Below are 50,204 nucleotides of genomic sequence, written 5' to 3'. Positions count from 1 at the left end.
ATCTTCTGGAGTCTTGAGGTCCTTGGCTAGTTCGTTGGCTAAGGCTTGTAATTTACTACGATCCATTGTGTTGTGTTCCATGTGGCTATCCTTCTATGAAGGTTAATTGACCGCAGGAACTTACACAAATTTATTTACAGGGTCCAATTACTCCCCAAAAACATAATCCCAATTCTCCACCCAGAAGACCATTGTGCCGCCACAGCCCTCAAACTAAGGCTCCTTATCCACCAGCGAGAAAATCTCAGGTAGCAAACCCTATCTCAGACCCACAATCCCTTGATCAAATAATTAGAAGTGGAGCTATTTCAAAGTTACCGCCTCCATCGCAGCAGCTTGTCCCAACGCCGCCCGCCCAGCCTTAATCTTCTGCCTAGCTCGCTCAGCCTTTACAGCCGATTGATCTCGCTTAACGCGATCTTTCATAGACTTAAGTCTAGCTTGCTCTGGGCTTAATGGCTTAACTGGAGCTATTTCATCGAATCTCATAATTAACCAATCTGCAGGGGTTGATACGGCACGTTTTTAGCGCCGAAGATGGCTTGAAATAACTTATATGCTTGAGCTTGATTTTGAGCGTAGAGAATGGTTTCTACCCACATACCTGCTGCATTCACAGTTGCCCTATATCTTTTCATATAGATATTTAGCAAGGCCATAATCCCTCTACCTCAAAAACAAAGTCGCAACTACGCCCTAAATCTCTGTAATACGCAGTATCTTTCCTCCCCAACAGCGTGCTATAAGCTTAGCTTGCTCTGCGTTAGCAGCATAGATAATTGTTGTTACTTCAGAGTTATATATTTTGATGGTTAGTTGATATGTTTTCATATAGATATTTAGGCGCGACTTTGTGCGTCTAAATATTTTTAGGATGCCAAATGGCCGCGGTGAAGATTGCAGGCCATTGTTTTTTAAACTCTACCTTTTAAACCCATCCCTTAGTCCCGCACTAGCAGTCTCGATTTGCTCATCTAACTCCCCCGCCTCTACTGCCGCTTTAATTGATTCAAGGGCTTTAATTAAAGCCTCACCACTTGCTACTTCAACGCTAGGCTTACCTTTGGCCAACTCTATAGTCCAGCTTCCATATTTCACGGAAACACAGACCTTTCCGTCTTCATTCTGAAACCACCATGGCTTAATACGCTTTGGCACTTCGACTTGTTTACGCAATCCTGTTTCCCGATCTTTCACAGTCTTGTACTTCATGACTACAAATGGCGCTCCATCCAGCTGACTCTTTGCTAACTGGATCTGTTCCCACAGTTTTGATCCCAGCTTATTCCTACGTATAACGATTGCTGGCATGTTGCGGGGCTTTTTGACTGCGACTAGCTTGAGATGACTTAATTGGCTCATTTAATTCTCCTATGTAGTTAATGGGCTCATTAAGTGTGTTTTCGATAAGGCGCTTTGGTCGACCTCTTTTTAGATCACGAGCAAATCGGCTCATTTTGGACATAAAAAATATGGTTTTTATTAACAAGGGCTAAATATTTACGAGTCGCGTAATGAGTTGCATTGAGATGCGATTAAGAAATAAGTTGCAGTAAGAGATGCAGTTAGTTGCTGTATTTGGGACAAATGAGTAGCTCTGAACAGCAACTCAAGCAACAGCAACTATCTTTTGTCTCTGCTACTCCTTGCATCTCAAGCAACACCGCGACTCCTTTCAACATTCAAGGAGATTAAAAATGAAAGAAATCACAGCCCGCTTATGGGAAAACAAAATGTGCGGAACAACCTTTGGCAAAGGTCAATATCGCAAAGCTATCTACAACGGCACACTAGAGATCCCCAGTCCTTATGCCAAGTATTTAGTAGATTTTGAGGAAGTTGAAGCATGGTTCCACTTTCCAAAGAGTACAGTGCATGTGGAAATGGCCAATCGCCTCAAGAACATCCCTACAAATGAAGACGGGGTTTTAATGAGCTGGATATATCGCTATGAAGCTGGGATCAAAAGCGCAGTTGAAGGCTATGCGTCTTTGGATATGAACTACAGCAGAATTTATATTGAAATTAAAGATTCAGAGCACGGAATAAATGATTACTGGGAACTGCCTATACGTAGCTGTATTGCTAGAATTCCCGGCAAACCCACCCCAGCACTGATAGCGACAACGCAATCAGAGCTAAATTCCCCTCAAAAACCGTCTACAAACGGCGTATTTTCGGGGGGACATAAGCAAGCACTTGAGAACTTACAAAAGTACGCTATCCAGTGATTTGGGGTGTTAGCTAAGGTCGTCGTCTAAAGACGACAAATCTTAGTAAATATTGCTAAATACTTATAAGCAAATACGGGTTAAGAAAATAACTATATTCTTAACCCGATTTGTAAGTCATTGATTCTTGGAGGGTCTTTTTGTCTTGTTACACGACACTTAGTAAACAAACTGAGGTCGACCTTTTCCTGTTAAGGAAACATACTTAAAACGCACATTTTATTTATGACAGGAAAACCAAATGGCACAAGCAAAAACCTTATCCCAGGCCGAACTTGATCAAGTTCTGGACTACGTTAGTACCAAAAAATACGCTTTGCGTGATCGCGCAATTATTCTCACCAGCTTTCTCGGAGGACTAAGGGTCGCCGAAATCGCTTCTTTAACTATGGGGGACGTAGTGAACCCCGATGGCACCATTAAAAACGAGATTCGACTATCGGCAGCGCAGACCAAAGGCAAATATCCCCGAACCGTCTTTGTTTCACAGCGTTTACAGGTGGAATTAGCCAACTACCTCACAACAAGACATGCCAAAGGCGCTGATATCCCCTTCTTTCATACCGATCACCGATTACGTTTTAGCCCCAATGGCTTATGTGTGTGGTTTCATCAGCTTTATAAGAATGTGGGCATTAGCGGCGGAAGTAGTCATTCGGGAAGGAAATTTTTCATCACAACTTTGGCTAATAAAGGCATTGGTGTACGAATCTTAGCCTCATTAGCTGGCCATCGGTCCATTGCGGTGACTCAAAGGTACATCGATGTCAATGATGAGCAAAAGAGACAGGCCGTTGAATTGATCTAAGTGAGTTCGGGCTCAAGGGCTTTGCTCAGGGTTGGGTCATGGTGAAACATCAGTCCGATTGTATAAAATCATGCTATAATGCAATCATGCAGCATGAATATAGGAGAATGCCATGGGCGCAGTCATAGATCACCAGGTTATTAAGTCGATTGGATCAAGCGGACAAATTTCGCTTGGTAAAGAGCATGCAGGACGTCAAGTACTGGTAGAAACGCCTGAGCCAGGGGTTTGGGTAATTCGTACAGCCACGGTTATTCCTGATAATGAACGTTGGATGCATACGCCTGTCGTTAAAAAGGACTTATCAGCCGCTCTAGCTTGGGCACAAAAAACCCCGGCAAAAGCGACTGATCTTTCTAAATTAAAAATGGCTAAAGCGCATGGCACGAAACGTAAAGCCTGAGCCATTAGTTGAGCTTGATCTCAATAGTCCGGTCTTTCAATCTGCTTGGGAGACATTGGAGTTAGTCGAACAAGAAAAGGCCTTTGCTACTTTTGAGAAAATCACGCAACTGACCTGGAACCAGGTTTATCGTGACAAAGGTCTTAAATGGGAAAAGATTCATAGTGTCCCCGCCCCAAAGGGTATCGATGCGCTCTACTCCTTTCGGGTTAGCAAATCAATTCGGGGAATTGGCTTTAGAGAGGATCATTTTCTTAGAGTGTTATTAATTGAGCCAGACCACGATGCTGCCTACGGAAAAAAGTAAGTAGCTAAGCAGCTATTAGACCCTAATCAACCAGCCCATCACCCGGCTGGTTTTTTTATTTTCAGAGCGAAGTAGTTGCCTAAGATTAATAGTAAATTGAAATCACTTCACTGAAAATTTTCACAATAATTTCACATTTAATTTTTGCATGGAATTTTCAAACGAAGTTTTTTGGTGATTTTTTCTCACAAATAAAATCGCCTGCTAAGCCCCTGTTCATGTGGCTTTGATTTTTCCTATTTTTCTGTCAAGGAAATAAAACAACGCTGTGATTTGTTCGAAAAATCTCAAAAATATACAGTGGCTCCATCAACACAAAAAGTTTCATCAGCACTTTCGCTAAAACGTGTTGGTATTTTTTTAAACTTGAAGGAGCAACACCATGAGAATCACAGCAAATCAAAAGCATGAAATCGCCAGTGCAACATTGGTAAAACTAGATGCATTAGCAAATCGACGTCAAGTTTGGCAACGTGACTTTTACGACAAATCCAACAAGGGTCTTTATGCCCTCCTCTCAGAGTGCCTTGGCATATATTACGAGATTAAAGGCAGCCCTGCTGAGAAGGTTGTATTAGAAGGCATCAAAGCAAACCTGGAAGCCCGCAGCATTAAAGTACAAACCAGCACTCCAGTACTGACCTTGCTCGTTAAATACGTGTTTAATGCCGAGCGCCGCCGCGCAAGCGCATACTCACGTGCATTACGAGTAGCAGCTAAAGAGGCAATTTCCGTAGACAACTTTTCCGACTGGGTCGCTAAAGTTGGCGGCGTTGAGGAAGTTGCCAGCACCAAGGGTATTACTGATGAAACTATCAAAAAGCGTAGTCAGCTTGATAACAAAGTAGCAGAGGTTAAGCAATTACTCGTTAACCAGCTACAACACCCCTTAGCGTTGGTACCTAAAACTGCCTTAGCCCACCCAGCCGACTCTGCTGAGTACACCTTGTTAATTGGCAAGATGTTAGCCAGCGGTCAAACGCAGGTCTAAAGCGTTGTTCCGGGTTCGTCTGGCGCCATGATTGAGCAGGCGATACGCAAGATCGCGCAAGAATTGCTCAACAAGGTCGAGGAGCATGTCAAAGCCCAGGCAGAACTCGCAGCGCAAGCGGCGATTACTGAAGCAGCCAATCAAGCCTTCTTCAAAGAAATGGCTTAAGCCTTTGCAAGTCTTGACAGGGGTGTAGCACTTACTGGCTCACCCCTGCTTTTACCCAATCAGAAAGGAATTACTATGAGCTTCGCACTCAAATACGCCCCAACTCGTCTCGACGATGTAGTTATTGGCAGCCAAACCCTTGAAAATAGGCTATCTGACTACATCAACGAGCGCGACTTAAAGCCCCTCATCCTTCACGGCGGGGTTGGAACTGGCAAAACCACGATTGCCAATTTATTGCCTGATGCCATCGAAAGTAAAAAGGCAGAAGTTACCCGTCTTAAAGCAGTGGAATTTAATTCCATCAACGATGTCATGCAGACTTTTGAAGATCACACCATGTTTTATCAAGTGTTTACGATCAATGATCAAAAACGCAACTACATTATTTCCAATGAAATTAACTTCACCCCCAAAGCAGCAATAGCTTTTAGAGATGTAATCGATGACATGATCGGTCATACCCAGTTCATCTTTACAACGAACTACATCGATCAAGTCGACATTGCCTTACGTGATCGTAGTAATTGCTTGGCTGTGCCTCCAGTAACAGCAAAAGACTGGCTTTCCCGGGCTCAGTGGATTTTGCAATAAGAAGGTATTGCTCTGCCGGATGATCAACTCATGAAGATTCTAACAACGCAATTGCAGGTGAGTTCTAGCAATCGTAAGTTATTGGAGCGCCTAGAGGATTTTGTTAGATCTGTTCGTAACCCGCCGAGCAATCCTGGCGGGGTTCTTGAGATATCACCTGTACCAGAGCCAATTAATCCTTTGATGGCTGCTTAACTTCACCGGTACTAGCCCTAGTGGCTAGTACTTATAAGGAATTAATATGCGCTACCCTAGAACAGTCTTTGTTTTTGACACTCCAAACCATGGAATAGATCAAGAATACTTTCAGAAGATCAGCTCATCTTCACAGCAGATCTATATACGCGGGCATTCAAAACCAATTGGGACAATTGATTCAGAGCTTGATGCCATCAAACTACTGGATGGATATCTAAACTTTACAGGTCCAAATCGCTCTTATATGGTCATCGGCAATCTAAAGCATGTCGAATTTATTGCTACTAGCCTGGCAGATAAGGATTGCTCCATCTACTGGCTCATGAATAAGAATTCAGCTTTATGCATTCGTGCGGCTTTAAGCGCCTTACTTGATCTTCATGAAATGGAAGCCTTATTTAACGAGGCACTTTACTACTACACCAAATCCAGAGATCGGTATCAAGCATTATCTGACTCAAAGCACATATCAAGCGATGATTTTCCTCAGCTCATTTCTGACATTATCGATGGACATACGCAAGTTGAATTGAGGGCCGATATTGAAAGTTTTTTATGCGAAGAATTGCATATTGGAAAATTTGAGATCTAAGCCAACTTAGCGGCTGCCATCATCGGAGTCAATTTTGAGTAATGACGCTCAATCATTAAAGTGGAGGTACCCATTTGCCTAGCGAGGGTGTGTATATCAATACCTTCAGCTAGTGCAAATGTGGCATAAGTATGGCGTAGACTATAAAGACTACGATTGCGCCCTGCTACATCTTTAAGTAAATTGGATTCCTTTAATAGATTCTCAAACTGAGGATTAAAGTTATAAGGCTGAACCCCTCTTGGGAAAGTAAATATCAGACGATCTAACCTAGCCTCAATCACTGCATTAAGGTCTTTATATGGTAATTGGTGCCAAGCAATTAATCTTTCCAAGCAATCAACTACCAAATGCTTGGCAATTAAGTACCTAGGCCCTGTTTTACCCGATAGCCAGACCTTGAGATACCGCTGATCCCCAATCCAATGCCATTGAAGATGCTTCCAGCGCATGGGCTTGAGCTCAGTACCAGGCCTAGCCCCTGTATAGAGTAAGAATTCCACATAAGAGCGGCATAGCTGTCTCATCTCCTTGGTACGCGATGATCTGCCGACCTTTTCCCAGCTCGGCATATAGGCTAATAATTGAACGATCTCCTCTTTACTAAAAGCGGGTCTTGCTTGACTGGGGGAGCCATGAGGGTCTAATAAAGGCACCCGATAAGTATCGGCGATTAAATTTTGCTCTCTTGCTAGAGCGACTACCCGGTTATAGGTCGTAGCATGGGTACGCTTAGTACTTGCCTGCGGATCCCTACCCATCTGGGATAAGCGCCAAGATTCAAAATCCTTAACCAGCTCGGGAGTGATTTCCTTTAATTGGCATTTTCCAAAAAATGGGATGAGGTATTTATTGAGAACAAACTTGTAATCCTTAAAGGTAGCTTTTCCATTACCTTCTTTATTGGCAATATCCATTGCCACGAGATCTTCTTCTGCTAACTGCTTAAATGACTTGGATTTGAGACTTAATTCCTGACTAATCTTAGCCATGACCCGCTCATAAAGCGCCACAGCTTCTTGCTTGGCCTCCTCAATATCTGCTTGCCCCGTGCTCATGGAATGCCATTGATCATTGGGCAGCTTAAAGCGGCATTGCCATTGATTGCTGCCTGATCGCTTAAAGAGACTTACTAAACCTCGGTGGAGGCGAATTACATCAGCAGATTGGGATGTACTAGATCTTGCGAAAAGCTGGTTAAGATTTTGCATTTAAGTGTCACGTTTCGCGACACTTGTAGTTTAGTTTCAGATTTAGAAATGGGCGACCACTATGTTTGTCGGGAAAACCGACAAAAAAACCACCCCGAAGGGTAGCTTTTATCATTCTGATTTCAAGAGTTCCGCAGTTAAATCATTTTGCGGGTATGGAAGCTTATCAATTAGCCATGTCTTTGACTTTCCAGATTTAAACACCTGGTTCAAGTCAATTTCTACGAAGTTTGTACGATTTGCATAGTTTGCAATTTTCATACGGTTATTTTTTAAGTCTTTGATATTGACCCACTGCGTGTAATCAGAAAATACCTGTTTACCATCTGAGGATCGAGCGACGCCAACTGGGATATCAACGTTATTGAGCACATGGTCAGCAGCCTGCATAGCTTCAACGCTATTGCTTGGCTGATAGGTAAAATGCTTGAGATAAGTTGCTCTGACAAAACGTGATGGTGGGGTGTAATCTGCTGGTAAACCCATTAAACCACCGCCCTGCCCTAGTTCAGTTACGTTGATGTTATCTACCGTTACCGATGACGTTGCTGTGGATGTAAGCGATAGATAGTTGCGCACATTATTAAGATGCCAGTCATACGTTGGGGCGTTAGTTAAGACTCCCGCAACGTTGTTATGGATCATCATTTGACCCTTAACAAACTCCACCACAATACTGTCACCACTACGATCCGTTAAGACAAGGTGTAACCAAGGTGGGGTTGGCAATCCCTTGACTTCGCTTGGGTCAAACCATACTTTATATTTTGGCAGCTCACTTCGCAGCTCCTTAACCGAGCCAAACATGCCTAAAATGAAGCCCCCTAAGTTCAAGATAGAAACGTAATTCTTATCTTGCGGAGTAACGGTTTGATATTGAGTAAAGCCAGGTAAAAAATTTCCGCTAATACCAAGGCCAGCCTCATTTTGACCCTCTAAATATGCAGGAGGCCCTGCTAATACTCCAGGCGCAATTGCGACAAAAGCATACTTACTCGATAGGCTTGTTATAGGCAGCTTTAGTGATGCTGGTGCGCTAAGGGAAATAGGCATGCCTTTGGGGTTTGCCGTGAGCTGCCACTTCATATCAAAAGCCCATTCCATGGTTCTTCCCGCAACTACCGATCCATCTTTTGCAACTATATTGACGGCGGTACAGGCATCACTTATTAATGGGGAAAATACTAGGGCAGCTGAAACTGAAGCGGCTACCACTTTATTAATCATAGTTTGTTTCATAGTCATCTTTCTGGGTGGCTTAAGTTGATCATCAAAATACTAATATTCATATGTAAATATAAATATTAGCGGCAGGTAAACGCAATACAACATTTAAAGTATCTGTATTTGTAGTGAGCTTTATCTTATTTTTTGGCATTGTGATTAGTCAGTTATGAATGAGCGCTAATACGCATTATTTAAATTCGATAAATCATTAAGGAGTAAGGAGATGTCATATCCAATAAAGTACTCCCTTATTTTGGAAGAAGCACAGTCAAACCTAGGTATCCACCAAACCCTTTAGCACTTGTAGGTGTAGTTGTAATCATATAGGTTGGACCAGCTTGTACTTGAGTATGGTAACCAAAGAGATTGACAGTTTTTCCGCCACTCAAAGTAAGCTGGTTAGTGGCTGCCTTTGCGTCATAGTTATAAGTAATCTGACTACCTAAGTTATAGGTCCAGGCAGCATCTGTTGTATAGGAAATACTAGGCTGAATATTGAAGACATTGGCAGATCCCCCAGCCATATTGCTGCCAACACCCCACGAGTTATAAGCGACAGCCCCGATGACCCAATGGTCTGGGGTAAAGTAGGCGCCCGCTGAAATCCCAAGCCCCGTTTGTTTAGAGCCATTATTTGTATTATTTGCAGGCAGCTGAAAATAAGGTCCAATACCAGCATAAAAATACTTTGCGTATGCGGGCCCAAAATATGTAGCTAACTGTAATGGTTGAGCTTGATTAGTAACTTGCTGATCATTGGTATTGTGATTTAGAGTTAGCATGGGATTTACGATCAACTGCAAATCACTTCCAAGCGCTACTGGGATGATCGGGTTAAAGCCATATTGATTTTGTTGGGATAAATTATTTGCACCCAACTTTTGGTTGTAGTTGTATGTAACCGGTAACTGAATCTGTGGATACAACACATTTTGCATCTTTTGAGCTGACTTAGCCTCATCGCTCATTGTGCTCTGAGATGTTTGCGCAATTGCAGCGCTATTGAAGATACCAATCACCAAGAAAATAGCCCTCTGAAACGGGGATAGGGTAGTTTTTTTCAACATCTTATTTATTCCAGAATAATTAATAACTTAGGCGACATCTTCATTAACTGGTTTGTAATTTAAGACACCAAAATATGATTTGCTAATACTTTCTTGGCTTCATGTTCATTTTTGATAGGAATTAGCTTTAGACCTCACGCTTCCTAAATCTTGGAGCATTGTAAAAAGACCGGCGCCCGAGATTGAGGCTGAGAAGAGTCCAGTAAAGCCAATAATAAAAGGTAGGCAGCGCCATTCGGGAGCAAGTTGATAGCTTCCATATCCTAGGGTGGTGTACATTTCACCGGCAAAATAAAAAGAAGTTAAATGATCAGAAAAGACATTCATACCATCTAGCATGTAAGCCAAATAAAGCAAATCTATTAGATGAGTAGACATTATTACAAGCATTGTCAACGTATATGGAATAAAGCTAACCCTTGACCTTAAGCTGATTGAATTGTTATGTAAAAAATATTCATACTTTTCCGTAATAAGAAGAATAGTAAATCCATGAAGTGCAAATATGGCGATTGACGTTAATACAAAAACAACCACATTAAATTGGAAAATATTTTCAAAGTAGAAAGCAATAAGAGTTAATGGGTTTTGGAAATTTGTCATAAATGTAAATTCACTAAGACCTAAATTATTGTGAAAGTGGCTTTGAATCGCCATCCAAGAGAAACTCTAATGAAGAAACGTCTATTGATGGATTTGAATCGTACCCACCCCCTAGCGAACTTAACAAGGCAATCCGATTTAAACGCAGTAGTGCGTTATCCCTAATGAGCTCTGAATCAGTAGTAAGTTGGGCATTTTGAAGGTTCGCAACCCATAAAAGATCACGCTTACCAACCTTGTACTGAATGGTGGCAATATCGACGGCAGTAGCACGATTTAAAGCAGCTTTACGCGTACTTGATACCCTTTTCATGAGGTATTGTTCGTTATAAAGTGCGCCCTCAACTTCGCTAAATGCTTTAAGAACAGCACTTCCGTAGCGGGCTACTTCTGTTGATTGTTGGGCGGAGGCAATTTCGATTTGCGCTCTTAGTGCACCACCCTCATAAATTGGCAAGAAAGCACCTAATGCTCCTGTTGCCAACCAAGGATTTAATTTCAATAATGCGAGTGCTGGATCCGCTATATCGCCACCCAAAAAAGTTAAGCGGAATGAAGGTAAAAGCGCCAACTTGGTAGCTTGAGACCGTCTAAATGAGGCTAGAACCCTTTTTTCTGCGGCAATGACGTCTGGGCGTCGATTCAATAGTTCCGCAGGAGCGCCAGTATTGGGTAGGGGCGTTAACTCAGGAAATTCCTTGGCGACTGCAATTTCAGCGGCAGGATACCTTCCAAGTAGCAACTCTAATGATCGACGAATTTGAGAGTAGGCATCTTCTGCTGCATCTAAAGCAGCTTGTGCGGAGTCAACATTTGCCCTCATCACCATCAAATCTAATTCTGTATCTTTTCCAGCTTTAACCCGAACCTCTACTAAGTTGAGTAAATCGCCGTAAATTTTGACCCTCTGCTGAGAAAGTAGCACGAGGCGATGTGCTTCAATTGCTGTGTACCACGCTCTAGCAACTGTCGCAGCCAAAGATTGGCGGGCATTTGCATACTCCATTGCAGTAGCTTCAAATGCTTCAGAAGCTGCCGCCCGCTCAGACCGAAACCTGCCCCAAACATCAATTTCCCAGGCCGCACCAATATAGGCCATTTTTGAATTTGATAGGCCACTCACGCCCTCGCTTGTAATAGTTCTGCCTCCACCCACAGCACCAATACTTGGTAATAAGGCCGCACCCACTACAACTACACTTTGCTGGGCTACTCTGACTCGCTCTGCAGCAATAACTAAATCAGGGTTATATTTAATTGCTTCGAGTACTATGGCCTCTAACGTAGGGTCATTCAGAGACTTCAGCCAATCATTTGCCACAAATCCTTTAGGGAATTGTTGGCTTTCAGAAGACTTCCAAACGCTTGGAATTTTTGTATCGGCAGGTAATGCATTTTTAATGATTTCATCTTGGGTTGGCTTTGGCGCAAGGGCACAACCATCAAGCACTAGGCAGGCAGCAATAGTGCCAATGATCTTTAAACGCATCACTCAAACAAAGAGAATGGGTATAGAAAATTTGACCAAGAGTAAGACCGAATATCCACTTTCCGCATTGCTGAGATCGGGCTAGCAGGATGCGTATAAATTGCTGCTCTAGCTTGTGCCCCAATCGGAAACTTACCCTGATCTGAGTCATTCATCTTAATAGCCACACCAAATTGATTTCTTGGACGATCGGGCGACTTATAGTTAAATGTTGGCAAATAGCCGCTGGGTAACAATTGGCCTTCTCTACTTCCCATCCATACTGATTCCACCTTTCCTTTAAAGATTTGACCAGGATATAAATTAAATGCCACTTCTACCTCTTGACCTGGTTTTACATACTTTAGATTCTCTTGAAAGAAATCAGCCAGCAAAAAACGGTCAGCATCACAAATAAATGAGGCAATGGCACCAATACGATAATCTCCAGCAAGAGTGCCTGGACGAACTTGAATATTGATTAAGTATCCATCCTCTGGTGCTGTAATAAGGGTGTTATCCAAATAAAATTGAGCTTGAGATTTCTCCACTTCTGCAAGTTTGATAGTTGCCTCTTCAGCCACCAACTGAGATTCCCACTTCTGAACATCTTCTTGTGGGCCGGCGCCCTTTCTCACCAAATCCTTAGATAACTTTAATTGGTACAAAGCGTAATTCATTAAGCCCATTGCTTTTGCATGTTGAGCTATAGCCTGATCAAGCTTTTCCTGATAAGGGCGTTTATCCATTTGAAATAGAGCCTGCCCTTTTTTTACATGGGTATTGGCCTGAACGAGCACATCAGTAACTAAAGTAGGCTCCGGCAATCGCGGAGTAATTTGAATGGTTTGTTGAATCATATTAGCCTCTGTTGAATAAGGCGTCATAAAACGTAGACCAACAAAAAAAATTAAATATAAATGTATATATGATATGGCTAACAATACAGCCCATATCTTTGTAAATTTCAACCACTTTAAGCGTACAAATACCAACCAAGAAACAAAAATATCAGCAAAGATAATTACGAAGCCCAATAACATATTTCTATCTCAACTCTTATTTAATTCGCTGTGAGAAGAAGATGTTTGAGTAAAAATACTTCCTTCTTCTTTTTTGAGCTCAGAATTTTCTGCCTTGATTGCAGCCTGCTCCTCTTTTGGAAAGCGTCGGATATCTACTATGCTACTGGGGTTAAATGCCCACATAAATGCCTTTAACCAAGGAACAATTGCCACCAACCCCAAAAGACCCATGAGTTTTATGGCTTCTGTATCAGGGTGATTACGTGCACTTGCAATTCGCCCTGGAATACTTGCTAGTAACAGTACGATTGTTAACAAAATAAAGCCAACTAACCCCAAAGTAATAAAGGTGACCAAATCCCAAAAGGTGATATCAAAATCTTGCATCTAATCAAACTTTCTTTTGCGAAGTTGCAGGCGGCTTTCGATTCTTTTCCCTAGATCGGTAAAAGTTAACACTCCGGCAACGAGAGTGGCGACTAGGTAAAAGCAAAATGACAGACTCAGACTTTGATTGCTATCTAAAAGCCTATCAATCGACATTAATGTGACAATTAAGGGATATGGAAGCATTAATAATGCAGTCCGTTGTATTTGGGTTTTAAACAATTTATTCTTCACGGTAGTGGGTTAGATAAATTCACAGCAATAGCCCCCACAAAAAATGTGGGGGCATACCTTTTTTATCAATCTAAATTAATTGCATTCGTGGTTTATTAATTAATGCCTGCAAGTCAATAATTATGCGGTTCCAAATACAAATGGCTCTGTAGGGACAAACAAACTTGCCGCATTGCCTGCGTAATATTTACCGCCTGCAATAGGCAACTTCTTAACTGGCGCGCCTTTAGAAAGGTCCACATCCTTTAAATCAACCCAGAAAGCATTAGGTGTCGTAGCAGAGTCAAAGTAATAAATCATATTTTGGTGATCTGTAACTGTGCGCCAAATAGTAGATGAGACATTAGGCTTGCCTGGGGTGGTGATACCCAAGGGAGTACTTGCACTTCTCATGATTCCCATAACAGAAGCAACGGCTTGATATTGCATTTTTTGTTCTGGGACGGCAGAGATGTAGTTCTTATCTATAGACTTTGGCACGACTCCTACAAAATAAGAAGCTCTAGCAAAGCGATCTGCTGCGCTAATTGTTCCAGGCAAGAACTCATTGCCGCCTATGGTCTTCCAATATGCATTGAGAGCAAGCTGCTGATCAAAGACGGGGGAGTTGGTCATCACTTGGTATTCTCTACCATGATGAATGGTCAATTTTCCCTCAATGTATTCTAAAATTGCAGAGTCGCCACTTGGATCAGACAGCGACAAGTGCAAGCTCGCTGCACGGCCATTAGGCAAGACTGGGGATTTAACTCTAAATGGCTCTAGCTCCAGTCCAGCAACGGCCTCGGCAACAGTTGCATAGTTATCTAATGCATATTGAGCCCATAAGGTAATAGAGACGGGGGCCTTACCATTCAACGTCCCGTAATCAGATTCCGCCAGATAGAGTAAATTACCAACCAGCCCTTTTTCGTTAACCCCATCCGCCGTTCCGATGTTGTAACCAGAAACAATCAGGCTGCCATATTTTGAAGTCCATTCCAGCGAACCTGCGCCACAAGCACCATTGCGAGCCATACCTGCTGGGAATACCCATAGATCGCTCTGCATATCTTCACCCCAATCCATTGAGCGGCCAGTTACAACTAAATTATTGTCACCAAGGTAAGTAACTCTTGTACACATGCGAATCTCCTATATAGGTTTAGAGCCAAGAAAAATCAAAGTTTTAGTCAAAATATTGGGTATTTAATGGCTGTTTAAGATAAAGCTAATTATAAGCTTCAACTATTGTTGGGGCATTGCTATTCTGTAGGGCAATAAAAACAATCTTGCTATGTGGCATTTGCATACCCCAGTTGCCAGCTGGCTCTACTTTTGCATTTTTACCTACGAGTTGAAAGACAAATTTTGAATCTGGATATTCTTTCAAATACAGAAAGCCTTTACCTCGAACGGTTTCAGATGGTAGCTCGTTTAATAGTTTTTGAAATTCTGCCTCCGTAGTGGGGCTCGCCGATTCATAGATCCAACTACGAAAGAGCTCTTCCGCCTTAGGAACCTGCATTTGCAGCCCATCTGAAATTAAACTATTACCTTGCTGACCAAGTGTCCTAGTGCTTGCTCCCAAAAGAAATTCAAGATTAATTTGGCTAGATAACTCGTTGAATAGCAGCACTCTCGGATTAACGCTACTCACAAAACCCTCTGCTGCAACTTGTGCATCCCCAGACAATGAGAGAGACTTAGATAAAAAAACAATATTAGAATAAGCTAGTTGCAACTTAATTAGCTTTAATTCTTCTGGTGTGTAAGTGGGCAATCTTTCGCAATCTAACAAAGTAACAACTATTTCAAGAGCAGCATAGTCTTGCATTGCGCTGTCACTTAAGATTCTTAGAACTTCACCTGGATTGGATGCGCCAGAAGCTTCGATGATGATGGCATCTGGACGTTGCTCACGTTTTAAAACTTTGAAGATTGCACCTTGTAAACCTGAAGCAATAGAACAGCAAATGCAACCGTTTTGTAATGCAATTACCCCATCAACAGCCCCATCGATTAGATTAGCATCGATATTTATAGCGCCAAAATCATTAACTAAAATAGCCAGCCTTTGGCCTTGGGCTTCGGAGAGTAGGCGATTAAGAAATGTAGTTTTGCCAGATCCAAGATAGCCCGCAATCAAAATGATTGGGATTGCGGATACCACTGTAGTATTGCCTTTATTCTCAGTCATTATCTAGAGCATATTAGGCAGCAATTGGTCGTCGCACTGGACGACCTGGGCGCACCTTCACATCTAAATTTCCATTCTCAATAAGTAGAGTCCCGTTCACTATTACATGAACCATCCCAGTCGATACCTGGTTTGGCTTCACAAACGTACCACGGTCCTCCACTTGGTTCAGATCGAACACCACAATATCAGCATCAGCTCCGACCTTGAGGCGCCCTTTTTGGGTCATTTGAGGCGTAGATTTTTCAAGAATTTGCGCTGGAATCAAAGACGTTTTACGAATAGCTTCTAGCAATGGAATACTCTTGGCATCGCGAACATACATTTTAATAAATCTCGCAAAAGTGCCACAACTTCTTGGATGAGAATAGGCATCATCTGGTAAAGGCCATACCCCCTCCTCAATAAATGTAGGAACTTTAACGTCGGGCCCTGATGTCATCCATGGCATTGCATCGCTAGCGATTGCACCACCCGGAAATAGAACAGATTTTGCCAAATCGTCAGCATCTTGAGGATTGGTTTCAGGGCGTAAAAAATGGCAGACAATAATATTGCCAGGATCTGCCTTCTGCATTGCCGGCAACGAACTATCGTTTAGCGGAAGACCGTTATATTCAATATCGCTTGCTTGCAGACCGCCTAATCTTTCTGCCCAGTTAGGTAACATCAAAAATGCAGCGCCAACTACCGTACTGAAAGCACCGTATGGATATGCTTCAACAGAAATATTTGCGCCATTTTTCTTGGCTTCAGAGACCATATTCTCAATATCACCAATATCGCGCATTGATACGCTATTCAAGTGGCAAATATGCATATGAGCGCCGGGATTGAATGACAGGCCAATTAGCTCTTCAATCGCTTGAAATGTACTTTCAGGTTCACTGGTACTAAAGTAGCGTACATGCGTAAATGTGGGCACATCGTATTTTTTAGCAAGCTCAGCTAATTGATAGTATTCCTTGTAACCTAAACCCGGAGCATAGCCAGCATTAACGCCGATTCCAATTCCGCCATCTTTAAGGCCCTGCTCAACTTCACTTAAGATAGTTTTAAGTTGATCGGCTGTTGCAATATCATATTGCCAGTCGCTTTTATCCATGGACTCAAGAGCCCAGCCTAGAGTTGGTTGTGGAACCTCCTTTTCGAAGGCACTAACACGAGCCATCACACAGGAGGCTGAGGCACCGTAATTTAGCGGCCGACCTTCTTTTTGAAGGTTTTCATAGTATTGCGCAATGGGCAGCATCCCTAACTCCAACTCTAAGGCTGTTGTAACTCCATCAAATGCTTGCATCCAGTTAGCGCTAGTAAATTGCCCATGAGCGTGCAAGTCAATAAATCCAGGAGCTACAAATAACCCAGTAGCATCAATTGTTTTTACACCCTTAAGCGGATCCTTCGATATTGCAGCAATTTTCCCTTGATTAACGCCCACATTACCCAGTCCATCCCATCCAGAATCTGGATCAACAATATGGCCATTGCAAATTACCAAATCAAAATTAGCGTTAGTCATGTCCGTGTCTTTCTTAAAATTAGTTAATTGATATATAAGTTCAAGTTATTGGTAATGGGTTATTCAATTAATGAGTATGAAGCGCACTAAATACCTCAGTCGAGAAACCCTGTACTCCACCTATGAAAATTTGGACTCCAATTGCAAGCAATATGAATGCGAAAAGGCGCATGATTGCATTTGTGCCTGCGGGACCCAATGCTCTCTGAATGAGGGAGGATTCTCGATAAATCACATAAATCACTAGAGAAAGAGCAAATAAAGCAAGTACCGTTCCAACTACTGCGGGCATTTCCTTAAAAAGATCTAGGGATCTACCATCTTGATAGCCAGCTACCAAAGAAATTGCTGTTGCGATGGACCCAGGCCCAGCTGTAAGAGGAAGAGTTAGTGGGAAAAAGGCATTACTACTTGCATTAGCATCTGTGATTCCAGCAGAATCATCATCACCTTTACTTGAGCTTTTCTGATTAAGTAAGCCCCACCCCATTCCAATGACAACCGCACCACCTGCTAACTTTAGGGCTGGCAACGAAATCCCAAAGAACATCAGCAACTGAGTTCCAATTAGCATTGAAGTTAGCAATAAGATGAAACAATAAATACTTACACTAAGCGCCAATCTGTTCTTAACCTCTTTAGAACAACCTTGAACCATATTAAGAAAAATTGGCCCATCACCCAATGGGTTAATCACTGGGAATAAGGCTGTAAACACAGCTACAAAACTTCCAAAAGCAACTGAAATCATTACCATTCAAAGCCCCCAACGGTAGGTAATTTTTTAAAAGTTAAAAGAAGCCGCCAATTGGGGTCCCTTCATAGTTGTTTTTTGCAAAAGGCCGTTACTACTCATGCCGTAATACAAGGCGCGATAGGCCAAGGAAACGTCTATCCATTTGTCAAAAGTCTTGCCCACGCCAATCATTCCTTGCCATGTCAGAAAAATAACAGCACTATCAATAAAGAAATACACCATAAAGTACTATGTACTAAAGTATGTAGTGCTTTATGGCTTACAAAATGGGGCATTGTTTTCAAGTTAATATCTACTTAAACTAAATTAGATATGCCTATCCCCAAATTGGGGCATTATTCATTTACATAGGATTGATGTGGTTGAAATTGGATTTGAAATAAGCACTTTTAAAGGAAAACGGCTTCATGCAACCCATTAGCGTGCTTATCATCATCTATAGCTTCATTACTCTTGGTACAGCAACAACGCTTTACTTCACATTTAGAGGGAAGTTTGATGCTTCGGCAATGCTATTCCTTGCGGTAGAGATATTGATGCTCGGAGTTGTCGGTCTTAATTTTCTAGCAAAACAAGATTCAAGTTACGCTGTGCCATGGCTATTTTTTCTGTCTAATTTTCTAGTCATCACCTCTGAAATTGTGCTCATTTTTAGCATCTATGGACTTGATCGAAAAGTAAACTTTAAAAAGCTATATCTTTTAATTCTTCTTAGTGCTATCTACTGCATTTTTATGGAATATGCGCGGGTTAATTTAGGTGCCACTTCACCAATTGCATTCCAGTGTAGCGTCTCTGCTTTACTTGCTTTTATTGCTGCTTACGTCTGTAGGACAAGTATTGATATAGATTTGAAACGTAACCAGTTTCTTAAATTAATTTCCTATTTACAAATTGGCGTGGGCTTAATATCCATGATTCGCTTTATTAGCTTCTTCACCTCAGATCCTATCGCCCCAAGAAACCCCAATGTTACAAGCTCCATCGTTATATTTTTTGCAATCTACTTAACGTTAAATGTATTTCGCTACATTACCTACCAGTCCTTACGTATAAGCTGGGTTAGTATGGGCAATACAGGGATTAACTTCTTAAATAGGAACCTTTTTAATTTAATTAATGAGAAAGAGCAGTTGCTCCAAAATCTCATAAACTCCAACAGGATGATCGGAGTTAGCGCACTTGCATCCTCACTTTCACATGAACTTAGCCAGCCACTAACAAGTATCGCCCTTCAAACTGAGGCCGTTAAAAGAGACCTCAGCATCAATACAGACAATACGAGATCCATAAAGTCGCTCGATAACATCGGCTCACAGATTAATAGACTATCTGTTTTAGTCAAAAACCTGAGGCAACTATTTAAATCTCAGAATAGCCAATTAGCTTCTGTTGATCTGGCTAGCATTACAGATGAGCTCATTGAAATCCTAAATTTCAATCTTCATTCTCCAAAAATTACCTTAACTAAAAATTATCAATCTAAGCCGATAATTGATGCAGATCCAATTCAGATTCAGCAAGTGCTAATTAATCTCTTGAATAATTCTATTGAATCGATTTCTGAAACTAACTTACCTAATAAAGAAATCACCATTTCTATATGGCAAGATGATAAAAATGCAATGGTATCTGTTCAAGATACGGGTATAGGAATTAGGAGCGAGCTGTTACCAATCATTTTTGACTTATATAAATCCTCAAAAGGATCTGGACTTGGAATTGGCTTGTGGCTCTCTAAAACCATCATAGATAAACATAAGGGCACTATTACTGCATCGAACAACTCTGGTGGAGGTGCAAATTTCACTATCGCCATCCCCTTGTCCCAAGTTAAATCATGAAAAATTGCAGAGTTTTAGTTGTTGATGACGACAAAGAGGTGAGACGTGGTTTATTTGAATGGCTCTCTTATGATTATGAAGTGCAATGCTTTGATTCAGCTAAGTCAATATTGGCAGCAATAAACCAACTCGCATTTGAAAATGGATCTCCAACTTGTATTTTGCTAGATTTACAAATGCCAGATATGAATGGCATGGAGCTATTGAATCAACTTCAGCAGCTAAAGATTATCCACCCCATTATTTTTATGAGCGGCAACGCAAATCAGGCCGATATCATTGAAGCCTGGCATGGGGGTGCTGTTGACTTTGTTCTGAAACCATTTAGCGCTGCACAAATTAGCTCAACACTAAAATCATTATTCACTGAAATAGCAGAAATAAGGGATGAAGATTCATCAGGCTCTTCAGCAGGTAAACATGCTGATACTCCAATTCCCATAACCAGTAGAGAAGCGCAAGTCTTACTTTTACTTGGAAAGGGGCATAAACAAATAGAAGTTGCGCAAATGCTAGGTATATCCATAAGCACCGTCAAGATGTATAGAAATTTCTTAAAAAATAAACTTAATCTCAATACACTGGTTGAGCTAGCGTTATTCTGTGATGAGCATCGCCAATCAATTTCTGCTTTAGTCAATACTAAAACTGATAATCATGGCTAGGGTCTACCATTGGCCGAAAGTTGCCAGTCGACTAGTCGGTTAACCCGATAAACCAGCGTCACGTCTCGTGACACTCTTATCTGAGCCAATCGAACCTCTTTAAGCCCGTTGGTCGCGAGTTCGAATCTCGCTCTGCAGGGCTTTCATACCCAGATCCCTAAGTTTGGATAAGCCAGTATCGTGATAAACCGCCAAAACACAGTCAATTTACAATATCCCTTTTAAGCAGCACCCCCATCAGAATTAATGAAGCAATCCCTAAAAAGATCCCTCTATTGCGCCCCACTGCTCTACCCTTTATTGGGCTGGGGAGTTGACCTCCAACCAAACGATATTGTTGCGCCATTACCTGATAAACGTTATGCACAGGTCACATACTTCAATACTGAAAACTCTACTTTCTATAAAAATGGTTCCGTAGTCTCTTCAAAGCAATTTGGCAGCCCTGTATTGGATGCTCAAAGTGTCATCGCCAAACTAACCGGCACCTATACCCTTGCAAATCACCCGGCCGCTTCTTTTGTACAGCTGCCTTATGGATCCGTCAGACCTGCAGGCTCTTTATCTGGAATGCCTTCAGATACGGGAGTTGGGGATGTTACTTTAGCAACAGCAGTTTGGCCCTACTTTAATAGAGAGACTCGCACCTATTTGGGCTTAGCGGCATATGTCACGATTCCTACTGGGGGCTACTCAAGCATGCAACCCTTCAACATGGGTGGCAATCGTTACACAACCGATATTCAAATGGGTTACCAGCAAAAAATAATTGGTGATCTTGACGGCATGTTTGCAATTGACACCATGTTTTATGGCGGCAATAGTCAGTGCTCGGTGGCATGCCTGTCTTCAACCAATGTTGCTTTAAATCAAAAACCGGTTACCACCACCCAAGCTGGCCCGATTTATAAGATAAATCAAATATTCACGGTATCCGCTCAGTACTACTACGTAGCAGGTGGTGCGACCACAATTAATAACGTCTACCAAAACAATGTCATCAATACCCAGCGCTTTATGCTAAGCAGCCTAATGCATACAGATATTGGCAGATTCTCTCTGCAGTATGGGCGAGATATGGGGATTCAAAATGGACTCATACAAACCCGCGTATTTACATTACGGTTTATGAAAGAGTTTTAGCGCTTCACCTGGCGGCCCATATTTACTCCAAAGCTACCACCTTAATTTCGTCGGTTTACCCGACAAGCCAATGTCGAAACCAATCGTTCACCATCTAAACCCAATCGACTCCACAAAACTCATCGCCAATATCATATGACTTTCTTGGCAGGTTTAAGTAAATGTTTTAGCTACTGTTCAGCACAATTCTTAAGTCTTTTAATCCGTTGGTCGCGAGTTCGAATCTCGCCCGACCCACCAAAAATAAAGCCCTTGAACGTATATCCAGGGGCTTTTTCATTACAGAGACTGAAGAATGTAGAGCAACGGTTTTTATATCCGTTGGCATACAACCGACTCTGATTGATACTTAAGATTTAATGGCGTAACCCTCATAAGCGAATCAAGCAAGAGGAGATTTAGCGCCATCCGCTTGCCCAAAGACTGGCTCACGCTTTTCTAAGAATGCTGTGATGCCCTCCTTATAGTCGCTTCCCATATAAACATTCTTACGTAATGACTGAAGATGCTCGAATACTGCAGGATTCATAACGGCTGCATCAGATAACATTTGAGCTTGAGCCTTCAGAACAGAATTTGCTTGAGGCGATCTTTTTGCAATCGTTCTAGCCATTTGATAAGTTTTAGCTTCGAGCTCGCCAGAAACATATAAGTGATTGAGGATACCAATTTGCAATGCTCGATCTGCACCAATAGGATCGGCAGTTAAAAACATTTCTTTCACAACGTTTAGCGGCATTCTTGACATGAAATGCAATATTCCACTTGCGGTATATGGCAGCCCTAATTTAGCCGGAGTGATCGCAAATGTAGAGTCATGGTCCCCTATTGCAATGTCACAACTCATGATTAAGTCTGTGGATGCGCCCCAAACAGATCCATCCACCATCGCAATTACCGGAGCCCGAAAGGCGCGAATAGATTTGAGAAGCACCATGACAGGATCGTCTGCTGGCAAGGGATCACGCTCAGACCTTGGCAGCTCCATTACATCATGCCCTGCCGACCAAACCTTATTCTTTTGATCTGACCTGAGCACAAGAACCCGTACATCCTCTTTTCCAAAAACCTCTATGGCGTGGTGCATCTCTTCGATAAGACATTCGCTCAGAGCGTTTCGCTTATCGTAGTGATTGAAACGAATGGTAGCGATTAAGTCTGCCTGCTCGGTTTTGATGTATTGATAATTCATTAGGCTGCAATCAAGATGTCGCCAAGTTCCATTTTTTCCCACCAGATAAATGGCAAAAGATAAACAGGCTCACCTGGATTTTGAAGAATTTCCAATGCGCCATCATTCGTCTTATTCGCCTGATACTTTCCAGGAATTAGCGGCTTACACCCCTTATCCGTTCCGTCCTGACGACGTATTCTGGCAATAATGTTACGAGTGACATAGACGTACATAATTCCTCCTAAATTAAAGAGCCGACTGAATATGGTTACGGACCACGGGATAAATTTGTCCATCCCAGCGTTTTCCATTAAAGACGCCGTAATGACCCACACCTGCTTGGAGATGATGTGCCTTCATATATCCCGGCAGGCCATTACACAGATCTTGTGCAGCTAAAGTTTGGCCAATGCCGCAAATATCATCACGCTCACCTTCTACCGTAAGTAAGAAAGTTTTTTTAATTAGCTTGGGATTGACTAAACGACCGTGATAAGTCAATGTTCCCGCCGCTAAATCGCGATCTATAAAAACCTTTTGAATAGTCTCTAAATAGAATGGGGCAGATAAATCCATGATTGCAAAATACTCTTCATAAAAATCATGAATAACATCTGCTTTTTCATCCTCGCCACTGATACGGTACTCATAAAGCTTCCTAAATGATTCCGCATGGCGATCGGGATTCATACTGATAAATGCCATGAGCTGCAAAAAACCCGGATATACCTTGCGTCCGGTACCGCCAAATTGACTTGGAATAATGCCAATCAGCCTATCTTCAAACCATGTAATTGGCTTACTTGTTGCCAATTCATTCACCTTGGTTGGATTCATACTCACATCAACGGGCCCAGCCATTAAGGTCAGGCTGGCAGGCACATAAGGACTTTTATCTTCAGACATCACGGCAGTCGCCGCCAAGCATGCAACAGTCGGCTGGCATACTGCCATCAAATGCGTTTGGGGTCCAATTACTTTTAAAAAGTTAATAATGTGCTCTACGTAGGCATCAAAATCAAACTCGCCACAACTTACTGGAATGTCACGAATATTGAGCCAATCAGTCACGTAAACATCATGGTCTCTTAGTAGGGTTTTGATGGTCCCGGCCAATAAAGTCGCAAAATGGCCTGACATTGGTGCTACCAACAAGATTTTTGGCTGACCTTCTATCCCAGGTTTTATAAAGCGCACCAAATTACAAAAGTGTGTCGAATGCACTAATTCCTCTTCCACCATCTGCTCAACGCCAAATGAATCAATGATGGATTTAATCTTGAAGTCTGGTCTAGAGTGCGTAAATCCCAACAATGCAATTTGCTCATAATGGGCTGCTAATCGCTGCATAGGATTTAGACTGAAGTTTCCAAACCAATTATTGGAAACGCGCTCCGAGGCTTTAGCAAATAGCCGCATAGGGTTGTGCAAATTTGCAAAAGTTTGATATGCCTTATACATCATCTATGAGCACCACTTTCTATATGACGTAAGGCTCGTTCGGTGATTTTGAGCGTAGGATCAAATACTCGACTCAAAGAAACATCATTCGCAATGATGGCCGCAGTTTGCGCAGCACGCGCAGAAACAATTGATAAATTTACGAAACCAGCCACATTGAAAGTCTTTAGAAGATCGAGTGATTGTTCATCCTCAATAGAGATCTCTCCAGACTCAATTTTTTGATAGAGCTCGCGGTAATACTCACGCATTCCATCAAGCTCTTTAGCTAGCGTCATAATCCGCTGAAATAAGACAGCAAAATCAGATGCTAGCGGATTATTTTTAATCACTTCCATGGTGTAACTCCAGGCACCTCAGCAGGCCCTACCGACACAGGCACGGTACCAAAGTCAGCTGGACCAACAATCTCTATATATTCCATGTCAGGGGAATAATCAAAAAGATAGTGAACAATACCGGGCATTTGGTGAACCACATCACCCGCTTCTACCAAGGTGACCTTATCTTCATACATGAACTTAGCCCAGCCTTTAGTCATGATGACAATTTGAAAATCAGCCACGTGGTAATGCCAACCAGTTCCATCCTCTGGGGGCAGATTTGCCTTTACTAAATGTGCAATGACTTTACCTTTAGTGGCCTTAGCCACTCCTAAATCGCGGTAGTGAAAAAAATCACGAAGACCTCCAGGCAAGAACTCCGTATGCTCAGGCTTGATATGAGAAAAATCGGTATCACTTTTAAACTTTACTGGTGCATTCATGATTAAAACTCCACTTCCAGTTCTTCGATGTCATCGGGTTCTTCTAGGGCGCCCATCACCCATTCCTTCATTTCAGGCAGAGCCATGATGTGCTGGCAATACTGACTACAGGCTCCATCCAATTCAATGTTGTAAGTCAGGAATCTAGTAACGACTGGTGCAAACATCGCATCAGCCAAGGTGGGCTCTTTCCCAAATAAGAAAGGTCCACCATAGGTAGAGAGGCAGTCTTGCCATATGATCAAAATTCGATTGATATCGATTTGGGCTTTGGACCACACCTTGAAAGAATCAAATTTGGCTTTGATATTCATAGGTAAAGAGGCGCGTAGTGCAGAGAAGCCCGAATGCATCTCACCACAAATCGAACGGCAATGCGCTCTTGCAATAGGATCGCTTGGTAATAAATGAGCCTTAGGATTGAGTTCATTAAGATACTCACCGATGGCCATCGTGTCCCAGACTTTACAACCATCATGATCTAATCTAGGAACTAAAATAGATGGGGAGAGCAATAAGAGCTCAGCACGGTTATCAACATCATCAGGATGTACTTGTACTTCCTGAAATGGCAGGCCCGATAATTTGAGCATCAGCCAGCCACGCAGCGACCATGAAGAGTAATTTTTACTACTAATGGTTAGGGTTGTTTGCTTGGGCATATCAACTTTCTAAGGGTGCGCAACTACAACTTATTCCTTCTTTACTAGCCCCTTTGAAGGGAATGCCCTTTTTTTGACGACTTTTGCCCAATTTTGGGCATACCCTCCTTTAGCGCACTAATCTTGTGCGACGCAATAATGCACCCTTGTGGGGAACTTATAGACTTTGATTCATGTCTATACATGCCTCCCTACACCACGTAACCGAATATGAGTATGACCGCCCTGTCAACCTCGGCCCCCAAGTCATTCGCCTGCGACCTGCCCCACACTGCAGAAGCCATATTCTTTCTTACTCTCTCAAAATTGAGCCAGCGGATCACTTTATCAACTGGCAACAAGATCCATTTGCAAACTACCAAGCGCGCCTAGTCTTTCCAGAGAAAACGACACGCTTTAAGGTCACTGTAGATCTTGTTACTGAGATGGCGGTATACAACCCATTTGATTTCTTCCTAGAGCCAGATGCCGAAGAATATCCTTTTACCTACAGTAAAGATCTAAAGAAAGAATTGCGCCCCTATTTAGGGAGAATGCGTAATGCAACTTTAAATAAGTATCTGAAATCAGTCGATCGAAGCCCTAGACGCACGATTGACTTTTTGGTTGCACTCAATCAAAAAGTCCACACTGATATCAACTACCTTATTCGCATGGAGCCTGGGGTTCAAACGCCTGATGAAACCCTGGATTTAGGTAGCGGCTCCTGTCGTGACTCAGCATGGTTAATGGTCAATATTTTGCGTCTTTGTGGACTGGCATCCCGTTTTGTTTCTGGCTACCTCATTCAATTAAAGCCTGACGTTAAGTCACTCGATGGTCCTAGCGGTACCGAAGTTGATTTCACGGATCTACATGCATGGTGTGAAGTGTATTTGCCAGGTGCTGGCTGGATCGGTTTAGACCCTACTTCTGGACTCTTTGCTGGTGAAGGTCATATTCCTGTAGCTTGCACGCCAGAACCCTCAGGTGCCGCACCAATTGAAGGTGGCGTCGATGAGTGTGAAGTGCAGTTCAAACACACAATGGAGGTCACTCGGATTTATGAGTCGCCACGTGTTACTAAACCCTATACCGAAGATCAATGGCAAGCCATCGTTGATCTGGGCCACAAAGTAGATCAAAAATTAATCGCTGGCGACGTTCGACTCACCATGGGTGGCGAACCCACCTTTGTTTCTGTCAATGGACGTGATGAACGAGAATGGAATATAGATGCACTAGGCCCCACTAAACGCGCTTACGCCACTGAACTTGTTGAGAAACTGCGCAAGGAATATGGTGATGGTGGATTTTTACATTACGGGCAAGGCAAGTGGTATCCAGGCGAACAACTTCCGCGTTGGGCACTCTCAATTTATTGGAGAGCAGATGGTCAACCCATCTGGAAAAATCCGAAACTTTTTGCGGATGAACGTGACCCTATTAAATATACTAGCAAAGATGCGGAAAAATTCGTTCGCACCCTCTCAAAAAATTTAGGTTTAGTTGATAAATTTATTGAGCCAGCCTACGAGGATATTTTTTACTATCTCTGGAGAGAATCTAAATTACCAGTCAATGTAGATCCTTTTAAGTCAAACTTAGATGACGAGATGGAGCGCACACGCTTAAAGCGGGTATTTACTCAGAAACTCGACTCCGTCATTGGTTACGTACTTCCAATCGAGGCAGACGCAGGCCGGAACTACTTTGATACCCAATGGAAAACAGGCGCCTGGCTATATCGAGAAGATCGCCTCTATTTATTACCCGGTGATTCACCAATGGGCTATCGTCTACCGCTAGACTCTTTGCCTTGGACTAATAAAGCAGATTACCCCTATTTAATCGAACAAGATCCTTTTGCTCCACGTCCTCCGTTGCCGACCAGTGCACCTGTTGTCCTTCAGCAGCCCCCTTCATTGAATAGTCCAACGGGAACACAGGGCAAGTCGACCTCACATTCTGGCAAAACTATTTGGAGTCAGTCGCAGGAAGTTCGCCATCCACAGCGCCAAGAGTCAGCAGCTTGGATTACCCGAACAGCATTGTGCGTAGAAACGCGTGACCCAATGCGTTCAAATGGTCCGGCAGCTGAAAATGATCATGGTGGTAAGAGTGGTGTGCTGTACGTCTTTATGCCACCACTATCTCGACTTGAAGACTATCTCAATCTATTGAATGCCGTAGAAGCAACAGCAGAGGAACTTCAATTTCAAATCGTCATTGAAGGATATACACCGCCCCGCGATCCAAGAATTAAGCTCTTACAGGTGACACCCGATCCCGGTGTGATTGAAGTCAACATTCATCCAGCCCATAACTGGAATGAGTTGGTTTCTCATACCGAGTTCTTGTATCAAGCTGCGTTTGAATCCCGTCTATCAGCAGAAAAATTCATGACTGATGGCAGGCATACTGGAACTGGCGGTGGAAATCACTTTGTGATGGGTGGCGCCACCCCGATCGATAGCCCATTCTTGCGCAAACCAGAGTTATTGGCTAGCCTCATTTTATATTGGCACAACCACCCCAGTCTGAGCTATCTTTTTAGCGGGATGTTTATTGGCCCAACTAGCCAAGCACCCCGCGTGGATGAGGCGCGCAACGATCAACTCTATGAACTAGAGATTGCACTCAAAGAAATTCATGAAAATCGTAAAAAATATGGTCAAAGCATGCCGCCGTGGATGGTTGACAGGACTTTACGAAATATTTTGATTGATGTGACAGGTAACACCCACCGAAGCGAATTCTGCATCGACAAAATGTATTCACCCGATAGTCAAACGGGTCGCTTGGGATTACTAGAGTTACGCGCATTTGAAATGCCACCGCATGCTCACATGAGTATTGTTCAGCAACTTCTTATCCGGGGATTGATTGCACGCTTCTGGGATGAGCCATACCTTGTTCCTGCTACACGCTGGGGTACAGAATTGCATGATCGCTGTCTATTGCCTACCTTTATTAAGATGGACTTTGATGATGTGATTAAAGAAATGCAAATTCATGGCTATGACTTTAAAGCGGAGTGGTTCGCGCCTCATTTGGAGTTCCGCTTCCCCCTTATTGGGCAAGTGCAAACCATGGGAACGGAAATTACTCTTCGCATGGGTCTTGAGCCTTGGCATGTCATGGGCGAAGAAAATGCCGTTGGTGGAACTGCAAGATATGTAGATTCTTCTCTTGAGAGAATTGAGGTGCGTGTAACAGGCCTCAATCAAAGTCGCTACACCATTACCTGCAATGGAGAACCCTTACCCCTTCAATCTACTGGTACCGCCGGAGAATATGTTGCTGGCGTTCGTTACAAAGCATGGAATCCGCCATCTAGCTTGCACCCAAGCATTGGCGTTCACGCGCCATTAGTTTTTGATGTGATCGATACCTGGATGAAGCGCTCGATAGGTGGCTGTCAATACCATGTGGCCCATCCTGGCGGACTGAACTACGGCACTTTCCCAATTAATGCCTACGAAGCCGAGAGTCGACGACTTTCTCGATTCTTCCGCATGGGGCATACCCCTGGAAAAATTGATGGAATACAGGCCAATATTGATCTGCAAGGTAGCAAGGAATTTCCATTTACGCTGGATATGCGTCGATGAGACAATAGGGTGTGGACTCCTCACACGTAAACCCCTTGAAAGCTATAGCCAATCCAACTCTGGTGGAAGAGATTGCGCGCCTCTCTCCTGAGGCCCAAGAGGGTCACTATGATGAGTTGCGCGGAAATTCATCAGAACTATTGCCGCACTGGAAAACCTTCTTTGAGCAATTGGGTCATTCTGGTCTCTCTGATTTAGACCAACGTACGCAAGAGCTTAATCGCCAAATCCGTGATAACGGCATTACCTACAACGTTTATGCTGATGAATTTGGACCACAACGCCCCTGGTCGGTAGATCTATTTCCACTCATCATTAATCCTGATTCATGGCAAGAAATTCAATCGGGTGTTCTGCAAAGAGCGCGATTATTGGAGGCCATCATTGCGGATATATATGGCCCTCAGAATTTACTTAAAGAAGGCTATATCCCTCCTGCATTGATCCAAGGTCATCCAGGTTATCTGCGCTCTATGCGTGGCGTAAATTTATGCAGCAAAAAACACCTACACATCATCGCCTTTGATTTGGCAAGAGCCGCCAATGGAAAATGGTCGGTGCTATCACAGCGTACACAAGCGCCATCAGGCCTGGGATACCTCCTAGAAAACCGCAATTTAATTGCGCGTCAATTTCCAGCAGCATATGAACAGATGCATATTGCGCCATTAGCGAGCGCCTATCGCGACTTAATTGAGACTCTTAAACAAGAAAGTCCGGCAGGTAGCAATGCTCATATCGCCCTTCTTACCCCAGGCCCTTACAACGAAACCTATTTTGAGCATGCCTATTTGGCGCGTTATTTAGGATTAACTTTAGTCGAGGGTGGCGACTTAACCGTCCGCGATCAGCGCTTGTTTCTAAAAACAGTACGTGGTTTAGAGCCAGTCCATATTTTACTTAAACGTCTTGACGATGAGTTCTTGGACCCACTAGAGTTACGCTCAGACTCCACGCTAGGTGTACCCGGTTTACTTCAAGCCATCAGAGCCGGTAATGTAATCTTGGCTAATGCTCCTGGATCCGCTTTCTTAGAGTCGCCAGCCTTATTGGGATTTCTTCCTGCCATTAGCGAGCGCTTGCTCAATGAGAAAATCGAATTACCTGCGATGGATACCTGGTGGTGTGGAGAGCGTGCGGCATTAGCATCGGCCATTCCAAACCTAGGTCATAGCGCCATCAAGCCAACCTATCCCAATAGCTCTGGCCATCAAAACTATGAATCCACGCTTGGAGGGGATCTAACTCAAGCACAATTAGATGAATGGGTAGGACGCATCACACGACAGCCAGATGAACATACTGTTCAGACTTATATACCGTTAGCTCAAATGCCAACATGGCTCAATGCTTTTAATCTCAATGATGCATCTCTTATCGAGCCCCATTCTTATATGCTGCGCGTCTTTGCCCTAAGTAATGGTCCGGATAGTTGGCAAGTCCTCCCGGGCGGATTAGCAAGGATTGCCTCCAATGAATCAGAAATTGCTTCAATGCAAAGAGGTGGTAGTAGTGCAGATGTTTGGGTGCAAAGCACTCAATACATACAAGATAGCGGCACCCATAGCCAACAACTAGTCCAGACCAAGGGAATGACTTTACGTAAGCGTTTGGTTACTAGCCGTGCAGCAGAAAATCTGTACTGGTTTGGTCGATATACCGAGCGCAGCGAAAATATCTTACGACTAGCCAAGCTGTACCTTGAAAAGATTAATAGCGAATATACGCCCTCCAAAAATTTATGGATTTGGCTAGAAAAACTTTGCCATCAATATGGTCTTATTCCGGAAGGTGTTCCAAATAATTTTGGGCCCGATGATGTGCGGCATCGAATCTTTGAAAGAACCCTGATTAACTCATTAAACGCTAGCGATCATGTCACTAGCGTAGGCTTTAACCTCCAAGCCATGAAGAGAACAGCCTCAAATGTGCGAGAGCGACTATCTCCTGAGCAATGGAGCACTATCAACCACTGTATTGAAAACTTTCAAGCAGATTGCCATAAAGCAAGCACCTTCCATGACTTTTCATCGTCACTGGCCATTGATGCACTCAATCGAGCAAACGGCTCGTTATCTGCTATCACTGGCGCACAAACCGACAGAATGACCCGCGATGATGGCTGGCAATTACTATCTATTGGACGCCATATCGAAAGGCTGTCATTCTTAACAACAGCACTTGATTTAGCCATTGAGTTTGGGCTTTTAAATAACCCAAATATGGATGACTCAGGCTATATCGCCCTACTCCAACTGTTTGATAGTACGATTACTTTTCATGCACAGCACCAACAAAGTAGAGACCTTGCTCCTCTTATTAGTCTATTAGCATTGGATGATGAAAATCCCCGCTCACTAGCATGGGTTAGCAAGGCTTTGCGTGCAAGATTATCAAAGTTAGCCGGGACCGAGCGAGATAATCCAGATGAGCTTACTCGTAGCGTAGTCAATTTCCAGAATTATGATCTAACCCAACTCTCAAGCTTAGATCAATATGGAAATCTTTCAAATCTGAGGGCCTGTCTACAACAATGTTCGCAGTCGGCGTGGAATGTTTCCGATGAAATTAGCGGACGCTACTTTAACCTGATTCACTCAAATGAATATAGCGTCCAGCTTTAAGGTTTGCCGTTTATGTTGCTAGAAATTATTCACGAAACCCACTATTCCTACGATCCTAATGTAGAAATAGCTCAGCATTTTGCGCATCTAAAGCCTGCGTCGATGGATACGCAGCAAGTACTCAATACAGAGATACAGATCAACCCCAAACCTGCTTGGTATGAAGAAAATTTAGACAATTATGGCAATGTTTGCACCTTTTTTTCCCTCCAAAATAGGCATAGCCAACTTTCCATCAACGCCAAGTCTTTGATTGAAACCAATAGCAATATTGGTCCTGGTCCTGAGCCTGGAGATACGCCGCCCTGGGAAGCGGTTCGAGAGTATTTCCGCTATCACTCTAATAACCAATGGGATGCGGCTTCAGAATTTTTATTTACCTCTCCATTTATTGCGCTTCGACCTGAGTTTGCAGAATTTGCTAGGGCTAATTTCACAAGCAGTAGGCCAATCTTAGAAGCGGCGATTGATTTGACGCAGCGCATCTATGGTGAATTTCATTACGTTAGCAAGAGCACTGATATTGGTACGCCTGCGCTTGAGGCATTGCATAAGCGCGAAGGTGTTTGCCAAGATTTTGCACACATCTTAATAGCATCCCTACGAAGCATTGGTTTACCGGCCAAATATATCAGTGGTTATATCCTAACGAACCCACCGCCGGGCCAGGCTCGCCTTATTGGCGGTGATGCATCACATGCATGGGCCTCAGTTTACGTACCGAGCATTGATTCAAATGGCCAGCTATCCGCAGGAATGTGGTGTGATCTTGATCCTACAAACAACCGTTGGGGCTACAGTAGTCCAGGCGAGGATTATGTGCATCTTGCCCAAGGCAGAGACTATGCCGACGTATCTCCTGTTAGAGGCGTCATTCATGGTAGTGCGGATCATATTTTGGATGTAGCAGTTACGGTACGGCCTGCAGACTGATTTTTAACCTCTAAATGTGCTCATCCACCTACTAGCAATCCCTTAGTTTCGATAAACTCAATAATGAAGTTGAGTCCTTGGCCGGATTTCACACTACCCATAATGAAGGGTCGATCACCACGCATTTTTTTAGCATCTGATTCCATAATCGGCAAAGAGGCTCCCACATAAGGTGCCAAGTCGGTCTTGTTGATAACCAATAAATCAGAACGCGTAATGCCGGGACCCCCTTTGCGAGGGATCTTCTCGCCACCTGCTACATCAATGACGTAGATAGTGAGATCAGAAAGTTCAGGGCTAAAGGTTGCCGCTAGATTATCTCCGCCAGACTCAATAAAAATAATGTCGACATCTGGAAACTGCTTTTGCATGCGGTCAACTGCCTCTAAATTGATAGATGCATCCTCGCGAATGGCGGTATGCGGACAGCCGCCGGTCTCAACACCCATAATTCTTTCGGGTTCCAGTGCTTCTGCAACAGTGAGTAAGCGCTGATCTTCTTTAGTGTAAATATCGTTCGTAATTACAACCAAGTCATACTTATCACGCATTGCCTTGCATAGCATTTCAAGTAAAGTTGTCTTGCCAGATCCAACAGGGCCTCCAATACCAACACGAAGTGGGGGATTCTTTTTAGTTCTCATGATGCCTTTTGTTTACGAACGGAATAATCGGGAGTACTGCGTCTCATGCCTTGAAGACAGAATCGCCAACATAGGTGAAAAATTATCAATCATGGATAAATCAGATTTTGCTCTTTCTTTAGCTTCAGAAACCATTTGAGGAACGAGTAAGCGAATCTTGGTTAGGGCCTGCTGCCCCGCTACCTGCCCCAAAGGAATGGCTTTGAGTGAAGCAGCCACTTGATTTTCGATCCATGAAAAGGCGTAGGCAGCCAAGCCATTTTGCGCTTGGATATTCAAATGAAATGAAGCGTAAGTATGGGCTATCAGCAAAGATAAAGGTTTCATACTGGCGAGTTGCTCGACAGATTCTCCACCCCAGCCAAGTGATTGGGCAATTTGCAGAAGTGACCAACCCATTTGCTCAGTCTCCGCTCGTAGTTCTTGCGTTTCTCGGCTGGCTAAGAAGTAATCGTTGAGATCTTGTGCTGCTTTTTGATCTCCATCAGCCCACGCTTGATAACTTAGCAACCATAAAGGCGCCTCAGAGCGAGCAAAGACACCCAGAAAGACTTCTTGTATCCAGCGCTCAGCTGATGCAGCATCTTTTACCAAGCCAGAATCGATAGCAGCTTCAAGACCTTGAGAATAGCTATATCCACCAATAGGTAAAGCGGGTGAAGCCAACTGCATTAATGCAGTGATTTCGTTGAGATCAATCGTCATGGGAATGATTGCATCCAGGTCCGTGAACATGGGGATGCTCATGATCGGCATATACCTTTTGCGCTAATGCGTAGTCGCTGTCAAATGTTTCAGCATGACTATGACGATGGCCCCCACCATACGCACCCGTCTCCGGCTCAAAAGAGGCGCGTTCTTTTTTTAGTTCAAGGCCCAACTGCAAAATCATCGCTTCTAACACTGAGTCGGGTTCCATTCTTAAAAAACCCTCACCAACTTGAACCGGGATATGACGATTACCCAAATGGTAAGCGGCCCTCATCATTAGATTTGGATCGGTTGATCTGATGGTGACGACCTCTTGATCAGCGGCCGCAATCCGAATCATGGAACCATCATCCGCTATCAAGATATCGCCATCTACCAAGACATTACCTCTAGGCAAAAAGAATAGGGCTTGACGTCCATCCAATAGGGTTTCAGAAAATCGGCTCTTATTGCGTACTTCGAATGGCAACTTCAGCTCTATAGCCCTAGCCAAGATAGCTTTAGCTAAACCCTGGCCTCGGGGAATTATCTTTTCAATGCGCAATGGTTCAGACATAGATCTTCTTAAAATAGGAAATAGCGTTGGGCCATTGGCAAGACTTTCGCTGGCTCACAGGTAAGCAACTCACCATTCGCAATCACTTGGTAGGTTTCTGGATCAACAGTGATATGTGGTTGCCAATCGTTGTGCACCATGTCAGCTTTGGTAATGGAGCGGCAGTTTCGCACTGCTTCTACTTGCTTTTCCAGGCCATAGGCCTCCCGAATATTAGCCTGCATACCCGCTTGAGAAATAAAGGTTAAAGAGCTATGACGAATACCCTGTCCGATACCAGCAAACATATTGCGGTAATGCACTGGCTGCGGCGTTGGAATAGATGCGTTAGGATCACCCATCGCGGCAGCAGCAATCGAACCACCTTTCAGAATCAATGAAGGCTTCACGCCAAAGAAGGCGGGCTTCCAAAATACTAAGTCTGCGTACTTGCCCACTTCAATAGAGCCCACCACGTGTGAGATTCCATGGGTCACCGCAGGATTAATAGTGTATTTAGAGATGTAACGCTTCACCCTGAAGTTGTCATGACGATTACTATCGCCCGACAACAAACCTCGTTGGGCTTTCATCTTGTCTGCGGTTTGCCAAGTACGAATAATCACTTCACCAACACGACCCATGGCTTGAGAATCTGATGACAGCATTGAGAAAGCGCCCAAATCATGCAAGATATCTTCGGCAGCAATCGTTTCCCTACGAATACGAGATTCTGCAAAGGCAATATCTTCAGCAATCGATGCATCTAGGTGATGACACACCATCAACATATCCAAATGCTCATCTAAGGTATTGACCGTGAATGGTCTTGTAGGATTGGTAGATGAAGGCAGTACATTTGACTCACCACAAGCACGAATAATGTCCGGGGCATGACCACCGCCCGCACCTTCAGTATGGTAAGTGTGAATGGTTCGCCCTTTAAAGGCTGCTAAGGTCGTCTCTACAAAACCAGACTCATTTAAGGTATCTGTGTGAATCGCTACCTGTGTATCTGTTTCATCGGCAACACTCAAGCAGCAGTCAATTGCTGCGGGTGTGGTTCCCCAGTCCTCATGCAACTTCAGACCAATAGCGCCAGCATTCACTTGCTCTCGTAAGGCCGCTGGCAAACTTGCATTGCCTTTACCAAGCAATCCAATATTCATAGGATAGGCATCAATGGATTGCAGCATGCGCTCAATGTGCCAAGGCCCTGGAGTGCAAGTGGTTGCAAAAGTTCCGGTAGCCGGACCAGTGCCTCCACCAATCATGGTGGTGACGCCGGACATTAAAGCCTCTTCAATTTGTTGAGGGCAGATGAAATGAATATGGGTATCAATTCCACCGGCCGTAACAATCATCCCCTCGCCAGCAATAATTTCAGTGCCGGGGCCAATGACGGATGTAATACCAGGTTGAATATCGGGGTTACCTGCTTTACCGATATCTGAAATCCGTCCATTCTTAATCGAGATATCGGCTTTCACAATACCCCAGTGATCGATGATCACAGCATTGGTAATTACAGTGTCGGCACAGTCCTTGGATTCACGTTGACTTTGACCCATACCATCACGAATTACTTTACCGCCACCAAACTTGACCTCCTCACCATAAGTGGTGAAGTCTTTCTCAATCTCGATCATTAAGCCAGTATCAGCAAGCCTTAAACGATCTCCCACAGTTGGGCCGAACATTTCGGCATAGGCGAGGCGACTAATCTTAGCCATTACACACCTCCCATGACGCGACCAGCAAATCCATAAATCTTTTTATCGCCAGCAACTTCTACAAGCTCAACCGTTCTCTTTTGCCCCGGCTCAAAGCGCACAGCAGTACCAGCAACGATATTGAGGCGATAACCTTTGGTTTTCTCACGCTCGAACATAAGTGCATCATTCACTTCATAAAAATGAAAATGGGAGCCAATCTGAACAGGCCTATCTCCCCTATTAGAAACCTCGATAGTGAGTGTCTGACGTCCTACATTGAATTCAATATCCCCCGGCTCAATAAACATTTGCCCTGGAATGAAGCGTGAACTATTCGTACTAGATGAAGCGCTCATACAGAAGCTCCTCCAATGACTGCTAATGAAAGCTGCCCTACAAGGCCTAAGCCATAAATCAAACTGACGATCCCAGCTCCCTTAGCAAACAGTTTGGTCTTTTGTTTGAGAGCACCCACTAATAGCCCCCCAGCAAGATGTAATGCGCCAGTAGCCAGCACTAATCCAGCCATATCCTGCGCCACTAAAGTAAAGTCCAAATGAGCTTGAGAAAACAACTGGGCATGTGCAAATCCATGAAAAACGCCAAACATCGCAAGCAAGGCCAGGATCCATTTAGTGGAATACTGCTTTTTGGTTAAGAGCAGCGTACCAATCCCAATGACCGAAGTGGCGATACCGAATTCAAAGAATTGGAGTGGCGCTCCTAACATTCCAGCAAAGACGCCCATCATCATTCCCAATAAAAAGGCCAGGGGCCCTACCCAAATTTGCGTGAGCACAAACGCACTCCAAAAACCCACCAACAAAATGACCAGCAAATGATCTAGCCCGCTAAAGGGATGCAAGATGCCCGACATAAAACTGATACCCGTTTCATGCCCCGGATGTGCATAAGCCATGCTTGAAGCCATTAGAAAACAGAGTGCACCAAAAAACTGAGTAGTGTTTTTAATTGATTTCATGATTTTCTCTCTTACACAATCGGGTTGTGGACAGTAACCAACTTTGTTCCATCCGGAAATGTCGCTTCCACCTGAATATCGGGAATCATTTCAGGAATACCTTCCATCACTTCGGTACGACTTAAGATTGTTTGACCCTCGTGCATGAGCTGCGCTACGGTTTTACCATCGCGTGCACCCTCCATGATCGCAGCACTAATTAAGGCGACTGCTTCTGGATAGTTCAACTTTAAGCCCCTGGCCTTACGTCTCTCAGCTAGCAATGCAGCAGTAAAAATGAGGAGCTTATCTTTTTCGCGTGGCGTTAATTCCATATTTAACCTTTATATCAATTCTTATGATGCCCACAAGCGCAATGGCTGTGCGGGAACTCCATGCACTTGTGGTCTTAATGTAGACCACATATCAATCATCCAATTTCTCGTCATCTCAATATCATTTGAGACCGCCCTCACCAGCAATACCCCTTGCGGCAGATATGTAGCCCCAGCTCTTAAAGCATCCGTCCACGGCATCATGGGCGAAATTGATTCCGCAAGAGCGCTTGAGCAAGCAGGCCCTACTGCCCACAAGGTAGAAAATACCGGCCAAGACCCAATTTGCGGCAAGGACTTGTAATGCCTATCCTCTGCATCAATCTGTCCATTTTCAATCCACAATAATTTACCGTCACGATAAATTTGATTGCGCATATGGACTCGACCTTTACTCCACTCTTCACTGGATGCATGACGACCTAACATCGCTGCATCCCACCCAATAAAAGAGGAGCTACTTTGTAAGTTGAGTTTAGTGAGGATCTTTGCATCCGCACCTTTAAAAAAGAGATTTTCTTGTGGCAGCCAATCGAGTTTGGCATCTTGCGCTAAATCAAACTCGATGTCTTGTGCGGCTGGATTCTTAAAAGACTTGTACCACTTCGTCGCACTCGGCGTAGAAAGCACCACATGACTACCTGCACCCAAGCCAACTTTAATATCCAATCGATCTCCACCTGCAATTCCCGCTGGCGGATGAAGAATGACGGTATGAGAAATCTCTTCGCCCTCAGGATAGAGGGCCTTTTGTACCCGCAGAGGTCCTTCATGAAGGCTGCGCTTGAGAACCGTACCAATATCAGAATGCTCATACTGAAGATTTAGGCTAGCTAACCAGCTCGGACTTAAAGACCGAATGAGCTGTTTTACTGCGTTATCTGGAGCCAAGAGCATTTAGGAAGACCATCAAGATGAATACGTGTATCCACTTTAAACCGAAATCATCTCCTGGATGCCATTTGCATCCATATCTACCCCATTACCCCGGGCCACAATTTCTCCACGGCGCATTACTAGGTAATGATCTGAGAGGGCTTTGGCAAAATCATAGTACTGCTCCACCAAAAGCACGGTAATCCCCATCTCATCGACCAATCTACGCAAACAGCGGCCAATGTCCTGAATGATGGAAGGTTGAATCCCTTCCGTTGGCTCATCTAGAATGATGAGCTCTGGCTGGGACATTAAGGCCCGCCCAATTGCCAACTGTTGTTGTTGCCCACCCGAAAGATCACCACCACGACGAGATTTCATATCCGACAAGATCGGAAATAAGTCGTAGATATAAGGGGGGATAGATTTAGAGCTAGAAAATTTAGCAGCTCCAATCAACAAATTTTCTTCTACGGATAAGCGGGGAAAAATTTCGCGGCCCTGTGGAACATAAGCAAAGCCTGCATCTACGCGAGACCATGGCGGAAGAGTTGCTAACTCCTGCTCATCCCAGGCAATCGAGCCTGTCTTGACTTTGACAACGCCCATCAGGGATTTGAGTAAGGTGGTTTTACCAACACCATTTCGGCCAAGCAAAGTGGTGAGCTGCCCCTTAGGAACTTCAAAACTCATATTCCGCAATATATGACTGCCGCCATAGTACTGATTTAAGTCTTTTACGATCAACATAATTAGCGTCCTAAGTAGGATTCAATGACGCGCTCATCTCGCTGCACTTCATCGAGCGTTCCTTCAGCCAATACCGATCCTTCTGCCAGGACGGTAACCTTACCTTTATCGCCTGCTAAAGCAGCCACAAACTCCATATCATGCTCCACCACTACCATCGAGCATTGTCCCCGTAAGGAATTGAGCAACTCCGCTAAGCGCATTGTCTCTTCGTCGGTCATGCCGGCAACTGGCTCATCTAATAGCAGGAGTTTTGGTTGTTGCATTAAGAGCATGCCGATTTCTAGACGCTGCTTTTGTCCATGCGATAAAAGACCGGCATCGCGATACGCCTCAGACTCTAACTGTGTCAACGCCAGTACCGCCTCCATCAATCGACGTCCTTCAAGATCTACTTTGGCTACCAAAGAATGATGCCAAGACTTATCACCCGCCATAGCAAGCTCTAAGTTCTCCCATACTGGGTGGTGCTCAAAGACAGTTGGCTTCTGAAACTTACGCCCAATACCAATTTGCGCAATTTGTGGTTCATTCATGGTCATGAGATCAATCGTTGAACCCAAATAGACAGAGCCTTCGATCTCAGCAATATTAGAGCGCGTCTTACCGGTAATCACATCCATCAAGGTAGTTTTACCTGCACCATTAGGCCCAATGACACAACGCAGTTCACCTACATCGATCGCCAACGAGAGATCATTAATTGCTCTGAAGCCATCAAAATTTACCGTCAGACCTTCGACATACAAAATCCCAGTATGACTGGTATCAATCCCTTTTTCTAGAAAGTGCGCGCTCATTTAGCGCCCCCTTTCTTACCAAAGATTTGGTGATAAACACCCAACAAACCATTAGGTAAAAACAAAGTGGTCAATACAAACATGAGGCCTAAGAAAAATAACCAATACTCAGCAAAGTTTGCAGTGAAAAAACTCTTGGCACCACTAACTGCAAATGCGCCAATAATTGGCCCGAGTAAGGTGCCGCGCCCACCAACAGCAACCCAGATCACCATCTCAATAGAATTGGTGGGCGACATCTCGCCTGGATTAATGATGCCAACCTGAGGAACAAATAAAGCGCCAGCAATGGCACAAAGCACGGCAGATAAGACCCAGATAAATAATTTGAAGCCCAGTGGGTTATAGCCACAGAACATCAGGCGCGATTCAGCATCACGAACAGCGGTAATCACACGACCCATTTTGGAAGTAATCACCGCACGGCAGAGCAAAAAGCTACTCACCAATATCAAGAAAGTAATCAGGAACAAAGTTACGCGAGTGCTCGGTGCGCTAATGGAGTAACCCAAGATGCGTTTGAAATCCGTAAAGCCGTTGTTGCCACCAAAACCCGTTTCGTTGCGGAAAAATAGAAGCATAGCTGCGTAAGTTAACGCTTGGGTAATAATCGAAAAATAGACGCCTTTAATTCTGGAGCGAAAAGCAAAGTAACCAAACACCCATGAGACAAAGCCTGGAATCAAAATCAACATTAAGAGCATCCACCAAAAATGCTCACTGCCCTTCCAGAACCAGGGTAATTCTTTCCAATCTAAAAAGACCATAAAGTCAGGTAACGCACTTTTATATACGCCTTCGGCCCCAATTTGACGCATCAAATACATGCCCATGATGTAACCACCAATAGCGAAGAACAATCCGTGACCTAAGCTCAAAATTCCACAATAGCCCCAGACCAAATCGAGCGCTAAGGCTGCAATCGCAAAACACATAATCTTGCCGATCAAGGTTAGCGCATAAGCAGACATGTAAAACATGCTTGTGTCAGGAACCAATAACGAGAAGATCGGTACGCCAATGAGTACACATAGGGTCAGCGCTGCTAATGCGATATAGGCACGCTTACTCAGAATGGACTCCCGCTCAGGGATCTGCAAACTAAAGCTAGTAGAGGGAGCAAGCTTACGAATATCCATTAGTCAACACTCCTTCCCTTGAGGGCAAAGAGACCTTGAGGACGTCTTTGGATAAAAATGATAATAAATACCAAGATGGCGATCTTCGCCAATACAGCACCAATAAATGGCTCTAATAATTTGCTGGTAATCCCCAGACCAAATGCGCCATAAATTGTTCCAGCCAATTGACCCACACCACCAAGCACTACCACCATAAATGAGTCAACGATATAACTCTGACCTAAGTCTGGGCCAACGTTACCAATCTGGGAGAGCGCTACGCCACCAAGACCTGCAATGCCTGCGCCAAAGGCAAAGGCATACATATCTACGCGAACGGTTTTGACGCCCACACAAGCAGCCATCGTGCGATTCTGGGTCACCGCCCTTACAAAAAGACCCAAACGTGTTTTATTCAACACCAACCAAGTCACGATCACCACTGCAATAGCGAATGCAAAAATAATGATGCGGTTATATGGCACCACTAAGTTGGGCAACACTTGCATCGCACCGGACATCCACACTGGATTTGCAACCTCAACGTTTTGCGCACCAAAAATAGTTCTCGTTAACTGAATCATTAATAGACTGACGCCAAAGGTAGCCAATAAGGTTTCAAGTGGGCGACCATATAAAAATTTAATGACCGTTCTCTCAATCAAGATGCCTACTAAGGCAGCAGTAATAAAGGCGACTGGTAAGGCAAACAATAAATACCAATCCACATACGCAGGGGCATATTGCCTAAATATTCCTTGCACCACATAGGTTGCGTAGGCCCCTACCATCAAGAACTCACCATGCGCCATATTGATTACGCCAATGAGTCCATAAGTAATCGCCAAACCTAACGCACACAAGAGCAACACGCTGCCGTAACTCAGGCCTGCAATCACGTTACCAAGGATCTCGCCACTAAACTCCGATTTCTTAATTTTGGCTAGTGCTTTTTCAGCAGCCTCTTGGACTGGACCACCCTCTTTTGCCAAAGGTGCCAATAAGGCAGCGACTTGAGGATCTCCACTATCGCCTAAGAGCTCAATCGCTTTTAACTTTGCTTCCTGGTTATCCGATTGCAACGCTAAGAGCGCCCATAGTTTTTCTACTTTAGGCTTGAGGACTGGGTCCTTTTCAGAAGCCATGAGTTTTTCAACTAGCGGCAAAGTATCTAGCTCAGGATCTTTAATTAAAGCATCTACTGCCTTAGTACGAATCGCCACATCGCTCGAGGCCAGCTGTAAACCTAACAATGCGTTATCTACTTTGCCACGCATCAGGTTATTCAGGACCACCTCTTGTAACTCTTCAGGCTTTACCGTAACAAGCTGCCCAGTAAGTGCGTCGATATATTGATCATTTTTTTGAATGACAACACCTTCAGGAGACAAAAATAATGTCTCAGTACTCATCGCTTGCAAAATCTCTAATGCTTCAGGACTGCCCTCCCTGGACAAGAACTGAACTGCCTTCACCTTGGCGTCAAAGCTCTCGCCAAAAATAGGCTTTAAATCGCCTACAGTCATCTTAGCTAAAGCGAGACTGCAACTCAGAGCCAATAAAACTGATAAAAGCAATTTAGATAAATGGGGGTATTTCATGAATGTTTTTGAAAGCCCTCCCCCGCCTGGGGGAGGGAATTTCTATAGAGAATTACTGTACTGAATCAGGCTTACCTGCGTTACCGTCGATATACGGACTCCAAGGTTTAGCTGGAATAGCTGTTGGAGTTTTGTAGATCACATTGAACTGACCGTCAGCCTTGATTTCGCCAATCATGACTGGCTTAGACAAGTGATGATTAGCACCCATGACTTCAACATATCCGCTTGGAGTATTGAGTTTTTGGCCAATCATTGCCTTACGAACAGCATCAACATCAGTTGTACCGGCTTTTTCAACAGCGGCTTTCCACATCAAGATACCAGTGCGGCTGGCTTCCATTGGGTCATCTGTCAAAGGCTTGCTAGCACCAGGCAACTTCTTCGCTACGGAGTAAGCAGCCCATTCTTTTTTCCATGCATCATTCACTGGATTTTTCACTGACATGAAGTAGTTCCATGCCGCTAATTGACCTACGAGTGGCTTGGTATCAACACCGCGCAGCTCTTCTTCACCTACAGAGAAGGCAACCACTGGAACATCTTTAGCCTTCAAGCCAGCGTTACCCAATTCTTTGTAGAAAGGAACGTTTGAGTCACCGTTAATGGTAGAAACAACTGCAGTCTTACCACCTTGTGAGAACTTCTTAATATTGGCAACAATTGTTTGATAGTCAGAGTGACCGAATGGTGTGTAAGTCTCTTGAATATCCTCATCCTTAACGCCTTTTGACTTCAAGAAAGCGCGCAAGATTTTGTTTGTTGTACGTGGGTATACATAGTCAGTGCCCAAGAGAACCCAGCGCTTAGCGCCGCCGCCCTCTTTGCTCATTAAATACTCAACCGCTGGAATAGCTTGTTGATTTGGGGCTGCGCCCGTGTAGAACACATTGCGGGACATTTCTTCACCTTCATATTGCACTGGATAGAAGAGCAAACCATTCAACTCTTCAAATACGGGCAATACAGATTTACGAGATACTGAAGTCCAGCAACCAAATACCACTGCAACCTTATCTTTAGTGAGCATCTGTCGCGCTTTCTCTGCGAACAATGGCCAATTAGAAGCAGGATCTACTACTACTGGCTCTAGTTGACGACCCAATACGCCACCGCTTTTGTTAATTTGGTCAATGACCATCAAATCCATATCTTTCAGTGATGTCTCAGAAATAGCCATCGTTCCTGATAAGGAATGCAAGATACCTACTTTGATAGGTTCTTTGCTTTGAGCCATAGCCAAATGGCTTAAGCCAGTAAAGCTTAAAGCTGCTGCTAAAGCGGATAACTTCAAAATCGATCTACGTTTCATATATCACCTCTTGAGTAAATTAGTCATGTGGGCCCGGGTACTGAATGCCTACGACCATTAGAGGGTGTTTCATATTGGTGCAAATGGGAATAATCACCAGAAACGTGCTGATGCACCAAATAGGGACATGGAAATTACATAAGCGCACGCTAAAGAGGCAAGCCGATATAGAGAAATGAAATGAACCAGTCGGGATTAACTATAGAAAAAACCACTCGAAGGTGGTTTTGACAATTTTCGGCGGTCTGGTTCTAATTGAGAGTCATTCTCAATTATCTGATAAGATAAGAACTATTCTCATTTAGCATATTTGTAATTTACGATGTTTTTCTCAAATGGCTCTAGCCGCACAGCCCTTATAGGCATAGTTGGCACCCTTTATTTGGGTGTACTGTCTTCGCCTGCGAAAGCAGAAGCGCCTGTTAGCGATCTACCAATTATTTTGGCTGAAGCACCTGTCAGTGACTCACCTAAAGTTGACGGTGCCTATGCGTTAGAGGGAGAAACGGAGCAATGGAGTGTTCATGGACAATCCACTTATATCGTTCAACAGAAAAATAACTTCAACTCGCCCTACTACGGACAAAACAGTCTTCTCAATAAATCTGAAGGTGGTGGTGGGAAAAGCTATACATTAAGCGCTACTGCTTTTTTAGGTGCGAGACTCTGGGAAGGAGCTGAAGTCTACTGGAACCCAGAAATGTTTGAAGGAACGCCTTTTAACGGACAACTTGTGGGTCTAGGTGGATTTCAAAATGGTGAATTACAAAAAGGTTCATATGCTCCACCCATCTACTATACCGCTCGTGCTTTTATTCGACAGACCTTTGGCTTAGGTGGAGGCAAAGAGCATATTGAAGGTGGGCCCAATCAGCTTGCTGGAAATCTTGATAAGAATAGAATCGTCCTTACCTACGGTAAGTTCGCCACATTAGATTTCTTTGACCAAAATAGTTACAGTCACGATCCTCGCGCACAGTTTCAGAACTTTGCCCTCTTCTCTATGGGCGCATATGGCTATGCTGCAGATAGTAAAGGCTATACCTATGGTGTTGTAGCCGAGTGGTATCAAGATGATTGGATTTTAAAAGCGGCAAGGCTGGCAATGCCCACTATTCCCAATACCGCTCAACTTGATTACAGCATGAGCCAAGACTACGGCAATCAAATTGAATTAACCCATGAACATGAACTCTGGGGCAAGCCAGGAGCAGTCAGAGCTCTTTACTATCAACAGCATGCCTTCATGGGCAATTATCAAAATGCGATTAACCAAGCTCAACAAACCAACAGCACTCCTGATGTCACTAGTGTTCGCAAAGCGGCACAAAGTTCATGGGGCTATGGGTTAAATATAGAACAGGCCATTAATGAAGATGTTGGGATATTTGGTCGCTGGAGTTGGAATCCAGGAACAACAGAAGCGCAGACTGTAGATATCAGTAGATCACTATCAGGTGGTGTAAGCATCAAAGGCTCCAGCTGGTCGCGCCCCAAAGATACAGTTGGCATAGGTTATGCCATCAATGGAATCTCTTCGTCGCAAATTAGCTATTTACAGCAAGGTGGCATGGCGGCATTTATCGGCGATGGCGCGCTTAGCTATAAGAAAGAACAAATATTAGAAACTTTTTATAGCGCAAAAGTTTATAAGGAGTTGTTTATTTCGGCTGACTACCAACGCATTGCCAATCCCGCCTATAACTCCGCTCGAGGCCCAGTAAACTTCTTTGGCTTAAGAGCACATATAGAGATGTAATGAAATAAGGGATTCTGAATCCGATAATCAAGCAAGTTTTAATAGCCAAAAGAGATACTTCATCAAATGTCCGATCGTGTATTTCCGCGCTACCCTGAGCCCGCCAGCGTCTAACTAGGCCTTTTAATTTGTTGGTCGCAAGTTCAAAAACGCAGTTTAGGCGAAGCCAATCTCGCCCGACCCACCAAAAATAAAGCCCTTGAATGCATATTAAGGGAGGCTTTTTCATTACAGATGGAGAAGAATTTAGAGCAGCAGACTTCATGCCCGTTGGTGTCAACTTCTGTTAACGACACAAAGTCGACGGCCAAATAAAAAACCACTCGAAGGTGGTTTTAGTGTTTCTTGGTAGCTCGGGGTGGAATAGACCGGCGACTAAGGATGCCTAACTGTATTCTTATTAATAGTATTGCTGAGTTGTTTGCGCCTTCTTAAAAGATGCCCCATTATCCCCGCATGGATCAGTATTGCTATGGCAATTCCTAAATATTGGAATGCTCGATCACTACCAAAATTTTCTTGATAAAGCGTATAAAAGCCCAGAGGGATGAATAAAACAATGGCAGTAATCAATCCAGGGTTATAAGAACGCAAAATGAATGCGGCCAAAATGTGAACAAACGCATTAACTAAAACAAGGTAGGTAGCTATAAGACCAAAGCCAGGATTTACATAAAAAGCCAAATAGAGTGAAGCAGCAATAACACCCCATACTCCAAAAATATTGATCACGAATCCAGCTTTGTGAGTTAAAAGATTCCGACCGCGCCCTAGATGATTATTAAGAAAAATTCTAAATCGGTCATCATCCCATTCTTCATACTGGTGAAGCATATAGATAGGTAAGGCTAAATAGAAAAGTTTCAGTTGAGTTGGCCAGCCTATAGTGAGCAGCGGCATTAAAAGCAGCATGAGTAATCCGGCTAAGAAACCGCCATAAACCCAATTTTTATATATTCTGTTCATCATTAAGCATCACCATACCTCAAACACCACTAAAGACCAAATGAAAAAACCACCCGAAGGTGGTTTGAGTGTTTCCTGGTTGCCTGAAGCTGTCCCGACAAACACCTGAGATTCTTTGAAAATATTAAATTAACTTGCGGTTTTAATCTGAAAGCTATCAATATCGCCTCTTCGGCGCACCACCAAAAGATTGCTTGTTCTCAATATGTCTAAATGTAATACGGCCTTTGCTCAAGTCATAGGGAGAGACCTCTAAAGAAACCTTATCTCCAGCCAATATACGGATGTGATTTTTTTTGACTCTTCCTGCTGTATAGGCAATAAGCTTATGGCCATTGTCTAAAGTAATCCGATAACGAGAATCTGGCAGAATTTCATCAACAAGACCTTCCATTTCAAGCAACTCTTCTTTTGCCATTTAACATCCTTAATAAAAATAAAAAGCCCAGTCATGCTGGGCTTTGAACCAGGCAAACAATATCCGCCTGATATTTGCTTCTGATTTAAACAGGTTGAATATTGGATGCTAACTTGCCTTTAGGGCCAGTAGTAACATCAAAAGTAACCGCTTGACCTTCAGCTAATGACTTAAATCCGTTGCTATTAATTGCTGAAAAATGGGCAAATAAATCTTCGCCACCGAGTTCAGGGGTAATAAAGCCGAAGCCTTTAGCATCGTTAAACCATTTCACAATTCCGTTTGCCATATCTGACTATTCCTTAAAAAAATATAAAAAGGGATAATGCCCCAAATGAGGCGAAAGTCAAGAATGGCGGGGGAGATGCTAAAAAGAACTATCGCAGAACTGCGGTGTTAATTACTAGTACAACAACACTATTAGCTTGAAAATCGCTAATTGGATTTTACTCTACTTTGGCCATAAAAGGTATCTTATTAAGATATCACCTCTATAACAGCCATAGAAACAGGTAAAAGTGCTTTGGTAATCCGTTGGTCGCGAGTTCGTCTAGTCCAACCCGCCCTAAATATAGCCTTTAAATGCATATTAAGGAGCTTTTTCATTACAGAATCAGAAAAATTTAGAGTAACAGCCTCACTATCCGTTGTCGCCTAAGGACCCGTGTTGAGAACTAAGTAAAAAAAAAGCCACTCGAGGGTGGCCTTAGATGGGAGAAATATTACCTCGTTTATTTCTTAGGTGACTTTGCATAGCGCAGATAAGGCAACTTTTTATCAAGCTCACCATACTTTGCGGTTGCTTGCTCATCATTTAAAGCTAAGCCCACTATCACGTCTTGACCTGGAGTCCAGTTTGCGGGAGTTGCTAACGGTACACCATCGGTAATTTGAATGGCATCCAACGCTCTAAGAATCTCCGCAAAATTACGTCCAACAGACATTGGATAGGACATAGTCAGCCTCAGCTTTTTATCTGGGCCAATAATAAATACCGTACGAACGGTGGCGCTATGGGCTGGTGTACGGCCATCTGGCAAATAAGCATCTGCCGGCAACATGTCATACAGTTTAGCTACTTGCAATGAAGTATCGTCAATGATTGGGAAGTCTGCAGGCGCTCCAGCAAAAGCAGCAATATCTTTTTTCCACTTTTGATGATCTTCTACGCTGTCTACAGATACACCCATAACCTTAGTATTGCGCTTAGCAAATTCTGGGGCTAGTTTGGCAACTGCGCCAAACTCAGTCGTACATACTGGTGTGAAATCCTTTGGATGCGAAAATAAAATGGCGTAACTATCACCCATCCAATCGTGTAATGTTAACTTTCCCGCAGTGGAGTCAGTTGTAAAGTTTGGTACAACATCATTTATACGTAGCGACATATTCACTCCTTAATTAAATAGTTTATTCATATTACCCCCTATTAAAAACCAATGGGGTAGATAATAAAATGGATCTAGTGAACTAATTTAACGCTAACCGTGCTCAAAGGGAATTGGTAATGCTTATTACATGCCCAAACTGTCAGAAAATGAATCGCCTGCCTCTAGAGCGGCTAAATGAGAACCCTATTTGTGGCGTCTGTAAGTCAGGCCTCCTATTGGGGCCAATTGAGGCCGATCAAGCAAGTTTTAAAGAAATTCTTACTCAGACTAAGTTGCCAGTCATTGTAGATTTTTGGGCACCATGGTGCGGGCCTTGCAAAATGTTTGCGCCAACCTTCCAAGCTAGCGCAATGAAATATGGAGAAAGGGTTCTGCATATCAAACTCGATACCGAGGCTAATCCAGCCGTCGGCCAGCAATACAACATTCGATCCATTCCAACTTTAGCAATTTTTAAAAATGGTACTGAAGTTGAAAGAATCTCTGGGGCACTTCCTCCCACACAACTAGAACAGCTAGTTACGAGATTTCAGTGATGAGCCCAAAAATGGCAGACCTAAATTACTCGAAGTAGCAATCAAAAGAGACAGTCTCAGCGCTTCTAATGGTTTCAGTAGGACTGGAGCCCTGGATAACGGTCTCACTTTCCGACAGCAAAGCGGACCATTAAATCATTCGTTCTTATACATATGCACAGTGCCACCGCATGTAGCAAAACACTGGCTATATGTTTCATCACATTGATAGTAATAACGCTCGTAGAGTAGGTCACGGACTCAATCTCGCCCGTGCCGCCAAAAATAAAGACTTATATATAAGTTCTGGGGTTTACTAATCTAGCTTTCTAGGTTTTCCAAAGCGCCCTTCATTTGGATAGACTGAAGTTGTGGAAACTGGACCCATACCAATAATTTGAATCTCTGTTGGCCCATTGATTGCGCCATCAAAATGCACCACGCCAGCTGGATGAAACATCATGCTGCCTGCTGGCAATCCAACTGTTGTTGCAGGATCCCATCTTGCATCTGTACCGGCATACCACGTACCTTTGATAACAGTAACAAAGCGATCTTGAGAGTGGGAGTGCGGAGTACTCATAATTCCAGCGGGGAAAATATTCCGAACTACATACATGCCAGGCTTGTTTGGATCACCAAAGAGCACTGTCGTTTTTACTCCTTCGGGAGCATCCCCCCATATCACTTGATCTGGCTTAACGATTACAAAATCTTTCGCGCCAGCTGAATTATTTTGTGCGCCTACTACTAATACCTGTGTAAGAAAAATTACAGTAGTCAACCCTTTTATTGCAAGCTTGATATTCATTAATGTCTCCACTTTAAATAATCGTAGATTCAAACACGAAGTGCAACACGGTTTAAGGACTGCATAAATACTTCATTGGGGGTTTTAAATCCTAATCGTTTTCTAGGTCGGTTGTTTAAACGGTCTTGGATCATTCTAAGCTCCTT

56 protein-coding genes are annotated in these 50,204 nt (G+C 43.6%); 17 read left to right on the top strand and 39 right to left on the bottom strand.

Going from position 1 to position 50,204, the window contains the following annotated elements; genetic code table 11:
• Positions 1 to 303: 303 nt before the first annotated feature.
• The 3 genes from ICN47_RS11650 to ICN47_RS11640 all read right to left on the bottom strand — a co-directional run bounded on the left by ICN47_RS11650 (position 304) and on the right by ICN47_RS11640 (position 1,362).
• Positions 304 to 489 (bottom strand): hypothetical protein, encoded by a 186-nt coding sequence (locus tag ICN47_RS11650; RefSeq protein ID WP_216220108.1) that lies wholly within the window; start codon positions 487 to 489, stop codon positions 304 to 306.
• Positions 490 to 491: 2 nt separating this feature from the next.
• Positions 492 to 638, bottom strand: coding sequence for a hypothetical protein (locus ICN47_RS11645; protein ID WP_216220107.1), 147 nt, complete (start codon positions 636 to 638; stop codon positions 492 to 494).
• Positions 639 to 921: 283 nt separating this feature from the next.
• Entirely contained in the window at positions 922 to 1,362 is a 441-nt protein-coding gene (locus tag ICN47_RS11640; protein ID WP_216220106.1) for a DUF6641 family protein, read from the bottom strand.
• 335 nt (positions 1,363 to 1,697) lie between these two features.
• Between ICN47_RS11640 and ICN47_RS11635 the strand changes: the two genes are divergently transcribed.
• The 9 genes from ICN47_RS11635 (at position 1,698) to ICN47_RS11595 (ending at position 6,292) form a co-directional block, all read left to right on the top strand.
• Entirely contained in the window at positions 1,698 to 2,231 is a 534-nt protein-coding gene (locus ICN47_RS11635) for a hypothetical protein (protein WP_216220105.1), read from the top strand.
• Between the two features lie 241 nt (positions 2,232 to 2,472).
• Positions 2,473 to 3,039: a site-specific integrase gene (locus tag ICN47_RS11630; protein ID WP_216220104.1), complete on the top strand. Its 567-nt coding sequence runs from the start codon at positions 2,473 to 2,475 to the stop codon at positions 3,037 to 3,039.
• A 112-nt stretch (positions 3,040 to 3,151) separates the two neighbouring features.
• A complete protein-coding gene (locus ICN47_RS11625; protein ID WP_216220103.1) occupies positions 3,152 to 3,442 on the top strand; it encodes a hypothetical protein in 291 nt (96 codons plus the stop codon).
• Positions 3,420 to 3,749, top strand: coding sequence for a hypothetical protein (locus ICN47_RS11620; protein ID WP_216220102.1), 330 nt, complete (start codon positions 3,420 to 3,422; stop codon positions 3,747 to 3,749). Before ICN47_RS11625 ends, ICN47_RS11620 begins: the two co-directional genes overlap by 23 nt.
• A 382-nt stretch (positions 3,750 to 4,131) precedes the next feature.
• A complete protein-coding gene (locus tag ICN47_RS11615) occupies positions 4,132 to 4,740 on the top strand; it encodes a hypothetical protein (RefSeq protein WP_216220101.1) in 609 nt (202 codons plus the stop codon).
• A 27-nt stretch (positions 4,741 to 4,767) separates the two neighbouring features.
• A complete protein-coding gene (locus tag ICN47_RS11610; protein ID WP_216220100.1) occupies positions 4,768 to 4,908 on the top strand; it encodes a hypothetical protein in 141 nt (46 codons plus the stop codon).
• Positions 4,909 to 4,983: 75 nt separating this feature from the next.
• On the top strand, positions 4,984 to 5,502 hold the full coding sequence (locus ICN47_RS11605; protein WP_216220099.1) for an ATP-binding protein: 519 nt from the start codon (positions 4,984 to 4,986) through the stop codon (positions 5,500 to 5,502).
• A gap of 30 nt (positions 5,503 to 5,532) precedes the next feature.
• On the top strand, positions 5,533 to 5,697 hold the full coding sequence (locus ICN47_RS11600; protein ID WP_216220098.1) for a hypothetical protein: 165 nt from the start codon (positions 5,533 to 5,535) through the stop codon (positions 5,695 to 5,697).
• A gap of 46 nt (positions 5,698 to 5,743) precedes the next feature.
• Positions 5,744 to 6,292, top strand: coding sequence for a hypothetical protein (locus ICN47_RS11595; RefSeq protein WP_216220097.1), 549 nt, complete (start codon positions 5,744 to 5,746; stop codon positions 6,290 to 6,292).
• Here the strand turns inward: ICN47_RS11595 and ICN47_RS11590 are convergent.
• The 12 genes from ICN47_RS11590 to ICN47_RS11535 all read right to left on the bottom strand — a co-directional run bounded on the left by ICN47_RS11590 (position 6,289) and on the right by ICN47_RS11535 (position 18,194).
• On the bottom strand, positions 6,289 to 7,503 hold the full coding sequence (locus tag ICN47_RS11590; protein ID WP_216220096.1) for a tyrosine-type recombinase/integrase: 1,215 nt from the start codon (positions 7,501 to 7,503) through the stop codon (positions 6,289 to 6,291). The genes ICN47_RS11595 and ICN47_RS11590 overlap by 4 nt on opposite strands.
• Positions 7,504 to 7,614: 111 nt before the next feature.
• Positions 7,615 to 8,742, bottom strand: coding sequence for a choloylglycine hydrolase family protein (locus tag ICN47_RS11585; RefSeq protein ID WP_216220095.1), 1,128 nt, complete (start codon positions 8,740 to 8,742; stop codon positions 7,615 to 7,617).
• Positions 8,743 to 8,978: 236 nt separating this feature from the next.
• Positions 8,979 to 9,797, bottom strand: coding sequence for a hypothetical protein (locus tag ICN47_RS11580; protein WP_216220094.1), 819 nt, complete (start codon positions 9,795 to 9,797; stop codon positions 8,979 to 8,981).
• A 105-nt stretch (positions 9,798 to 9,902) separates the two neighbouring features.
• Positions 9,903 to 10,454, bottom strand: coding sequence for an ion channel (locus ICN47_RS11575; RefSeq protein ID WP_216220093.1), 552 nt, complete (start codon positions 10,452 to 10,454; stop codon positions 9,903 to 9,905).
• Positions 10,426 to 11,889 carry an efflux transporter outer membrane subunit gene (locus tag ICN47_RS11570; protein WP_216220092.1) on the bottom strand — a complete coding sequence of 488 codons (1,464 nt, stop codon included), beginning with the start codon at positions 11,887 to 11,889 and terminating at the stop codon, positions 10,426 to 10,428. Before ICN47_RS11570 ends, ICN47_RS11575 begins: the two co-directional genes overlap by 29 nt.
• Positions 11,889 to 12,728 carry an efflux RND transporter periplasmic adaptor subunit gene (locus ICN47_RS11565; RefSeq protein WP_255539009.1) on the bottom strand — a complete coding sequence of 280 codons (840 nt, stop codon included), beginning with the start codon at positions 12,726 to 12,728 and terminating at the stop codon, positions 11,889 to 11,891. Before ICN47_RS11565 ends, ICN47_RS11570 begins: the two co-directional genes overlap by 1 nt.
• 192 nt (positions 12,729 to 12,920) lie before the next feature.
• Complete coding sequence (locus ICN47_RS11560; protein WP_216220090.1) at positions 12,921 to 13,280, bottom strand: DUF3302 domain-containing protein; 360 nt, start codon at positions 13,278 to 13,280, stop codon at positions 12,921 to 12,923.
• A 354-nt stretch (positions 13,281 to 13,634) separates the two neighbouring features.
• On the bottom strand, positions 13,635 to 14,639 hold the full coding sequence (locus tag ICN47_RS11555) for a linear amide C-N hydrolase (RefSeq protein ID WP_216220089.1): 1,005 nt from the start codon (positions 14,637 to 14,639) through the stop codon (positions 13,635 to 13,637).
• An 85-nt stretch (positions 14,640 to 14,724) separates the two neighbouring features.
• A complete protein-coding gene (locus ICN47_RS11550) occupies positions 14,725 to 15,693 on the bottom strand; it encodes a GTP-binding protein (RefSeq protein WP_216220088.1) in 969 nt (322 codons plus the stop codon).
• A 13-nt stretch (positions 15,694 to 15,706) separates the two neighbouring features.
• Positions 15,707 to 17,215, bottom strand: coding sequence for an amidohydrolase family protein (locus ICN47_RS11545; RefSeq protein ID WP_071466599.1), 1,509 nt, complete (start codon positions 17,213 to 17,215; stop codon positions 15,707 to 15,709).
• Positions 17,216 to 17,282: 67 nt separating this feature from the next.
• Positions 17,283 to 17,972: a MarC family protein gene (locus ICN47_RS11540; protein WP_255539008.1), complete on the bottom strand. Its 690-nt coding sequence runs from the start codon at positions 17,970 to 17,972 to the stop codon at positions 17,283 to 17,285.
• Between the two features lie 27 nt (positions 17,973 to 17,999).
• Positions 18,000 to 18,194, bottom strand: a complete 195-nt coding sequence (locus tag ICN47_RS11535; protein WP_216220087.1) for a hypothetical protein — start codon at positions 18,192 to 18,194, stop codon at positions 18,000 to 18,002.
• A 185-nt stretch (positions 18,195 to 18,379) separates the two neighbouring features.
• On the opposite strand from ICN47_RS11535, the gene ICN47_RS11530 reads away from it, so the two are divergent.
• The 3 genes from ICN47_RS11530 (at position 18,380) to ICN47_RS11520 (ending at position 21,624) form a co-directional block, all read left to right on the top strand.
• Positions 18,380 to 19,816, top strand: a complete 1,437-nt coding sequence (locus tag ICN47_RS11530) for a sensor histidine kinase (RefSeq protein WP_216220086.1) — start codon at positions 18,380 to 18,382, stop codon at positions 19,814 to 19,816.
• On the top strand, positions 19,813 to 20,481 hold the full coding sequence (locus ICN47_RS11525; RefSeq protein ID WP_216220085.1) for a response regulator transcription factor: 669 nt from the start codon (positions 19,813 to 19,815) through the stop codon (positions 20,479 to 20,481). Before ICN47_RS11530 ends, ICN47_RS11525 begins: the two co-directional genes overlap by 4 nt.
• A gap of 246 nt (positions 20,482 to 20,727) precedes the next feature.
• Entirely contained in the window at positions 20,728 to 21,624 is an 897-nt protein-coding gene (locus tag ICN47_RS11520; protein WP_216220084.1) for a transporter, read from the top strand.
• Positions 21,625 to 22,006: 382 nt separating this feature from the next.
• Here ICN47_RS11520 and scpB read toward each other — a convergent pair whose 3' ends face one another.
• From scpB to ICN47_RS11490, 6 genes are read right to left on the bottom strand one after another with little or no spacing between them, the layout of a single operon-like run.
• Positions 22,007 to 22,816, bottom strand: a complete 810-nt coding sequence (gene scpB, locus ICN47_RS11515) for a methylmalonyl-CoA decarboxylase (RefSeq protein WP_216220083.1) — start codon at positions 22,814 to 22,816, stop codon at positions 22,007 to 22,009.
• The gene (locus tag ICN47_RS11510; RefSeq protein ID WP_216220082.1) at positions 22,816 to 23,031 is read right to left on the bottom strand and encodes a hypothetical protein; all 216 of its coding nucleotides are present in this window, start codon (positions 23,029 to 23,031) and stop codon (positions 22,816 to 22,818) included. The genes scpB and ICN47_RS11510 overlap by 1 nt, the downstream gene beginning before the upstream one ends.
• Positions 23,032 to 23,044: 13 nt before the next feature.
• A complete protein-coding gene (locus ICN47_RS11505) occupies positions 23,045 to 24,262 on the bottom strand; it encodes a polyhydroxyalkanoate depolymerase (protein ID WP_216220081.1) in 1,218 nt (405 codons plus the stop codon).
• A complete protein-coding gene (locus ICN47_RS11500; protein WP_216220080.1) occupies positions 24,259 to 24,597 on the bottom strand; it encodes a hypothetical protein in 339 nt (112 codons plus the stop codon). Before ICN47_RS11500 ends, ICN47_RS11505 begins: the two co-directional genes overlap by 4 nt.
• Positions 24,588 to 25,025 carry a cupin domain-containing protein gene (locus ICN47_RS11495; protein ID WP_216220079.1) on the bottom strand — a complete coding sequence of 146 codons (438 nt, stop codon included), beginning with the start codon at positions 25,023 to 25,025 and terminating at the stop codon, positions 24,588 to 24,590. The genes ICN47_RS11500 and ICN47_RS11495 overlap by 10 nt, the downstream gene beginning before the upstream one ends.
• A 2-nt stretch (positions 25,026 to 25,027) precedes the next feature.
• Positions 25,028 to 25,687 carry a glutathione S-transferase family protein gene (locus ICN47_RS11490; RefSeq protein WP_216220078.1) on the bottom strand — a complete coding sequence of 220 codons (660 nt, stop codon included), beginning with the start codon at positions 25,685 to 25,687 and terminating at the stop codon, positions 25,028 to 25,030.
• 173 nt (positions 25,688 to 25,860) lie between these two features.
• On the opposite strand from ICN47_RS11490, the gene ICN47_RS11485 reads away from it, so the two are divergent.
• Genes ICN47_RS11485 through ICN47_RS11475 form a run of 3 tightly spaced genes read left to right on the top strand, consistent with a single transcriptional unit; the run spans position 25,861 to position 32,837 of the window.
• Positions 25,861 to 29,280 carry a DUF2126 domain-containing protein gene (locus tag ICN47_RS11485; protein ID WP_216220077.1) on the top strand — a complete coding sequence of 1,140 codons (3,420 nt, stop codon included), beginning with the start codon at positions 25,861 to 25,863 and terminating at the stop codon, positions 29,278 to 29,280.
• An 11-nt stretch (positions 29,281 to 29,291) separates the two neighbouring features.
• Positions 29,292 to 31,904, top strand: a complete 2,613-nt coding sequence (locus ICN47_RS11480; protein WP_216220076.1) for a circularly permuted type 2 ATP-grasp protein — start codon at positions 29,292 to 29,294, stop codon at positions 31,902 to 31,904.
• Positions 31,905 to 31,916: 12 nt separating this feature from the next.
• Positions 31,917 to 32,837 carry a transglutaminase family protein gene (locus ICN47_RS11475; protein ID WP_216220075.1) on the top strand — a complete coding sequence of 307 codons (921 nt, stop codon included), beginning with the start codon at positions 31,917 to 31,919 and terminating at the stop codon, positions 32,835 to 32,837.
• Positions 32,838 to 32,857: 20 nt separating this feature from the next.
• Here ICN47_RS11475 and ureG read toward each other — a convergent pair whose 3' ends face one another.
• Genes ureG through urtA form a run of 13 tightly spaced genes read right to left on the bottom strand, consistent with a single transcriptional unit; the run spans position 32,858 to position 44,198 of the window.
• On the bottom strand, positions 32,858 to 33,481 hold the full coding sequence (gene ureG / locus ICN47_RS11470; protein ID WP_216220074.1) for an urease accessory protein UreG: 624 nt from the start codon (positions 33,479 to 33,481) through the stop codon (positions 32,858 to 32,860).
• 12 nt (positions 33,482 to 33,493) lie between these two features.
• Positions 33,494 to 34,186, bottom strand: a complete 693-nt coding sequence (locus ICN47_RS11465; protein WP_216220109.1) for an urease accessory protein UreF — start codon at positions 34,184 to 34,186, stop codon at positions 33,494 to 33,496.
• Positions 34,176 to 34,748: an urease accessory protein UreE gene (gene ureE, locus ICN47_RS11460; RefSeq protein WP_216220073.1), complete on the bottom strand. Its 573-nt coding sequence runs from the start codon at positions 34,746 to 34,748 to the stop codon at positions 34,176 to 34,178. The genes ICN47_RS11465 and ureE overlap by 11 nt, the downstream gene beginning before the upstream one ends.
• A gap of 8 nt (positions 34,749 to 34,756) precedes the next feature.
• Positions 34,757 to 36,460, bottom strand: coding sequence for an urease subunit alpha (ureC, locus tag ICN47_RS11455; RefSeq protein ID WP_216220072.1), 1,704 nt, complete (start codon positions 36,458 to 36,460; stop codon positions 34,757 to 34,759).
• Entirely contained in the window at positions 36,460 to 36,798 is a 339-nt protein-coding gene (locus ICN47_RS11450) for an urease subunit beta (protein ID WP_216220071.1), read from the bottom strand. The genes ureC and ICN47_RS11450 overlap by 1 nt, the downstream gene beginning before the upstream one ends.
• A complete protein-coding gene (locus ICN47_RS11445) occupies positions 36,795 to 37,424 on the bottom strand; it encodes a HupE/UreJ family protein (protein ID WP_216220070.1) in 630 nt (209 codons plus the stop codon). Before ICN47_RS11445 ends, ICN47_RS11450 begins: the two co-directional genes overlap by 4 nt.
• A gap of 11 nt (positions 37,425 to 37,435) precedes the next feature.
• Positions 37,436 to 37,738, bottom strand: a complete 303-nt coding sequence (locus tag ICN47_RS11440; protein WP_216220069.1) for an urease subunit gamma — start codon at positions 37,736 to 37,738, stop codon at positions 37,436 to 37,438.
• A 21-nt stretch (positions 37,739 to 37,759) separates the two neighbouring features.
• Positions 37,760 to 38,635 (bottom strand): urease accessory protein UreD, encoded by an 876-nt coding sequence (locus ICN47_RS11435; RefSeq protein WP_216220068.1) that lies wholly within the window; start codon positions 38,633 to 38,635, stop codon positions 37,760 to 37,762.
• Between the two features lie 36 nt (positions 38,636 to 38,671).
• Positions 38,672 to 39,364, bottom strand: coding sequence for an urea ABC transporter ATP-binding subunit UrtE (gene urtE, locus ICN47_RS11430; RefSeq protein WP_216220067.1), 693 nt, complete (start codon positions 39,362 to 39,364; stop codon positions 38,672 to 38,674).
• A gap of 2 nt (positions 39,365 to 39,366) precedes the next feature.
• Positions 39,367 to 40,164 (bottom strand): urea ABC transporter ATP-binding protein UrtD, encoded by a 798-nt coding sequence (gene urtD, locus ICN47_RS11425; RefSeq protein ID WP_216220066.1) that lies wholly within the window; start codon positions 40,162 to 40,164, stop codon positions 39,367 to 39,369.
• On the bottom strand, positions 40,161 to 41,303 hold the full coding sequence (gene urtC, locus ICN47_RS11420; RefSeq protein WP_216220065.1) for an urea ABC transporter permease subunit UrtC: 1,143 nt from the start codon (positions 41,301 to 41,303) through the stop codon (positions 40,161 to 40,163). Before urtC ends, urtD begins: the two co-directional genes overlap by 4 nt.
• The gene (urtB, locus tag ICN47_RS11415; protein ID WP_216220064.1) at positions 41,303 to 42,886 is read right to left on the bottom strand and encodes an urea ABC transporter permease subunit UrtB; all 1,584 of its coding nucleotides are present in this window, start codon (positions 42,884 to 42,886) and stop codon (positions 41,303 to 41,305) included. Before urtB ends, urtC begins: the two co-directional genes overlap by 1 nt.
• 52 nt (positions 42,887 to 42,938) lie before the next feature.
• Positions 42,939 to 44,198 carry an urea ABC transporter substrate-binding protein gene (urtA, locus tag ICN47_RS11410; RefSeq protein ID WP_216220063.1) on the bottom strand — a complete coding sequence of 420 codons (1,260 nt, stop codon included), beginning with the start codon at positions 44,196 to 44,198 and terminating at the stop codon, positions 42,939 to 42,941.
• A 322-nt stretch (positions 44,199 to 44,520) separates the two neighbouring features.
• Between urtA and ICN47_RS11405 the strand changes: the two genes are divergently transcribed.
• The gene (locus tag ICN47_RS11405; protein WP_216220062.1) at positions 44,521 to 45,957 is read left to right on the top strand and encodes a carbohydrate porin; all 1,437 of its coding nucleotides are present in this window, start codon (positions 44,521 to 44,523) and stop codon (positions 45,955 to 45,957) included.
• 375 nt (positions 45,958 to 46,332) lie between these two features.
• Here the strand turns inward: ICN47_RS11405 and ICN47_RS11400 are convergent, their stop codons facing one another.
• The 4 genes from ICN47_RS11400 to ICN47_RS11385 all read right to left on the bottom strand — a co-directional run bounded on the left by ICN47_RS11400 (position 46,333) and on the right by ICN47_RS11385 (position 48,729).
• Positions 46,333 to 46,926, bottom strand: a complete 594-nt coding sequence (locus ICN47_RS11400) for an HXXEE domain-containing protein (RefSeq protein ID WP_216220061.1) — start codon at positions 46,924 to 46,926, stop codon at positions 46,333 to 46,335.
• Positions 46,927 to 47,080: 154 nt separating this feature from the next.
• Complete coding sequence (infA, locus tag ICN47_RS11395) at positions 47,081 to 47,341, bottom strand: translation initiation factor IF-1 (protein WP_216220060.1); 261 nt, start codon at positions 47,339 to 47,341, stop codon at positions 47,081 to 47,083.
• Positions 47,342 to 47,426: 85 nt separating this feature from the next.
• Entirely contained in the window at positions 47,427 to 47,630 is a 204-nt protein-coding gene (locus ICN47_RS11390; protein WP_216220059.1) for a cold-shock protein, read from the bottom strand.
• Positions 47,631 to 48,072: 442 nt separating this feature from the next.
• A complete protein-coding gene (locus ICN47_RS11385) occupies positions 48,073 to 48,729 on the bottom strand; it encodes a peroxiredoxin (RefSeq protein WP_216220058.1) in 657 nt (218 codons plus the stop codon).
• Positions 48,730 to 48,848: 119 nt separating this feature from the next.
• Between ICN47_RS11385 and trxC the strand changes: the two genes are divergently transcribed.
• Positions 48,849 to 49,268, top strand: coding sequence for a thioredoxin TrxC (gene trxC, locus ICN47_RS11380; protein ID WP_255539007.1), 420 nt, complete (start codon positions 48,849 to 48,851; stop codon positions 49,266 to 49,268).
• Between the two features lie 295 nt (positions 49,269 to 49,563).
• Here the strand turns inward: trxC and ICN47_RS11375 are convergent, their stop codons facing one another.
• Positions 49,564 to 50,058 (bottom strand): cupin domain-containing protein, encoded by a 495-nt coding sequence (locus ICN47_RS11375; RefSeq protein WP_216220056.1) that lies wholly within the window; start codon positions 50,056 to 50,058, stop codon positions 49,564 to 49,566.
• Between the last annotated feature and the right edge of the window lie 146 nt (positions 50,059 to 50,204).

The sequence above is a fragment of the Polynucleobacter sp. AP-Latsch-80-C2 genome, assembly GCF_018882185.1.
In the GTDB taxonomy this organism is placed as follows: Bacteria; Pseudomonadota; Gammaproteobacteria; order Burkholderiales; family Burkholderiaceae; genus Polynucleobacter.
The sequence above is the reverse complement of the archived record's forward strand: the minus strand, read 5'-3'. Positions and strand labels throughout refer to the sequence as shown.

Coding starts and splice junctions, on each gene's coding strand:
- ICN47_RS11650 (WP_216220108.1), bottom strand. CDS start 489: ATGAGATTCGATGAAATAGCTCCAGTTAAGCCATTAAGCCCAGAGCAA.
- ICN47_RS11645 (WP_216220107.1), bottom strand. CDS start 638: ATGAAAAGATATAGGGCAACTGTGAATGCAGCAGGTATGTGGGTAGAA.
- ICN47_RS11640 (WP_216220106.1), bottom strand. CDS start 1,362: ATGAGCCAATTAAGTCATCTCAAGCTAGTCGCAGTCAAAAAGCCCCGC.
- ICN47_RS11635 (WP_216220105.1), top strand. CDS start 1,698: ATGAAAGAAATCACAGCCCGCTTATGGGAAAACAAAATGTGCGGAACA.
- ICN47_RS11630 (WP_216220104.1), top strand. CDS start 2,473: ATGGCACAAGCAAAAACCTTATCCCAGGCCGAACTTGATCAAGTTCTG.
- ICN47_RS11625 (WP_216220103.1), top strand. CDS start 3,152: ATGGGCGCAGTCATAGATCACCAGGTTATTAAGTCGATTGGATCAAGC.
- ICN47_RS11620 (WP_216220102.1), top strand. CDS start 3,420: ATGGCACGAAACGTAAAGCCTGAGCCATTAGTTGAGCTTGATCTCAAT.
- ICN47_RS11615 (WP_216220101.1), top strand. CDS start 4,132: ATGAGAATCACAGCAAATCAAAAGCATGAAATCGCCAGTGCAACATTG.
- ICN47_RS11610 (WP_216220100.1), top strand. CDS start 4,768: ATGATTGAGCAGGCGATACGCAAGATCGCGCAAGAATTGCTCAACAAG.
- ICN47_RS11605 (WP_216220099.1), top strand. CDS start 4,984: ATGAGCTTCGCACTCAAATACGCCCCAACTCGTCTCGACGATGTAGTT.
- ICN47_RS11600 (WP_216220098.1), top strand. CDS start 5,533: ATGAAGATTCTAACAACGCAATTGCAGGTGAGTTCTAGCAATCGTAAG.
- ICN47_RS11595 (WP_216220097.1), top strand. CDS start 5,744: ATGCGCTACCCTAGAACAGTCTTTGTTTTTGACACTCCAAACCATGGA.
- ICN47_RS11590 (WP_216220096.1), bottom strand. CDS start 7,503: ATGCAAAATCTTAACCAGCTTTTCGCAAGATCTAGTACATCCCAATCT.
- ICN47_RS11585 (WP_216220095.1), bottom strand. CDS start 8,742: ATGAAACAAACTATGATTAATAAAGTGGTAGCCGCTTCAGTTTCAGCT.
- ICN47_RS11580 (WP_216220094.1), bottom strand. CDS start 9,797: ATGTTGAAAAAAACTACCCTATCCCCGTTTCAGAGGGCTATTTTCTTG.
- ICN47_RS11575 (WP_216220093.1), bottom strand. CDS start 10,454: ATGGCGATTCAAAGCCACTTTCACAATAATTTAGGTCTTAGTGAATTT.
- ICN47_RS11570 (WP_216220092.1), bottom strand. CDS start 11,889: ATGCGTTTAAAGATCATTGGCACTATTGCTGCCTGCCTAGTGCTTGAT.
- ICN47_RS11565 (WP_255539009.1), bottom strand. CDS start 12,728: ATGATTCAACAAACCATTCAAATTACTCCGCGATTGCCGGAGCCTACT.
- ICN47_RS11560 (WP_216220090.1), bottom strand. CDS start 13,280: ATGCAAGATTTTGATATCACCTTTTGGGATTTGGTCACCTTTATTACT.
- ICN47_RS11555 (WP_216220089.1), bottom strand. CDS start 14,639: ATGTGTACAAGAGTTACTTACCTTGGTGACAATAATTTAGTTGTAACT.
- ICN47_RS11550 (WP_216220088.1), bottom strand. CDS start 15,693: ATGACTGAGAATAAAGGCAATACTACAGTGGTATCCGCAATCCCAATC.
- ICN47_RS11545 (WP_071466599.1), bottom strand. CDS start 17,215: ATGACTAACGCTAATTTTGATTTGGTAATTTGCAATGGCCATATTGTT.
- ICN47_RS11540 (WP_255539008.1), bottom strand. CDS start 17,972: ATGGTAATGATTTCAGTTGCTTTTGGAAGTTTTGTAGCTGTGTTTACA.
- ICN47_RS11535 (WP_216220087.1), bottom strand. CDS start 18,194: ATGGTGTATTTCTTTATTGATAGTGCTGTTATTTTTCTGACATGGCAA.
- ICN47_RS11530 (WP_216220086.1), top strand. CDS start 18,380: ATGCAACCCATTAGCGTGCTTATCATCATCTATAGCTTCATTACTCTT.
- ICN47_RS11525 (WP_216220085.1), top strand. CDS start 19,813: ATGAAAAATTGCAGAGTTTTAGTTGTTGATGACGACAAAGAGGTGAGA.
- ICN47_RS11520 (WP_216220084.1), top strand. CDS start 20,728: ATGAAGCAATCCCTAAAAAGATCCCTCTATTGCGCCCCACTGCTCTAC.
- scpB (WP_216220083.1), bottom strand. CDS start 22,816: ATGAATTATCAATACATCAAAACCGAGCAGGCAGACTTAATCGCTACC.
- ICN47_RS11510 (WP_216220082.1), bottom strand. CDS start 23,031: ATGTACGTCTATGTCACTCGTAACATTATTGCCAGAATACGTCGTCAG.
- ICN47_RS11505 (WP_216220081.1), bottom strand. CDS start 24,262: ATGATGTATAAGGCATATCAAACTTTTGCAAATTTGCACAACCCTATG.
- ICN47_RS11500 (WP_216220080.1), bottom strand. CDS start 24,597: ATGGAAGTGATTAAAAATAATCCGCTAGCATCTGATTTTGCTGTCTTA.
- ICN47_RS11495 (WP_216220079.1), bottom strand. CDS start 25,025: ATGAATGCACCAGTAAAGTTTAAAAGTGATACCGATTTTTCTCATATC.
- ICN47_RS11490 (WP_216220078.1), bottom strand. CDS start 25,687: ATGCCCAAGCAAACAACCCTAACCATTAGTAGTAAAAATTACTCTTCA.
- ICN47_RS11485 (WP_216220077.1), top strand. CDS start 25,861: ATGTCTATACATGCCTCCCTACACCACGTAACCGAATATGAGTATGAC.
- ICN47_RS11475 (WP_216220075.1), top strand. CDS start 31,917: ATGTTGCTAGAAATTATTCACGAAACCCACTATTCCTACGATCCTAAT.
- ureG (WP_216220074.1), bottom strand. CDS start 33,481: ATGAGAACTAAAAAGAATCCCCCACTTCGTGTTGGTATTGGAGGCCCT.
- ICN47_RS11465 (WP_216220109.1), bottom strand. CDS start 34,186: ATGACGATTGATCTCAACGAAATCACTGCATTAATGCAGTTGGCTTCA.
- ureE (WP_216220073.1), bottom strand. CDS start 34,748: ATGTCTGAACCATTGCGCATTGAAAAGATAATTCCCCGAGGCCAGGGT.
- ureC (WP_216220072.1), bottom strand. CDS start 36,460: ATGGCTAAGATTAGTCGCCTCGCCTATGCCGAAATGTTCGGCCCAACT.
- ICN47_RS11450 (WP_216220071.1), bottom strand. CDS start 36,798: ATGAGCGCTTCATCTAGTACGAATAGTTCACGCTTCATTCCAGGGCAA.
- ICN47_RS11445 (WP_216220070.1), bottom strand. CDS start 37,424: ATGAAATCAATTAAAAACACTACTCAGTTTTTTGGTGCACTCTGTTTT.
- ICN47_RS11440 (WP_216220069.1), bottom strand. CDS start 37,738: ATGGAATTAACGCCACGCGAAAAAGATAAGCTCCTCATTTTTACTGCT.
- ICN47_RS11435 (WP_216220068.1), bottom strand. CDS start 38,635: ATGCTCTTGGCTCCAGATAACGCAGTAAAACAGCTCATTCGGTCTTTA.
- urtE (WP_216220067.1), bottom strand. CDS start 39,364: ATGTTGATCGTAAAAGACTTAAATCAGTACTATGGCGGCAGTCATATA.
- urtD (WP_216220066.1), bottom strand. CDS start 40,164: ATGAGCGCGCACTTTCTAGAAAAAGGGATTGATACCAGTCATACTGGG.
- urtC (WP_216220065.1), bottom strand. CDS start 41,303: ATGGATATTCGTAAGCTTGCTCCCTCTACTAGCTTTAGTTTGCAGATC.
- urtB (WP_216220064.1), bottom strand. CDS start 42,886: ATGAAATACCCCCATTTATCTAAATTGCTTTTATCAGTTTTATTGGCT.
- urtA (WP_216220063.1), bottom strand. CDS start 44,198: ATGAAACGTAGATCGATTTTGAAGTTATCCGCTTTAGCAGCAGCTTTA.
- ICN47_RS11405 (WP_216220062.1), top strand. CDS start 44,521: ATGTTTTTCTCAAATGGCTCTAGCCGCACAGCCCTTATAGGCATAGTT.
- ICN47_RS11400 (WP_216220061.1), bottom strand. CDS start 46,926: ATGATGAACAGAATATATAAAAATTGGGTTTATGGCGGTTTCTTAGCC.
- infA (WP_216220060.1), bottom strand. CDS start 47,341: ATGGCAAAAGAAGAGTTGCTTGAAATGGAAGGTCTTGTTGATGAAATT.
- ICN47_RS11390 (WP_216220059.1), bottom strand. CDS start 47,630: ATGGCAAACGGAATTGTGAAATGGTTTAACGATGCTAAAGGCTTCGGC.
- ICN47_RS11385 (WP_216220058.1), bottom strand. CDS start 48,729: ATGTCGCTACGTATAAATGATGTTGTACCAAACTTTACAACTGACTCC.
- trxC (WP_255539007.1), top strand. CDS start 48,849: ATGCTTATTACATGCCCAAACTGTCAGAAAATGAATCGCCTGCCTCTA.
- ICN47_RS11375 (WP_216220056.1), bottom strand. CDS start 50,058: ATGAATATCAAGCTTGCAATAAAAGGGTTGACTACTGTAATTTTTCTT.